This window comes from Paenibacillus filicis (genome assembly GCF_038070315.1).
Lineage (GTDB): Bacteria > Bacillota > Bacilli > Paenibacillales > NBRC-103111 > Paenibacillus_G > Paenibacillus_G filicis.
In genome coordinates this window covers 171,734-224,330 of the sequence record NZ_JBBPCC010000013.1, presented here as the reverse complement: position 1 = coordinate 224,330, position 52,597 = coordinate 171,734, and the positions used below count along the sequence as shown (strand labels likewise).

The window sequence follows — 52,597 nt, the reverse complement described above, 5'->3', positions numbered from 1 at the left end:
GCGGGTGTTGTTGGCGCAGGCGGAGCGCCAGCGCCGCAGGCGGGCTCTGGTGTCGCTAGCGGAGCGCCAGCGACGCAGGCGGGCGTGGTGGGCGCTAGCGGAGCGCCAGCGCCGCAGGCGGGCGTGGTTGGCGCAGGCGGAGCGTCAGCGCCGCAGGCGGGCACTGTTGGCGCAGGCGGAGCGTCAGCGCCGCAGGCGGGCGTGGTGGGCGCTAGCGGAGCGTCAGCGCCGCAGGCAGGCACTGTTGGCGCAGGCGGAGCGTCAGCGCCGCAGGCGGGCGTGGTGGGCGCTAGCGGAGCGTCAGCGCCGCAGGCGGGCTCCCCAGGCCCTGCTGCAGGTGCTTCGTTGCCGCAATCGCCCCCTGCAGCCTCAGACGGAGCGCCTCGTGCTACCGAGACGCCGGCTCCACAGGCGGCCCAGACTGTCGCTCGGCCAGCAGAGCCCCAGGAGCATCTGCTCGGGAGACTCATGAAGACGATCGGCATCGAGCATGAGCATCAGGCTGTAAGGATGCTGGGGACCGAGGGCGGCAACAACTTGCTGTCCGCAGGCGCCGAGAAGCATGCCGACTCGCTCAAAAGCGCGCTCATGCAGCTCGCTCAATCGGCCGATGCCCCAGATGATATCAAGCAGGCCGCCCAACAGGCGGTTCACCAGATCACGGGCCAGCAGCTTTTGCTCAGCGCGGATCGTTCGGCTATCTTTTCACATATCACCATGTTCGTTCCTATCGTCCAATCGGACGGCACCCAGACGGCTGCGATCCACATCCAGTCACGCAAGGGGAAGAGCGGCAGTCTGGATTCCGAGAATTGTCGGCTCGTTTTTGATCTGCAGATGAAGGAGCTGGGAAATACGCTGGTCGATGTGAAGGTGGTCAACCGGATTGTGAGTCTGCATGTGCACAATGATCTGCCTTACACCCAGACGCTGCTGGAGTCGTACCGAGATGAGATTGCCGGGGGGCTATCTTCGATCGGGTATCAATTTATTTCCATGAAGGTTAGTCCGTATCCGGAGAAGCTTGGCGATCTAGGTGACTTGTCCGCTGCGGGCGGTAAAGAGCTGCCTGCTGGCGCCGTGCCGGGTGTCTACGCACAGAAGCCTTACAAAGGAGTGGACATCCGTCTATGAGCGAACAGCCCCAGACGCTAAAAAAAGCCGTTGCGCTCAAATACGCCCCGGAGGCTTCTGCAGCCCCGAAGCTCGTGGCGAAGGGAGCGGGGCGCATCGCGGACAAAATCATGGAAAAGGCCAAAGAAAACGGAGTTCCGATTCAGGAGGACCCCTCCTTGGTGGAAGTGCTGTCGAAGCTGGATCTCGATCAGGAAATTCCACCCGATTTGTACAAGCTGGTAGCCGAGGTGCTTTCCTATATTTACCGCTCTGACTCCAGAGCTGGGGAATGGGGGCGGGAGCCGAGATGAACGGTAGACTGGCAGGGCGGAAGGAGCGAGGCGCCCGAGGCGAAGCGGAGGCCGCAGCTTATTTGCAGAAGCAGGGCATGTCCATTATTGCCCGCAATTGGAGCTGCCGGACCGGGGAAATCGATCTTGTCGCTGAGGAAGAGGGCATCCTGGTCTTCGTCGAGGTGCGTACCCGCAATTTAAACGCCACGTACGGTACCCCACAGGAGTCTGTCAACGCACGCAAGCAGTGGAAAATGATAGAGACCGCCCGTGTATATATCCACAGGCATGGCAGACACGAGAGCCAAATTCGTTTCGACGTCGTGTCGATCCGCATGGCTTCGGACGGCGAACTAACCGAACTGACACATATCCGCAATGCGCTCGGCTAGAGCGACGTTGCGGATTTTTTGTACTTTGTGCCTCAAGGCGAACCACAGGAGCTGGGACTTTATGCCTACGATCTAGCTGCGGAATAACGGCGGGGTTTGCTGCTTTTTGTCCAGGCAGCGGTATTGTAGAGCCTCGGCTATATGTGGGGTTGCGATATTAGCGAAGTCCTCCATGTCGGCAATGGTGCGAGCGATCTTCAAAATGCGGTCATGCGAGCGGACGCTCAGCCCGAGCGAGTGAAACGCATTCTCGAGCAGACTGGAGGCGTCGGATTCCAGACGGCAGAACTCCCGCAGCAGCCGGCCGCTCAGCTCGCTGTTGAACGTCAGGCCGAGGTTCCGGTAACGCTGTAGCTGTACCTGATGGGTACGCTCTACCGTCTCCCGCATCGTCTCGGAGGAGAGCGGGCTGTCCTGGAGGGTAAGCTGCGAATAGGGCACCCGGGGCACCTCGACATGAAGATCGATCCGATCCAGCAGCGGACCAGAGATACGGGATCGGTACTGCATGACCTTGATGGGGGAGCAGAAGCATCCTGCCTCCTCACTGCCGCTGCTATCCGCACCCCAGAGGCCGCAAGGACATGGATTCATCGAGGCAACAAGTAAAAAGTGAGCCGGGAACTGATACACGGCCTTAGCTCGGCCGATCGTGACATGGCGGTCCTCCATCGGCTGCCGCAGCACCTCCAGGGCGGCCCTTGAAAACTCCGGCAGTTCGTCCAGAAACAGCACGCCCCGATGGGCTAGGCTGATTTCCCCCGGTTTGGGAACTCCGCCGCCGCCGACAAGTCCGGCGGACGAAGGAGTAACATAAAGGGTGGAGAGTAACAAAAGCAAAACCGGCATCCCTTATATTACCGTTTCAGCCGATACGGTAATATAAGGGGTAGCGTTGATATAAGAAAGATGATTGAGGTATTACTCGTTGGAACCTTTGCTTATGAAATAGCTTGGATACTGGCTTTCTACAAACTTTAATACGTTTGGTCGTTTGAATAATGCCTCTTTTATTGACTTTCCATCAGCTTTGAACGTGTTTGAAATGCTTTGATTGATTAACTCTCCGCTTCGAAACATACGAAGTATCGTTTCTTTATGTACTCCTGTTAATTTCGCAATTTGTCGCGAGGAGTACAATACTGTATCAACAAACTTATCAAAATATTGTGGAAGGATGGGGGGGTACCCCATCCTTGCGCACCAATTACAGTAATGCTCCAGACTGTACGTAAGCTGCATGTTTAACCAACTTTCATTTCGTTAATTTGCGCTTCCAATGCAACGATTTTCTGTTGCAACTTCGGCAACAATTCTAACCAACCGTCTTCTGTTAACCCATACTTCTTCGTGAACGACTTTTTGAACCCCGAAGAAATTTCATTGAAGAAATTCTTTTGATCCCGCAAGTTCTCCTTTAGAACGTTGAATCTCTTGGCTTCTTCTTCGGATACAGATTCGACTGCTGCACGATTTGTTTCTGTCGAAATGATTTCCGGTTCGATTTCAGGAACAACAACCACTTTACGATAACCCTTTCTAATTTCCCAATCATAAAAACTTTTATACTCCGAATCCTGTCTTTCACCAACAAGATTGATCGGGAACCCAAGCGCTTCAATCATGATTGAAAAATATTCATCAGCTTTAGTGCCATCCTTTGCGTAATTTTTGCGCAAAATCGACTTTCTAATGCTTTTGTTATTAATATCATGACGAATGTGCAATTCCGCAGCTCGCTCCAAGTGAGGTCTTAGGTCGTCAGTTACTTTTGTTTGATTTAATATCAAATCAGCAACCGTATGCCTCACATCGTAGTATTTGTATTTCCGTTTTTCGGATTCCGGAAGGAAATTACACAACACTTCACGATTTTCCCAAATCCAATACGAAATCGTCGTTGGTGCATAAATTTCGTCATGCAAACGATCTTCGCTCCTAAAAAGATAGCCTTTTGCACGCGTCTCGGGAAATTTTTTGTATAGCACGGATAAATATTCGTTAATTACCGTGACTAACGATGGAGCAATGTACGTACCCCATACCGGAGAAGGTCCATATGCGCCTTTCGTAACATCTTTACGGATTTTCAATAACCCATATCCGTTTGGATCATCAGTAACCTTTGAAGGACCTACTATGCCCAGCTGAGGTGTTTTGAATGTCTCGCCCGCTACATATTCAAATCGACGAAGAAATCCGGCTTCCGTAAGTTCAAAATCCCTTATCAAAAGTTCGCAAAGCTCCTCGTTCCTGACGCCGGTGAAACTTCCGAAGAGATACATTGCTTTTCTCTTTAATGGATTTTCAAACTTATGTCTTACATGCCCGTGCCGTGTTATATACTTATAATTCTTAATGTTTTGATCAAAAAGAATTATTTGTTCCCGAGTGAAGTGAATGGCAGGACGCTGATTTTCTTCAAGGGGTTCCGGTTTTTCTTGGAACGATGCTTTGAATATATCCTCGAGATCCTCTTCAAACAGCTCAAGTAGATCTTTTTTTGTTTCGTAAGCTTCCCATTCTGGGGAACTCTTCTTTTGATTTTTTTCAAGTAAGCTTCTTTTGCTTTCTCGCAAATTTTGCTTTTGTTTCTTGAAAACGAACCACATAAATGGCTTAAGGTAGGTCTCGACGAGAACATAAAAATTGGATTCGATATACCCCCTCATCGCATAAGACATGTCAGATTCTCTAAAATCAACAACTGTAAAGACGGTTGGATCGAAAATCTGCCTTTCTTCTTCTGTTAGTGGTCGATAAAACCCTGGTCTCGTTATTTCCCAATAATCGTCTATGCTGCATCGTCCGCAAACGATTTTATAGCATAATATTGCCAAACTCCTTCGAATTAAATACTTTTTCCTTTCTTTGTTCTTTGGCTTTTTTCCACCTATTATACTGCCCGGCATTTCGATCGTTCCGCCATTGCAAATATAATCGGCGTATTCATTAATCCAATTCAAAATGACATTTGCACCACGCTCAGCTTCTTCTTCCAACCACTCAAGCGGAGTGCCTGTAACGGTATTTCTTTGATCCTGAAAACTTTTCGTTTTCACTTCTTTCATTATTCGATTGACGTTTTTTTCGAGCCAATCGATTTTCCAGTATTGCTCACTGATCCTTCCTTCCTTCAACAGACCTTTCTTGTACCAATTACGAAGTTGGTTTACACCTATTTTTAAATGATCAGCGACCTCTTCAGTTCCTAAAAAATGTTCTTTCAAATCAATCCTTTTTAACTTCTCCAAGATAAACAGATATTTCGTTCGACGTGGAGGCGTTTGGACGTCTATTCCACTTGTGAAATAAACATCTTTAAAATAACCGTGATCAATCATTTTCTGCAGGGTGCCTTTACGAACGTTTAGCACTTTTGCTGCTTCAAAAATGTGAACAAGTTTCCCATACTTTTGTTCTAATTCTTCAACGGATGGAAGGTGGATCATGGCTAATTCTTCAACCTTTCTTTTAATGAAATAATATTCTTGTATAGCTGAGTGAATTTCTTCGCCCGCTTTAAAGTAGCACTCCCTGTATTCACCTTGTTGGATTCGTTTTTCCATTGTTTTGAAGCTAATTTTCAGTATCTTTGCTGCTTCAAATCTGGTGATCAATGTGCCATATTGTTGTTCTAGCAACTTTGGCTCCGGTAACGTGTTACTCGCAGAAAACTCCTCTAACTTTCGCAAAATGAAGTAATACTTTGCGTCGTTATCTTTCTTTGGAGCCGATGTGAAATCTTTATCTTTCACGAGATAACAATCTTTGAACAACCCTTTCTGTTCGATCAACTTCTTCAAATAAGAAGGAGATGTTTTCAAGTGTTTTGCTGCAGGAGCAATACCAATAATCATAGGTCCCTCTATTTCCAGAACCTCTTTATACGTCGGCAGTTGTGACACGATATTTCCTCCTCTTCAATTATTGACAATTATTTTGAACAATATGCTTATGAATGACACAAACGACACATTTGAATGCTATAAGCTTTGGAATATTGGCGTATATTCTTATGCTTTTCGTATTCAAATGTGTCGGTTGTGCGGTACCCCTACTCCAAATCACCTAATTCGTGGGAAATGTGTGGTTTGTAGCTGGATATGTATTACATAAAAACACATTTTAGCTCGTAAAATGTGTCGATTGTTGCATTTGTGTCACTATTGTAATTCAATATAATAGCTGATTTATACAGGGAATATTTTCATAATCGTAGCGGGTTTGGCGATAGGGGTGTTAATGAATGATACACATAAAAAGGCGACGATGAATTTAACATCGTCGCCTTTTTATGTGCCTCGTTCTTGTTCTTCATTTACAAGAAACTGAACTAAATGATTCGTTCGGGCTTTTAAGTTTTTAAGCTGTCGATCGTCAGGGTATTTTGCAATCAGCTTATCGAAAGCATCCCTGATCAACTTTCGCTCTTTACGCGGATTAAACAACTCTTTTGAACGGATGGTCGATTGATCTTCGAACATCTCATTTAAAGCAATAACGTTTCCGGATTCAGAGCACGTTTCACATTCCCAGTTTCCGTCAAATGTCATTTTAATTTGGTTGCTACATTTAAAACAACAAAAGATTACGGCAGAATGATTCTCAACATAATAGTCTGCTTTCTTTGATTTCAAAAAAGAAATAGCTATTGAATTCATTTTGAAGACACCTGCCGGTTATGACAATTTAGAGTGATTTCTACCACGTCGCATAAATTCTTTAAAATCGCTACCTTTTATTACGTACTTGCCACCCCAACTATAAGAAGGAATCTTGTCTTGGCGGCACCATCTGCGCACCGTTTCAAGACTGACATTTAACATTTTTGCAACATTGCTTGGACTTAATGTTGTTTTGTCCGGAATGGCTTCAAATTCTTCGTTAATACCTTCGTTCATGCCGAGCTCAATCAAAGTTGTATACTTAGCCATTAGATATCATCCTTTCTTGTAATTAATAGTATTTCCGATCTTTCCAGATACATACATGAATTGCATGTTCGTTTCAAATCATTATTTTACTTAACTCTCCGATATAAGGTCGCTTTGCTGACACCGGTCATTGCTGTTATATCAGCAATGCTGTATTCCTGGCTTCTGTACAACCGCAACGCACGTTCAATGTCTGCAGCGTCCTTTTGTGGTCTTCCTCCGCTGCGACCTCTACTGCGAGCAGCTGACAAGCCGGCATGCGTGCGCTCGATGATCATTTCGCGCTCAAACTCCGCGAGCGCGGCAAGCATGTTGAACATGAGCCGTCCGGTCGCGGTCGACGTATCGAGCTTTTCTTTGAGCGAAACGAACTCGATATTATGCGTTTTAAAGTGTTCGGAGAGCTCGATCAGGTGTTTGACGCTGCGTCCGATCCGGTCGAGCTTCCAGACGACAATCGTATCGCCTTGCTGCGCGTACGCAAGCAGCCGCTCAAGCTCTGGACGGTCCTTTTTAGATCCCGTCATCTTTTCTTTGAACATGTCCCGGTCTTCGACGCCAAAAGCCCGTAGGGCATCAATTTGGAGCTCTAAATGTTGGTCATCGGTCGAGACGCGGGCGTAACCTAATTTTCTACTCAATTTTATTACCTCCGAGTTTAATTTCAATTTTCTGGAAAACAATGAATACCACCTCTGATAGAAAGGAGGTGCCGGCTCATGAAAAACTTTTTAAGAGCAGTCGTTTTTTTTGGCGGGATCACGTTATCCGTGATTGAGTGGTGCGAATCAAATAAGGAGTAACACACCATCACGGCGTTTTTTTCGCCTCAACATGAAATGGATGCCTAAGACTCTCAAAAACGGTTAAACCGGCTTATTTTGATTCTTTGATTGATAGACGGAAATTGGAACCACTGAATGATGGTTTGTGAAAGAAAAGTGCGGTTCCTATGCCAAGTCTCAAAAGTCACCGTTTATGAAACGGGGTACATTTCATTCGCATCAATCTTAAAAGACCTACTCCAGTAATAAGTGAGCAGACGGTAATTTGAATCTTTCCTCCAGCCATTTTCTTACCTCACCAATACTTGTACACACTTTTTCCATTTTGTCATTAAAAAACAGATAAAATTCAAAGTCATGATAGTTAAGCTTTAAATCGACCATATGATCGCCAATTGTCATTTGAACATGATAACGATGTATCCGCTTATAGCTGCAATTGTTTGTAAGTAACCAATCGCGAAGCACTACCAAGCCGGATTCGGCAACTTCAGGAGATTTAGCGCTTAGCTGCATACATAAGTCCGAGAACCTTTTAAGCAGCGCTGGATCATTTCTTTGCTTCCACCATTTTTGGTTGATATCGCCTATTTCATCGATAATTTTACCTTTATTAATCTTCTTTGGCTCTTTGAAATCATGCTCCATTTGTTCTCCATCCTTTATGATTTTGGCGGTCGACCTGGCTTCTTATTTTTTAAAGCTTCAAGCTGGTCGCGTAATTGTTTAGCTTCGAGTCGATATTCATCGATGCGCTTTTGTGCCTTCTCCTCAGTTGCATCCCGTTGTGCTACGACCGCTTTAAGTTGTGCCGTAAGATCGTCCCGATATTTAGAAACTTCCTTATGAGCAGCTTCACGTTCTTGTCCAACCGCTTTGTTCATTTCAAGCTGATGTTCCGCTTGCAAACTTAGCATTTTCACCTCGGCATCCTTTTGGGTCTCTTTTAAGCGAAGCTCGAGTTCTTTTATTTTTTCTGTAGATGCTGCGTGTTCCCGAGTTACATGTTCAAACGACTGGATCTTTTCGTCTAGTTCAGCGATACGTTTGTATTTTTCGGCGATATCAACATTTAAATGAACGATGGCTTCTTCTTTGAGTCTGAGCGACTCCGCGTGTTGAACACGTTCTTGCTGGATGAGCTTATTTTCTTGATGTAGCAGTTCGTTCGACCGTAAAAGTTCTTCTTTTTCATTCTCAATATCCGATAATTTCTGCTCGGACTCCTCAAGGCATTTTTTAAGCGCCTGTTCTGTTTCAGAGGATTTAGTCCCCAATGTGTCGAGGTTGTTCGATAGCGAATTCTCACGTATACCAGCTCGCTCGATCATTCTGATATACAGTTTGTTAATTCCACTTGTATAATTCATCAGTTCGGTCAAATCGCCGGAACTTAGCTTTAATAATTCCGGCGACAAAGCCGTGTCTGTACCTTTGCGTATTTGATTGGCTTGGTCGAGGCGTCCAAGGTGCTCTAAATAGTCTTTTTTAGTAGGTTGTCCTGAACTAGAAAAGAGCCTGTCTAACAGTGCACATGTATCTGGTGTGGCTTTAGCACCCCAAGTCAGATCATCTTTTGACAAAGAATTCACTCCTTGTACGTTAACTTTTGAAAATAAAAAAATTTGGAAAAGCTGATGCTATCAGCTTTTCCAAATTCGAGGAAATTATACCAAGTTAACTTTTCTATGTGCTATTTTTACGTTATTTATAGCAAAAGCTTTGATTTATCAAGGGTTAACCCACTTTCGGGGGTTAACCCTATTCGGTGACGCTTACTTGTGGTATGGCATGATGATGTCTATCACGCTATACATTGTAATTGCATTTTGTACTTACATATTGAAGTTCGGTTGATTATTCCCCAAGCCCCACCCTTACCGGCGGGGTATTTTTTATTCTGTTAATTATTTGATAATCCTTCCTAGCACTTACCAAAATAAACCGTACAATTGTCCCTTAGATAAAAGCCTTCCGGAACATGAATACAGCTTTCATTGAAACCTAAAATCTCACCGGTGTATTCAACGCTGCCTTCCATATGAATTTCGATTGGGATGTGCTTTAAAATACATAGCGATAACTCGCTGTCCGTCTTTAATACCCTTTGCTTTTCCAATTATCCCATCTCCTCATGGATAAAATAAAAAAAAGCACAGCTAACCCGACAAAGGTTAACGGTGCTTCCGTTAAGGAAAATAGTACCATTTATTGAGGTGCTTTGCAATAGTAATGCGAATTCGCCAATAATTTAACTAGAAATATGTTTTTATTTAAACGCAGTATATTTTTACTATATCGATCTCACGTTGACGGAAAAAATACCCTACTTGTATGATGTGGTGACTATGGGCATACATACCTGGCAATAATGCTAAGTATCGTTTTTTTGGAGAGTGAGAGAAAATGATAGAAGCAGTGGCTTATGCAAGGGTTTCGACCGATTCGGAAGATCAGCTCAATTCGCTTGAAAACCAAATGAGTTTCTTTGGCGAGTATTTTATCGAGAACGGCTATAAAGCAGCCGATTGCGGCGTGCTTTGCCGTAAAAACGGGGAAAATGAAGTGCTGCAAGGCACCTATGCCGATGAAGGCATCTCTGGAAAAAACTTAAGCAAGCGCGAAGCCTTCAAACAAATGTTGAGGGAAGCCAAGTTAGGTAAGTTCAAACTCATTGTCACCAAGTCAGTTGCTCGCTTTGGACGTAACGTTGAGGATACAGCTAAAGCGGTGAAAGATTTAAAAGAGCTTGGCGTAGGCGTTTATTTTTTGGATCTAAAAGTGAATTCGCTTGATTCTTCTAAGGAATTTATGATTAATCTTTTTGCGGCGCTGGCACAAGAAGAAAATAATAATCGTTCCTACATTACGCAATTTGGCATTCGCAAAGCACAAAAGGAAGGCAAGTGGACAACGGGCAACCCGCCTTTTGGCTATAACATTGTCGATGGTTTTTTACAGGTCGACCCAACTGAATCAGAGATTGTTAAAAGGATATACGACTTATATTATTATTCCGGATACGGCACCGGCAGACTTGCCAGACTTTTAAATGAAGAACGTATTCCAACAAAGAAGAATAAGCAATGGTCGCAAAAACAACTTATGACCATACTCGAGAATCCGATTTACACTGGCGTGCAAACGACGCATACGAAGCAGACGATTGACATCAACCGCGGGCTGCAAAAGCGCATCCCGAGGGAAGCGCAAATCGTGCATCATTTCGAACATTTAAAGATCATAGAGCCAGATTTTTTTAAGCTCGTTCAAATCGAAAAAAAGAAGAGAAAAGAATTGTTCGGTTATGTTGAAGTCATCAACGAAAAAGTCGTAAACGACGAAGGCGAAATAGAAACAAAAAAGAAACGAAAATTACATCGCTCAAATCGAAGGTACAGCAGCGAACATCTATTAAGCAACCTTCTGGTTTGTAGTCATTGCGGTGTAGGACTTAAACGAAAAAAACGGCATGCGCATCGACGAAAAGATGGGACTTCGAAAAATCTAGGATATGAGTGGTGTTGTGCGATCAATGATATGTACGGCAGAGCAAGGTGCGCGTATCGCAGTTCGATGCCGGAAGATAAAATTATTGAGTTTTTAATAAATGAACTAAAACGAATAAAAGATGATGATGAATATTTTGATTCTGCACTCAGGGGACATATTTCTCTTTATTATGAAGAAGAAAATGTTCCACAAAGACTTATTTTATTAGGGGAACAGATACAAGAAATAAATGAAGAAATAAAAACAAATTTAAGGCTTGTATCGAAAAACATACTTACAGATGAACAATTTGATGAATTCAACGGCGACGCGCAAGCGAGATTAAACAGCTTGCAGCGTGAACATAACCGCTTGATGTATTTGGACGTCGAAATTGAGGAAGTGAAGTTAAAGCATCAAGCTTTTCTAAAAATGCTTGAAACGATCGATGTCGATCAGTTGACTAACAGCAGCCTAAGAAAATTAATTCGCAAAGTCGATTTTGTCACAATGGAAGCTAATGAAATAAGACTGCGCCTTGAATGGAATTACATGGATATATCGTATTCACAGCGATTGAGAGACAGGTTTTTAAAAGAATATGGAACGGACAAAGTGTCACTTGACATCAATATTGAGGATATGGACAATCGGACACGTGAAGAGTTTGAAGAAGCTACTGAAAAATTGATTAATTGGACGACTTAGTTTGCATAAAAAGAAGCTGCCTGAAAGGAGGTTAGCTTCTTTTTATTTGTTTTAATACTTTAGTCTCAGATCCGTAGCCTGTAAATTTATACAGAACTGGGGTGGCACTTCTGATATAATGTTGATTGATGTCGTTTTTGCTCAGATTAAGGGAATTTGCGCAGGGATATAATTTATGAATTATTGCGGAAATGAAAAGGGGATTTAACATGAATTTTTCAGACAAAGTCAGTTTAATTTGGAATATCGCAGAACTGCTTCGCGGTGATTATAAACAATCCGATTATGGCAAAGTCATTTTGCCATTTACTGTATTAAGGCGGCTTGATTGTGCACTTGAGGATACTAAAGAAAAAGTGCTTAACAACTATAAAACCATGACAGAGCCATTAACGACAGTCCAACAGCGTATGCTTGAACGCGCTTCTGGTTCCAAATTTTATAATACTAGTCCTTTCACTTTACGAACGATTCGCGATTTTCCAGGTATGCTCGGCGATAACATCAAACAGTATGTTCAGGGATTCTCAGAAAACGCACGCGAGATCATCCGTTATTTTGAATTCGAAGCTCAAATTAATAAGTTACAAGACGGTAACATTCTCTTTAATGTCCTTGACGAAATACTTAAAATCGATCTTCATCCGAGTCATGTAAGCAATATCGAAATGGGATATATATTCGAAGAACTCATTCGTCGTTTTTCGGAGCAATCTAATGAAACAGCCGGGGAACACTTTACACCGCGTGAAGTTATTCAATTAATGGTTAATGTTTTGTTTGAAGCAGACGCAGCGGCGCTTACTGGTGAAAAAGTCGTACGCAAAATTTATGATCCTGCTTGCGGTACAGGCGGTATGCTTGCGGTAGCGAATGAATATCTTCGCAAACTCAATCCTTCGATGAATATCGAAGTTTTTGGTCAAGAACTAAACGGTGAATCCTATGCCATTTGTAAATCCGACATGCTGCTCAAGGGACTCAATGTTTCTAATATCAAATATGGAAACAGTTTTACCCAAGATGGACTTGAAAACGAAGAATTTCATTATTTTTTATCTAACCCGCCATTTGGCGTTGACTGGAAGAAAACACAAAAAGAAATTGAAGAAGAGCATAAAAAGAAAGGCTTCAATGGTCGTTTTGGCGCAGGACTTCCGCGTGTAAGCGATGGATCGCTTTTATTCCTTCAACATATGATTTCCAAAATGAAACCAGGTGAAGGGCGTATTGCTATTGTTCTGAACGGCAGCCCGCTCTTTACCGGAGGCGCTGGCTCCGGTGAAAGTGAGATTCGCCGTTGGATCATTGAAAACGATTGGTTAGAAGCCATTATTGCACTGCCGACGGATTTGTTTTATAACACGGGAATCGCCACTTATATTTGGGTGCTTAGCAACCATAAACCAGCTGATCGCCGTGGTAAAATCCAGCTCATTAACGCGGTTGATTTTTCCCAAAAGATGCGTAAGAGTCTTGGTAGTAAACGAAACGAGCTCAGTGAAGACCAAATTGAAGAAATCGTTAAACTTTACAGTTATTTTGCGGAAACGGAAAACTGCAAAATCTTCGACAACGAAGACTTTGGATATCGCCGTATCACCATTGAACGCCCACTGCGACTTAATTTCCAGACTTCAGTCGATCGAATTGAAAAGCTTGATTCTCAAACCGCATTGAAAAAGCTATCAATAGGTGAGCAAGAACAAATTAAAGCAGTCCTATCCGAAATGGATAGTTCGAAGCTCTATTTAAATCGTAGTGAATTTGAGAAAACATTAAAGAAAATATGCAAAGAAAAAATGCTGACAATCAAACCGCCAATATTTAAAGCGATTCTTTCTGCATTATCCGAGCGAGATGAACATGCGGAGATCTGCTACGACGCCAAAGGCAACAAAGAAGTGGATGCTGAGCTTCGCGATTTTGAAAATGTTCCACTGAAGCAAAGCGTTTACGATTACTTTGATGCTGAAGTACGTCCTCATGTCGAGGATGCTTGGATTAGCGATGATGTACGGGACGATAAAGACGGTGAGGTCGGCAAGGTGGGCTATGAAATACCGTTCACAAGGCATTTTTATAAGTATCAAGAGCTTCGCTCTTCAAAAGAAATAAATGAAGAAATTAGAATATTGGAAAGCGAAATCCTTGTAGCGCTCAAGGAGGTCATTTTCTAATGCTCGTAAATCGAGAAGATAAAAAAATAAAATATCTCTGTACGCTAATAAACCAAAAAGCTAATGAAACCGATAATGAGAAAATTTATATTGGTTTAGAAAACGTAGAGCCGAAAACTTCAAGGCTACTTATTAACGAAGACGCTCCTGCAGAAGTCGATGGTCAAAGTAATCTGTTTTATAAAAACAATGTGCTTTTTAGTAAATTAAGACCATACCTTGCGAAAGGATTTGCTGCTGACTTTGAAGGTCGATGCTCTGGTGAATTTTTAGTGCTTCAAACATCAGACAAAATCTCACCTAATTTTTTAAACTATTTAATGTTGTCCTACCATTTTATTGATAATGTAAACTCCTCTACCTATGGAGCCAAGATGCCGAGAGCTAATTGGGACTATATTGGCAACATGAAGGTAGTCGTTCCTGCAATAGGGGTCCAAAAGTCAATTGTGGACCTCCTTAATGAAAGAACGCATAAAATTGATCTCATGGTTGAAAAAAAACAGAAGCTCATAGACCTTCTGCAAGAAAAGCGTCAAGCGATCATTGACGAAGCCGTCACCAAAGGTTTGAACCTTGAGGTTCCCATGAAAGATTCAAAAATTGAGTGGTTGGGCACCATTCCGGTAAATTGGTCAATAAACAAAATCGGTAGGGTTTATTCAATTGATATGGGGAAAATGAATCAGAGCGAATCGAAAAATTCGAACGATACTTACATTCGATATTTAAAGTCTATAAACACGCAATGGTTTAAATGTGATTTAAAGAGTGAGCAATATATGTGGTGCAACTCAATTGAAATTAATAAAATTGATGTACAGCCAGGGGATGTTTTGGTTTGTGAAGGAGGAGAAGTTGGGCGTGCTTGTGTGGTAGAGGAAGTGCCTGGGAAAATGATTATTGAAAAGTCCCTTCATCGAGTTAGAAGCACCGAGAAGGCAGAAAATAAGTTTTTATTGTATCTTTTAAAATGCATCGCTCAGAATGGATGGTTTGATGTCTTGTGTAACAAATCAACGATTCCTCATCTCACAGCAGAAAAATTAAAACAAATTAGAATACCTTTGCCTCCGTTAAATGAACAAAAGTTGATAGTTAATCATTTAGATGAAAAGATGATTTCTATCGATCTATTAGTTAGTAAGATCAACCACCAAATCGAAAAACTTCAAGAATATCGCCAGTCTTTGATTAGCGAAGCCGTTACCGGAAAAATTGATGTTCGTGAGTATATAGAGGAGGTTGTTCAGTGACCATCGATTATCGCGAAATCGTGTTTGAAAATGCCGTAGAACAAATACTTCTTCAGCAGGATTACTACAAAGGTAATCCTGCTGAATTTGATGCCTCTCTTGGCTTGTTCCGTTCTCGGTTGATTGGGTTTCTGCAAGCAACGCAGCCCAAACACTGGACCGCTCTTCAGAAAATTTATGGACCCTCGACGGAAAGTAGCGTTATTAATTCCATCATCCGAGCGATTCAAACGCATCCAAAGGGTTTAATTGGCTTTCTTCGCGACAGCGCTCAGGGCAAGTATAAAGACCGCGGCATAGAACTACGTATGTTCTATATGAAGCCGGATAATGACTTTAATCCAGATGCTGTTCTTAATTATCAAAAGAATCGGTTATCTGTTACTCGTCAAGTTCATTACAGCATAAAAAATAACAATTCACTTGATGTTGTTATTGATTTGAACGGCTTCCCTATTATTACGATGGAACTAAAAAATCCTCTGACTGGTCAAACCTTTGAAAATGCAATTCATCAATACAAGAATGACCGCGATCCAGCAGAGCCAATATTCCGGTTTAACGAACGCTCGCTCGTCCATTTTGCACTCGACACCGACGAAATACATATGACGACAGACCTTAGAAAAGAAAAAACATATTTTCTACCTTTTAACAAGGGCGATGACTTTGGAAAAGGCAATCCGATTCATGAATCGGGATATAAAACCACGTATCTGTGGGATGAAATCCTGCGAAAAGATAGTCTTTTTAATATTTTGCAGCGTTTTATTGAGCTTAAAATTGAAGAAAACAAAAAAGATAAAAAAAAGAAAAAGAAACAGCTTATTTTCCCGCGTTATCATCAGCTTGATGCCGTTCGGAAAATCGCTGACCATGTGTATGAAAACGGCGCTGGACAACGCTATCTCATCCAGCACTCGGCTGGGAGCGGCAAGAGTAATACGATTGCATGGACAGCGCATCGGCTCGCATCGCTTGCGGATGAAACCGGCAAAGCCATATTTAACACGGTTGTTGTTATTACTGACCGAATTGTCCTCGATTCGCAAATACAGGATACCATTCGGCAATTTGATTCGACGCCTGGGTTTGTCGCTTATATCGATAAAGGATCGCAACAACTCGCCGATGCTTTGATAAACGGCGCAAAGGTTATTGTAACAACACTTCAAAAGTTTCCGTTTGTCATTGGAAAGCTAAATAACATGCCCAAAGAATCCAAGTATGCCATTATCATGGATGAAGCGCATAGCTCACAAACCGGTATGACATCAACAAAAATGAAAGACATGCTTACATATAAATCACTCGAAGAAGCAGAAACCATTGATTCTCGCGATGAAGATTTGCTTGATGTGGATGATCAGATTGCGGAGGTTCTTGCCGGCTATGAGCGTCGTAAAAATTTAAGCCTCTTTGCATTTACAGCGACACCAAAAAAGAAAACGATGCAAACGTTCGGTGCCAAAAATGAAGACGGCGAATATGAAGCTTTTCACCTGTACTCCATGCGCCAAGCCATCGAGGAAGGTTTTATCCATGATGTGCTCAAACACTACATAACTTATGATACATATTTTAAAATTACAAAAACAATAACAGATGATCCTGAGGTGGAAAGCAAAAAAACAAAGAAAGCCATTGCACGTTTTGTATCACTGCATCCGACGAACTTATCTCAAAAAGCAGAAATTATTATCGAACACTTCCGTACATTTACGAAAGACAAAATTGGTGGGCAAGCCAAAGCAATGGTGGTGACTTCGTCAAGGCTGCATGCTAAGCGTTATATGGATGCATTTAAAGCTTATTTAGAGCAGAAAGCTTATACCGACCTTCGGGTGCTTGTCGCATTCTCAGGCAATGTTGAAGACGTCGAATTTGACGAAGTCGTAACCGAAGCTGGCATGAACGGATTTCCGGATACACAAACAGCCGAAGTGTTCGAAGAAGATGAATATAAAATCATGATTGTAGCGGACAAATATCAAACCGGATTTGACCAACCGCTGCTGCATACTATGTATGTTGATAAGAAATTAACGGGCATTAAGGCAGTTCAAACGCTATCGCGCTTAAACAGAACGCATCCTGATAAGACAGATACGTTTGTACTCGATTTCGTTAACGATCGCGAGACAATCAAAAAGGCATTTCAGCCTTATTACGAGAAAACGGAAATTGATGAAGAAACCAATCCAAATCTCCTGTATGAGTACCGCAGACAGCTTGATGAAACGCGTATCTATGAAGAAAATGAAATCAATGCGTTCTGTGATGTCTTCTTTCAGCCTAAGGTGAAGCAAACAGCAAACGACCAAGCAAAGCTATATAAAGTTCTTCAGATGCCTGAGAAGCGATTTAAGGAGCTCTCACCGCCGGACCTTCAAGATGATGTAAAGGCACTCATGAAAAAGTTTGTGTCGCTATATTTGTTTCTTTCTCAGCTTGTGGAATACGAAGAAGATATGAAACGTTATTTTGCATTTATACGATTGTTTTATAAAAAAATCAGCGATCCACTTGGAAAAAACGGTTGGACACTTGATGCGGATCTTGTTGATCTCGAGTATTACCGGATCAAAAAAGCCGAAGAAGGTCAAATCGAACTTGAAAAAGGTGTCTCTGCCCCACTTACAGGCGGGAACGGCGCAGGCGGCAAGAAACCAGAGGATTACAAATACTTATCTGAAATCGTAAAGCAAATCAACGAACTCTTCGGAACAAACTTAGATAGTGAAATTGTAAGTGGTCAGCTTTATGAAGTTGCTGAGAAGTTTGTAAGCACACCTGGTATGAAGGAACAGGTTATAAATAATTCATACGAAGATTTCAAATACCCATTCGAAAATCAATTCATTGATGGCATTGTCGATTCGTTTGAAGAGCAAAAGGAACAGCTCGAAAACGAGAACGATCAATTAAACAAACTCGTTCAATTTGTATCGACCAGCGATGAAGGCTGCAAGATGATTAGCGAAGCCGTTGGGAAGATTGTTTATAACTTATTGAAAAAATGATAAATATAAAAAGCAGCTAAACCAAGCTGCTTTTTTGAGACTTTCCGTACTAAATATAACAAAACAAAGGAAGAGAAATCGCAATGGGAGACCAAGACTATTACAAGGTCCATAATTTAAACGGAAAAGATTATTTGATATTAATTGATGAACATTTTTTCAAGCGGGTTGATCAAAGAAACGAAGATATAAATAAGTTTAACGATACCTACCTCTTACTTGCCAATCAAGGGTTCATTTTCGGTAATGTTAACGAACGATTAGTTGTAAGGAATTTTCAAAAGAACATTAGTTTCATATATGCAGTAGAAACTGTTACCGAATATGATACGGATCGTTTTGATCAAGCAAGTAACTTTTCAGAAAAAGTATACTTTGTAACCTATTTTGATCATGCAGAAAATTTAAATCAAAAAAAAGTGCAGAGAAACATCCTTGTTACGCCACAAGGAAGTATATTCCATAATCAAGCTATTTCATCAGATGATTATATTATTTGGTTTACTTCGACTCAAGGTCGTACCCCCAGAACATTATTCAATTGATTTAATTAGCTCAATCATCCACTCAGGACCGTTTGAATAGGGACAAGCTATGCTTTTTATAAAAAAAGGTCCGTGAGCAAAGTAATATGACCATTGTATATCATGACCATTTTCGGTTGCGATATATAGATACAATTCACCGCCTTTATCGTCAACTAAGTAATATTCTATGTAAGCAATCTCATCAAATCGCTTACCATAAAAAGCTTCTCTCGAATTAATTGTAGTTTTATTTTTATAAAACGGATGATTCAAAATCCTATCTTCCATTTATCATGCCTCCAAGGATTTAATGCGATCATTGCATTAAATCCTTTTGTAATTCTTTGATTATATCCTCTTCGAACAATAAAGCCATTGCCTTTTGGGAGGAATCGCAAATGACAGACCGCAGGCAGAAGTTAGCGGAAATCGAACGTCTCAACCAAGTATCGTTTCAAATGCTGGCGACGCTCCAAAAACTGAGGAAGTAGGACGCGATTTCGGACGCGAGCCTGCACCTGGTCGCTCTGATGGGGTGGGGAATCAGTGAATCGGGTCTGATGTTCCAGTGGGTGAGCAGGGACGAATTGATCGGGATACTCGTCCGGATGCAGCAGCGGTTATCCCCGCAAAAACTGATGAACCAGTTGATGATGGACGAGGACAAAGAACCGATGATAACAGAGGAAATGTTCCAGGGGAATCCGATGGACGTAGCGGAGACGATCTTGGAGGCGTAGATCACGAAACTGAACGCGGAGGGGATTCTACTGGCGCGGGAGGACATCGACCACGACTGAAAAATGAATTTTGACCGATTCCGTATTTGAGGACTACACGCCGAAAAAACTCTTCAAAAGCCCTAAAAAGCATCCGGCGCAGCTTGCCGAAAGCGAGGTTTACGAAAATAGCGAAGGATTAAAAATACAACCACTTCTCTTGAAGTGGTTGTATTTTTAATCGAAGCTAGTTTGGATTCACGATATTTAAGGCATGACTTGTTAGTCTTAATGTGCTTGCGCTATTACTTTGCGCCGCTGTTGTTGATTTTTCTAAAACCTCAGATCGATTTTTTTCTTGTTCCATCATAACACTTTGATCATAAATGATTTGATCACGTTTTTCTATTTGTTTATTTGCTTGTGCAAGTTGAGAATAAAGACGTCGGATTTCTTTAGACTGTTTCTTGTCTTTGTCGATCATTTCTTTGTAATGTTCCATCGATATGTCTCGATTTTTGTTAAACATGCGACCACCCACCTTTTATGGAAGTTTTTATAATTTTCCCATAAATGATGTGACATATGTGAGTAAATTCTTGCCTATAGTAAGCAAATTAAGGCATCAGGTAATTCATTTGGTGGGTCAAACTTCAAGATTATTGGTAAACATTAGTTCTTTGACTACGTTTTCGTCTAAAACTGTAATATAAAAGGTGGAGTAAACGAAAACCGCCACCCGAGATGTTACTGTTTCAGGGGAGGCGGTAACATAAAGGGTAGAGATAATAATCTCTACCCTTCCAAAAGAACATATTAGCAGCTTCGACTTATCCAGTAGCAAGTACGATCTGAATATCAGCATCTTTATTTTTAGTTAAAATCACTGAATTATTATCTAGTGATATTTCTGCGTTCGTGTAAAGTTCACGTGTAAGTGTTCTCTCGAAGTCAGAATCGTTTAAAGTTGCAATATCAATCCCAGTCGATTTAAAACGGGTTAGTTCTACCCTGTAGCTAATAAATGCACTATATTGGCGTAATGTATCATAAAAATCACCAGAATAAGTTTTTGAACCAGTCTCACGTAAGGTTTGGATTATTTGATTGAAGAAGGAATGGCAAGATAAAGAAATCCCCTTTAATTCTGGGAGCGTCATTGCGGGAGCTCCAATTGGCTTATTACCTTGAGACCGAGCAACTATCCTTTTATGTAAGATAGCTGGGTCTTCCACGGCAAGTAACACAAATTCCATAGAATAACCAGCTTCCAATAAGACCTTTATGTCCGATTCTACACCACCAGAGGTTACGCCCTGCAAGAATACGACGAGATCTTTTTCCTCTTGTGTTCCTTTCTTTTTAAGAGCACCTTCATATTCAGTCAAAAGGGTTACTAAATGACTAGTCGTTTTCCATAGAATATCCGTTGGAGAAGGAGGTGGTTTTTTTTCTAATGTTGGGAAAAAAAAGTAGTGATTCAAAATATCCTTATCTATGCTTATAACCTGTGAACCTTTATATTTTTTGAGCTCATTTTTAAGAGTAAATGATTTCCCTGTTGCGGGAGGACCAAAAATCACTACCAATCTTGGCGATCGTTGCAATCGATATCTCTCCTTATTGCTTCCTTCACTTCTTCAAAGGTCATACCAAACTGTCCAAAAAGACGATTTAGCGTTTTTAAACTAAGTTCCTCATAATCCAGATTCATTACCATATGACCAACACTGTGAGCAAGCATATTTCTGAGATACTCCTGGGTTTCACCCTTGTAATTTTTATCAATTCTCAGAGACTCTTCTGTGATATATTTTTGAATAGCTTCTAATTCTAAATGTACATTAGATCTAGAAGCCTGTTCAGAAAGTGCAGCAGCTCTTTCTACAGGAACTCTTTTTACAAAAAGGGGCAGATTATCATCATTATCATTGTTGTTTATTAAAGTTCTTGCGCCCCAACGAAGTGGTTGAACTTTTTTAAAGTGGGGCTTCAAATGCATCTTTTCAGATCCGACAATCACAGGATGAAATTCGCCATCCTTTTCCAAAGAGAGGATGATCGGGTAATCCCCGCTTTGTAAAGTTCTTGTAGCAACGACTTCCTTTAAATCATTCAAATAACCAGTTTCCCTTTTTTCAGGCATTCATGTCACCCCCGATAAAGAATAGTAATACAAAAGAAACACACAAAGTAGTTCCAAAATTAAATATTCTTACCTTTATTATACTTCAAGCAAGGGAATATTCAAACTATTCTAACGTGTGTCCACTACTTTCGATGATACAGCATATTTGAGAATGATAAGCAACCGTAACTCGATACTCAACTACAAACAACTGGTTACCGACTACATTGCTTGGACGACGCTTCGTAGCGGTTTGTTGTTTCGTCTGATCGTAAATAATCATCGTTGAGTGCCTTTTGAAAGTAAATGTGCTTTCTTTTTTGATGTCGAATTTTGATCTTGGGCATTGAAGGGTGTTAAGTACAAATCTTAAGCTTTTCTACAACGTAATGGTTGTTGTGACAATGTACAGGATATGGTACTATTTTCCTATGAGAAATAACGATATTATTATAGGGTGAACCGATATGTTGATTAGACCGAGACTTAACGATTTTCATGACCTGCCATTTACACAAGAAGAAGTGGATTTCGCAATCCCATTTCTTGATGAAGATATTCCATTATATTTGGACCCATTTTTATTATGGAAATCACCGTCCATGCAAGACAATGCTTTACATGCCATCATTTCGAATTCATTTAATCATTTAGGACATCTGATTAAAAAGAATAAAGAAAAAGAAGCGGCTGAGATTTTGATTCGAGCGTCGGAATGTACTGAAGTTGGATTAGGCACTTCGGCGAATAAAAACGGGATGAGAATCGGGGAGAAAACAGCAACTTCGATTTTATCGCTCTTCCAGTCTGTTCCTCAGATCACAGAAGGTGGATTCACTCATTTTGAAGAAATTCAGCTTTATGTTGATCAGATTTCAAAGGATCGGGTGAGCGATATTTCCTGCAACTTTTTGAAGTCGTTTTTGGTCGATTTCACAATCCAACAGTGCGACAAGCATAAAATACCGATGGAGAAGGCAAGAATACACGATTTGTACGATCATAAAAAAAATCAGCTTGTTGAAGAGGATGCATATCTACCTATCAATCCGGAAACTAAAAAGCCGGTATTGCTTGTTCCAAAGCGATGGCTTCGCTATATTCCGTGGATTAACTATGAAGATTACTTTGATGGTTACTTCGTAAAAGAGGTTTGGCAAGACAAAAACAATGTACCTTCTAGAGTTGAAATTTTGGAATATAACCGAAAAAACTATGATGTGGTTCAAAACTTTATCAGGATGAAAGAAAAAACATCTGAAGATTGCAAAAATGATCCTCTGTTTAAATCAATACCGATTACATCAGCCAAAAGAAAATTAAATGAAATTATAAAATTACCATCCGGTAAAACTGATAATGCGGATAAAAAATATGAAGACCATGTTTGTCAGCTTATGGCGTCTGCGCTGTACCCTCATTTGGATTTTGCTCAAGCACAAAGCAGAACAGATTCTGGTGCTTTGATTCGAGATCTAATTTTTTATAATAATCGTTCTTACGATTTTTTGAAAGATATTTATGATGATTATAAAAGCAGGCAAATAGTAATGGAATTAAAGAATGTCGCTAAGGTGGAAAGAGATCATGTTAATCAACTCAATCGTTATCTAACGGACTCGTTCGGCAGCTTTGGCATTTTAATAACAAGAAACCCTCTACCAAAGCCAATCTTCAAAAATACGATTGATCTCTGGTCAGGTCAACGAAAATGCATAATTGCATTGACAGATGAGGATCTAAAATTGATGGTTTCCGTGTATGAAAGTAAACAACGGCATCCGTTAGAGGTTATCAAAAAGAAATACTTGGAATTCAGACGAAGCTGTCCATCTTAAGCAATTTACGGGAGGTTAAACATGAGCATTGATGTTAGCTCTTTTGAGAAAGTACAAGCTCAACTGCAAGGATTATTTGATGAAATCGGCACACTTTCCAAGAAAAAACCTGACGATGCCATCAATAAATTCAAATTGAACATCATTAACCCAATACTATTAGGAGCAAATAAATTGTTATCGGGGACGTACAAACCGTTTTCCGATTTTGAACAATTTGATAGTGACAGTCTGCCAACCAATAGTGATGTTGTTTTGATTTTGTCTCAATACCTTAACTGCTTAGAGAAGCTTAGAGCAGATAACATCATGATTTACGGGAGTGGGTGGGTTTGGGCAAAAAACGGAACCAGAACTGATATTAGAACAGCTCCTCCAAAGAAAATAACATGGTAGTTTGTTAGGGGAAGGTGATTGGATTGGCTAAGGCAAAAAATACAAGCTTACCAACTGATGCAGTTGTAGCTAAATTTGATATGCTGTATCCGATGATAAATTCTGCACTAGATGAGATGCGGGAATTTTCAAAGAAGAAGCAGGATGGTGTCTTAAATCCATTAAAGGTAAAAGTGATAAACCGGTTATTGGATGATATTAAGGAAGTTTTAAGTGCTGACCCAAGCACTGAATACTTAGATTTACTGGATGACGAATCACTGCCGCAAAACAGCGATGCTGTTCTTATTCTTGGTCAATTTAGAGCAGCCATGGACCAATTCAGCAAAAAGTATTACGGACATCATGACGGAGTAGGATACTCTCGACGTTGGTCAACAGTAGAGAAGCCTTGATGATAGCAAACCGAGTGCTTTGCTCACGAAAGTCAATCCTCTTGCTGCCGTAGTAATCGTTCAGGTTTCGCATATAAAAACTTACATACCCTTGGTCGCAAGCAGAAATGGAGCGGCGGTTCCCGGTTAAAGAAAAACTAGAAAGTATCAATCGGAAATAAAAGGAAAGAGCCTCGGATCAGGGGGTTCTTTCCTTTTTATGAGTATAATTGCGAAAAACTAAGTATCTCGACCCGTTATATTACCTTTTCAGAGGATATCGTGTGGTGAGGCATCCGAAAGGGTCGCTCCCGCATTAGCCTTCGGCGGTCGGCGAATTTGCCGGAGACGCTGTAAATCTTGGTAACCTCCAACGATTCCTGCTCGTCCATCGGCGGCAGAATGGTCGGGAGCCGCTTGGCCAGCATCGTTTTGCCCGTCCCGGGCGGACCGATCAGCATCAGATTGTGCATCCCGGAGGCGCAGATCATCAGGGCCCGCTTCACATGATGCTGCCCCCGGACGTCGGCATAATCCTCGGCATATTCGGCTGCAGGCTCGACGGTCACTCCCAGGGTCGCGAGCAGTGGAGGCCGATGGATTGACACCGGAACGTCAGTTCTCGCGATTCGGCTCCATTCCGACAGATGGTGGGCTGCTTGCACGGTGTATCCGCTGATCCAGCCAGCTTCCTCCGCGTTGTCTGCGGGCACGATGACCCGGGTAAGGCCCCCTTTGACCGCCGCTTCGATCATCGAGAGTACGCCGGGCACGGGCCGGATCGAACCGTCCAGCGACAGCTCCCCGATCACAAGCGTCCCATCCAGCGTACCGGGCTCCAACTGCCCGCTGGTGGCCAGAATCCCGAGCGCTATCGCGAGGTCGAAGGCAGACCCTTCCTTGCGGATATCTGCAGGAGCCAGATTGACGGTGATTCTCTGCAGAGGGAACGTAAACCCGCAGTTCTTGATAGCTGCCCGCACCCGCTCGATGGATTCCTTCACCGCATTGTCGGGCAGTCCCACGATGTTGACCTGGGGGAGCCCGTTGCTCAGATCAACCTCCACCTCGATCAGTCTTCCCTCTACTCCATGCAGACAAGCGCTGATGGCTTTACCGTATAACATCAAAAAACACCTTCCCCATGAAAAATTCATGGCTCAAGGTGCTTCCTCATCCGCCCTAATTGATATGCCTTTATTGTATACGCGGGACTCGTGCTTGGCAAGGCCGGTAGCAGGGCTATTAGAGAGTGGGCGGCAGGTAGCCCGGCCGTGATTATATTCCGGCTAATCTGGCGACAATGAGGCTAGAGGTGATGAGGAATGCAGGAAACAGAAAAACCATATTTTTGTCCGAATTGCCGTTCCAACCGGATTAAGTTTAGTATCATTCAGAGCTATTCCCAGCGGATTCTGAAGGATGCGCTGACTGGAACGGTGCAGCAGGTTGCCGAGCCCGAGCAGATTCAAGCTGAAGAACCGACCATCCAATGCCTGGTGTGCCAGTACACCGGCAATGAAATGCGGTTCATCAAGCAGGCAGAACATCAGCCCAGACAAGACAGCCCCGTTACGCCGATTTACTAGAACAGAGTGCCGTGACCTTATCAAGACGGTTGAGAACCCAGCCTAGCTATGCAAGAACCTCCGACTGCGGAGCCGGACTTACCGGCCTGCGCGGAGTTTTTTGCGTTGCACCCCGTGAGCCTTGCCCTGCGAAAACATATATTTTAGTCATCAATAAAAAATATGTATCGCCATATTCACACAAAATATAAGGAAACCCGCGATAAAAAGTGTTACAATAATTAAGGTTTGCCATAACGGACATGCTATAGGTTGGCAAGCGCGTAAGGCAGCGGTCAACTCCTTTCGGAAGCGAAAGCGAGTCGATTCCATAGAGCAAGTCAATACCGATAGGAGGATTTTGCTAAATGAATATCCATGAATATCAAGGCAAAGAAGTGCTGAAACAGTACGGGGTTGCCGTACCTGAGGGTAAAGTGGCATTCACGGTGGACGAAGCGGTGGAAGCGGCGAAATCCCTGGGTACATCTGTCGTCGTCGTCAAGGCGCAAATTCATGCCGGCGGCCGCGGTAAAGCAGGCGGCGTCAAGGTTGCCAAAAACCTCGACGAAGTGCGTACATATGCGGAGCAAATTCTCGGTAAGGTGCTCGTCACCCACCAAACGGGTCCTGAAGGAAAAGAAGTCAAGCGCCTGCTGATCGAGCAAGGCTGCGATATTAAGAAAGAATACTACATCGGCGTCGTGCTGGACCGTGGAACGGGCCGCGTCGTTATGATGGCATCGGAAGAAGGCGGTACGGAAATCGAGGAAGTCGCTCACCACTCGCCTGAGAAAATTTTCAAAGAAATCGTAGATCCGGCTATCGGCCTGCAGGCTTTCCAAGCACGCAAGCTGGCTTATGCAATCAATATTCCGGGCGAGCTCGTGAACAAAGCGGTCAAGTTCATGACAGCACTGTACACAGCTTTTGTTGAAAAAGATTGCTCGACGGCAGAAATCAACCCTCTGGTTGTAACTGGCGACGGCAACGTCATGGCTCTGGATGCTAAGCTGAACTTCGATTCGAACGCATTGTTCCGTCATAAGGACATCGTGGCGCTTCGCGATCTGGAGGAAGAAGACGAGAAGGAAATCCAAGCTTCCAAATACGACCTGAGCTACATCGCTCTCGACGGCAACATCGGATGTATGGTTAACGGTGCAGGTCTGGCTATGGCTACGATGGATATCATCAAGTACTACGGCGGCGACCCGGCTAACTTCCTCGATGTAGGGGGCGGTGCTACCAAGGAGAAAGTTACCGAAGCGTTCAAAATCATTCTGTCTGACGAGAACGTCAAAGGAATTTTCGTTAACATCTTCGGCGGCATCATGAAGTGTGACGTTATTGCCGACGGCGTTGTAGCGGCAGCTCGTGAGCTTGGATTGGACCGTCCGTTGGTCGTCCGTCTGGAAGGCACGAACGTAGAGCTCGGCAAGAAAATTTTGAACGAGTCCGGTCTGAATATCGTAGCTGCTGACTCGATGGCTGACGGCGCTCAAAAAATCGTCGCACTCGTGAAGTAATTCGAAACCAAGCGGCTTTACTTTGCATAAGCAGCAATTTCTAAAATGATCAGGGGATGTGAACCGTAACATGTCTATTTTGGTAGATAAAAATACAAAGGTTATCACGCAAGGGATTACCGGTTCCGTAGGTATGTTCCATACCAAAGGCGGTCTGGAGTACGGCACGCAAATGGTTGGCGGCGTAACGCCGGGCAAGGGCGGAACGAATGTTGACATCACCCTGGAAAACGGCTCGATCGTATCCGTACCTGTATTCAATACGGTAGTGGAAGCGAAAAAAGCGACTGATGCTACGGCATCCGTTATCTATGTACCGCCAGCTTTCGCAGCGGATGCGATCATGGAAGCGGTAGATGCCGAGCTGGATCTGGTTATCTGCATCACCGAGGGCATTCCTGTTCTTGACATGGTGAAAGTTAGCCGTTACATGGAAGGCAAGAAAACCCGCCTGATCGGACCTAACTGTCCGGGCGTTATCACTCCGGATGAGTGCAAAATCGGCATCATGCCGGGCTACATTCATACGAAAGGTCATGTAGGCGTCGTTTCCCGTAGCGGAACGCTCACTTACGAGGCGGTTCACCAGCTTTCGACCCGCGGCATCGGCCAATCGTCTGCTGTAGGTATCGGCGGCGACCCGGTCAAGGGCTCCGAGTTCATCGATATTCTTCACCTGTTCAACGAAGACCCGGACACTTATGCGGTCATCATGATCGGTGAAATCGGCGGCTCCGCCGAGGAAGAAGCAGCGGAGTGGATCGCGGCTAACATGAAGAAGCCAGTTGTCGGCTTCATCGGTGGCCAAACGGCGCCTCCCGGCAAACGGATGGGCCATGCCGGCGCGATCATCTCCGGCGGTAAGGGAACTGCAGCTGAGAAGGTTGCAACGCTCGAGCGTTGCGGCATCAAGGTAGCTCCTACGCCTTCCGAAATGGGTTCCACGCTTGTGAGCGTGCTCGAAGAAAAAGGCCTGCTCGACAAGTGCATCACTAAAAAATAATGGGGACAGGCAAGCAGCCTCTCTGTTTTCGCTTATGCGAAAGCCGGGAGGCTGTTTTTTGTTTCAAATTGCAAAAATTTGTTTCTATTATAAGGAGTGAGCTATACTATATGAACAACCGACAATACTTGTTTGCTTTGCACCAGCTTCAGGGTATAGGTTGGAAGACCATTCACCAGATTGTAACGCGTCTTTCCTCGCTCGAGGATCTCGGCTCGATGGAAGCGTCGGATTGGATGGAGCTTGGATTTACCCCCGGGCGTTCACGCGCACTCAGCGCCTTGCGCCACAGCCTGAACGATGGGCAGCTCGGACAAGCCTTGGAGCGCTACGAGCAGGCGGGGATCCGCTGGCTGACGATATGGGACGAAGATTACCCGGAGATGCTGCGGGAAACCGCCGATCCTCCGTGGGTGCTTTACGTCCGTGGCAATCTCGATTTACTGGGCCGGTTATGCATTGGCGTTGTCGGAACCCGGACGCCGACCGTGTACGGACGCACTTCGGCAGAGCGGCTGTCCTACGACCTCTCTCGGGCAGGCGTCTGCATCGTCAGCGGCTTGGCCCGAGGGATTGACAGTATAGCTCACGAAGGGGCGTTGCACGGCAAAGGAGGGACGGTCGCGGTTTTGGGCTGCGGTCTGGATACGGTATACCCCGCAGAGAATAAAGGGTTATTCCAGCGCATAGCGCGGGAAGGACTTCTGCTGACCGAATATCCGCTGGGGACGAAGCCGCACGCCGGATTATTCCCGCTCCGCAATCGGGTCATTGCAGGTCTGAGTAGCGGGGTTCTGGTGGTGGAGGCAGCAGTCCGCAGCGGATCGCTGATTACGGCTGATCTGGCCTTGGGATATTCCCGTGACGTATTCGCCGTGCCGGGGCCGATCAATTCTCCCAAAAGCCAGGGCACCTTAAAGCTGATTAAGGACGGTGCAAAGCTGATTGCATCGTCAGCGGACGTGCTGGAGGAGTACGGCCATCGCATAGACTTACAGAATTCGGCATACAGTAATGACACGCATACGGTAGGCCAGAAGCTGTCCGCTGACGAAAGCCTGATCTGCGAATTATTGGTTTCAGGCCCGCTGACCATCGATCAGCTCTTGCAGCAAAGCCAATTTACTTTTGGACATTTGCACGCAGTTCTGATAAATTTACTAATGATGCAGCGAATCGTAGAAATTCCCGGTACAGCTTACACCTTACGTTAATGTAAAATATACATATTTCATATGTTGAAAGGGGAAAGACGCCTATGGCCGATTCCTTAGTCATTGTGGAGTCACCCGCAAAAGCCAAAACGATTGGAAAATATTTGGGCAGCAAATATATCGTAAAAGCTTCTATGGGTCATATTCGGGACTTGCCGAAAAGTCAGATCGGGGTAGAGGTTCAGAAAAATTTCGAACCCAAATACATCACGATCCGCGGCAAGGGATCCGTTCTTAAAGAATTGAAAGACGCGAGCAAACGCGTAAAAAAAGTATATCTGGCGGCTGACCCGGATCGCGAAGGGGAAGCTATCGCCTGGCATCTGGCGCACTATCTGGAGATCAACGATCAGGACGCCTGCCGCGTCGTGTTTAATGAGATCACCAAGCAGGCTGTCAAGGATGCCTTCAAAACACCACGCAAGATTAACCAGGATCTGGTGAATGCCCAACAGGCAAGACGTATTCTGGATCGTCTGGTCGGCTACAAAATCAGTCCGTTGCTCTGGAAAAAGGTCAAGAAGGGCCTTTCCGCCGGGCGGGTTCAATCTGTTGCGGTCAAGCTGATCTACGACCGGGAGAATGAAATCAATGCGTTCGTTCCCGAAGAATATTGGACGATTACGGCCAAGCTCTCTACGGGCAAAGCGGATTTCGATGCCAAGTTCCATAGTCTGAACGGCAACAAGAAGGAACTGAAGACGGAGGCGGAAGTTCAAGAGATCCTCAAGGGTCTCAAGCAAGCCGAGTTCGTCGTCAACGAGGTCAAGGAAAAGGAACGCCACCGTAATCCTTCGCCTCCGTTCATTACAAGCTCCCTCCAGCAGGAAGCGGCGCGCAAGCTGGGCTTCCGGGCTTCCAAGACGATGTCCGTCGCCCAGCAGTTATATGAAGGTATCGACCTGGGGCCCGAGGGCACGGTCGGGTTGATCACGTATATGAGAACGGATTCGACGCGGATCTCTCCTGTAGCCCAGGAAGAAGCCAAGGAATACATCGAAAGTAAGTTCGGGGCGGACTTTTACCCCGAAACGCCGCGCGTTTATTTGAAGAAAAACAGCAATGCGCAGGATGCGCATGAAGCGATAAGGCCAAGCTCGGTGCTCCGCGACCCAGAATCGATTAAGTCCCATCTTAGCCGCGACCAGCTTCGTTTGTATAAACTGGTGTGGGAGCGGTTTGTGGCGAGCCAGATGTCTTCCGCTGTGCTGGACACGATGACGGTTGATTTAGCAGCTGGCGATACCGTTTTCCGGGCTGTAGGTTCCAAGGTTAAATTTTACGGATTCATGAAGGTATACGTCGAGAGCAGTGACGATGCAGTCGAGTCAGGCGATGAGGATGACCGTCTGCTGCCTCCGCTGGCTCAAGGTGATGTCGTCAAGTCCAAGCAAATCGATCCGAAGCAGCATTTCACGCAGCCGCCTCCGCGGTTTACCGAGGCCCGTCTGGTCAAGGCGCTGGAGGAGATGGGCATCGGCCGCCCGAGTACGTACGCACCGACGCTGGAGACGATCCAGAAGCGTGGTTATGTCGCGATTGAGGAGAAGAAGTTTATTCCGACGGAGCTCGGTGAGCTTGTCATTCAGCAGATGATCGAATTTTTCCCGGAAATTCTCGATGTGGAATTTACCGCGCATATGGAAGAAGGACTCGATCATATCGAGGAAGGCAAGGAAGATTGGGTTCAGGTGTTGAGCGAATTTTACGAATCTTTCGAAAAACGCCTGGAAGTTGCCGAGGAAGAGATGGAGAAGATTGAAATCCAGGACGAGGTCTCGGATGAAATCTGTGAGAAGTGCGGTAGTCATTTTGTTTACAAAATGGGACGTTTCGGCAAGTTTCTGGCTTGCTCCGGATTTCCCAACTGTCGCAATACGAAGCCCATCATCAAGGATATTGGAGTTGCTTGTCCAACCTGTCACGAGGGTAAGATTATAGAACGCCGCAGCAAAAAAGGCCGGATTTTCTACGGCTGCGACAAGTATCCGGAGTGTGACTTCGTATCCTGGGATAAGCCGGTCGGGCAGCCTTGCCCGAATTGCGGGGCGATGCTGATTGAGAAGCGCAACAAGTCGGGCGTATTTATTCAATGCGTATCATGCGACTTTAAGGAAGAAGCGAAAGAGAACGATCAAGATTCGGAATAAGCCGGATGATTGACATGCAGGGGGAACGAAAAGTTGAATGATGTAAAACAAGTAACCGTGATCGGGGCTGGACTTGCGGGCAGCGAAGCCGCTTGGCAACTTGCATCGCAAGGCGTCCCCGTCGTGCTCTATGAAATGCGCCCGGTGCGCCAGACACCGGCCCATATTTCCGATAAATTCGCTGAACTCGTCTGCAGCAACTCGCTGCGGGCGAATGGACTGACCAATGCGGTCGGGCTGCTGAAGGAAGAAATGCGGATGATGAATTCGCTGATCCTCCGTGCGGCGGACAAGCATGCTGTACCTGCGGGGGGCGCACTGGCGGTTGACCGTGAAGGCTTCTCGGAAGAGGTTACCTCGATCTTGAGGAATCACCCGCTGATCGAGGTGCGCAACGAGGAGCTGGAGAGACTGCCGGACGGGATTACCGTTGTGGCGACGGGTCCGCTCACCTCACCGGCGTTGTCCGAGCATTTGAAGGAGCTCATGGGCGAGGAGTATCTGTACTTCTACGATGCGGCCGCTCCGATCGTTGAGAAGGATTCCATCGACATGAGCAAGGTGTATCTGGCTTCCCGCTATGACAAGGGCGAGGCGGCTTATCTCAACTGTCCGATGACCGAAGAGGAGTTCAACATCTTCTACGAGGCGCTCATTACCGCAGAAACGGCTCCGGTCAAGGAATTCGAGAAGGAAATCTACTTTGAGGGCTGTATGCCTATTGAAGTCATGGCGACAAGAGGCAGGCAAACGGTGCTGTTTGGACCGATGAAGCCCGTGGGCCTTGTGAACCCACATACCGGCGAGCTGCCTCATGCTGTCGTTCAGCTGCGTCAAGATAATGCAGCCGGGACGTTATATAATCTCGTAGGCTTCCAGACGCACCTCAAGTGGGGCGAACAGAAGAGGGTGCTGTCGCTCATCCCGGGACTGGAGAATGCGGAGTTCGTACGCTACGGCGTCATGCACCGCAATACGTTTATTAACTCCCCAAGCCTGTTAAAGCCGACGTATCAGTTTCGCAAGCGGGACAATCTGTTCTTCGCCGGACAAATGACTGGGGTAGAGGGCTATGTAGAGTCGGCTGCTTCCGGCCTGATCGCGGGGTTGAACGCGGCCCGCTTCGCCCGGAACGAGGAATGTTTTGTCCTGCCTCCGGAAACGGCATTGGGAAGTATGGCGCAGTACATTACGACTGCAGATTTCAAGCACTTCCAACCGATGAATGCGAATTTTGGACTATTCCCGCCGCTTGAGGAACGCTTCAAAAACAAAAAGCTGAAGTATGAGAAAATCGCTGAACGCGCTATTTCGAAAATTCAGAATTTTATCGAAAACTCAAACAACTCGACTTGTCAGTAAAACTTGGACTATGTTACGATATATCCGACTATCCTGTTAGTGTCACAAGGATCGGAAACTCACGAACTAAGCTTACCACGAGCTTAGTTTTCGTCTTGAATGAGGAGGAATTCGCTCGTTATGGATGCATTTCATGCGACTACGATATTTGCGATTCGGCACCAGGGCAAGGGTGCGATCGCCGGAGACGGCCAGGTGACGTTCGGTAATAGCATGGTGATGAAATCCCATGCGAAGAAGGTTCGCAGATTGTACAGGGGCAACGTCATCGCCGGCTTCGCCGGTTCGGTAGCCGACGCCATCACGTTGTTCGAAAAATTCGAGGCCAAGCTGGAGGAGCATCACGGGAATTTGCAGCGTGCTGCCGTAGAACTCGCCAAGGACTGGCGTCAGGACCGGGTACTGCGCCGCCTGGAGGCGATGATGATCGTGATGGACCGGAGCGGGCTGCTGCTTATCTCCGGCAACGGGGAGATTATCGAGCCGGATGACGGCATTCTCGCGATCGGCTCCGGAGGCAGCTTCGCGCTGGCGGCTGGCCGCGCGCTGCACCGCTATGCTTCTGACATGAGCGCACGGGATATCGCTCACGCTTCGCTCACGATGGCGGCGGAAATTTGTGTATTTACGAACCATAACATTATTGTGGAAGAGCTTGAATAACGGAATCCAAGAGGGAAATCGAATAATTCGGGAGGTGCCGTTCGTGCCGACAAGCAGCTTAACTCCAAAAGAAATCGTAGCCGAACTGGATAAATATATTATCGGACAGCGCCAGGCGAAAAAATCGGTGGCGGTCGCACTGCGCAACCGTTACCGCCGCAGCCGGCTGGAAGAGTCGCTTCGGGACGAGATAGTTCCGAAAAATATACTGATGATCGGACCAACAGGCGTTGGCAAGACCGAGATCGCCAGGCGTCTGGCCAAAATCGTAGGGGCACCCTTTGTTAAGGTCGAAGCCACGAAGTTCACTGAGGTCGGTTATGTCGGCCGTGATGTCGAGTCCATGGTCCGGGATCTGGTGGAAACGTCAATCCGCATGGTGAAGGCTGAGAAGACAGAGGGGCTGAAGGACAAGGCCGAGCAAATGGTCGTGGACCGGATCGCTTCCATTTTGGTTCCCAGCGGCTCCAAATCTCGCGGCCAGCGCAACCCGTTCGAGATGCTGTTTGGCGGGCAAGGGCAGGCTCAGGAAGAGCCCGAGACCGAGCAGCAGGATGCAGGGATTGCAGCACGCCGCAAGGAGATCAAGGAACAGCTGCAACGCGGTGAGCTGGAACAGCAGGTCATCGAGGTCGAGATTGAAGATAATTCCCCGACGATGCTGGATATGCTGGGAGGGCAGGGGAACGAGCAAGCCGGCATGAACATGCAGGAGATGTTCGGCTCTCTGATGCCCAAGCGCACAAAGAAGCGCAAGCTGCCGATACGGGAAGCACGCAAGGTACTGCTGCAGGAAGAAGCCCAGAAGCTGCTCGACATGGATGAGGTCATTCAGGAGGCTGTACGGCGTGCCGAGCAATCCGGCATCATATTTATCGATGAGATCGATAAAATCGCAGGCTCCGGGCGCGGAGGCGGCCCTGATGTATCGCGTGAAGGGGTGCAGAGGGATATACTGCCAATCGTAGAAGGGTCTACGATTATGACGAAATACGGGCCTGTGAAGACGGATTATATTCTGTTCATGGCGGCTGGAGCGTTCCATATCGCCAAGCCCTCGGACCTGATTCCCGAGCTCCAGGGTCGCTTCCCGATTCGGGTGGAGCTCAGCAGCTTGAGCCAGCAGGATTTTGTGCTGATTCTCAAGGAACCGAAAAATGCGCTCACCAAGCAGTATACGGCACTTCTGGAGACGGAAGGCATCCGTGTAGAATTCTCCGAAGAGGCGATACAGGAGATCGCGCGCATAGCGGCGGAAGTGAATCAGAATACGGACAATATCGGAGCGCGGAGGCTTCATACCATTCTGGAGAAGCTTCTGGAGGATTTGTCCTTCGAGGCACCGGAGATCACGCTGGAGCAGATTGTCATCTCTCCCGAATACGTTCGTGAGAAGCTGTCGAGCATCGTGCAGAACCGCGATCTGAGCCAATATATTTTGTAATCGTTTGAGGTGGAGGCAAGAATCATGACATTGTTGATGAAGACCAGAAGACTGAATAAGCTGCTTCAAAAAGAAGCGGGCAATGCGGTCAGCTTTAAGGATATGGCGGCTGTGCTCAGCGACATTTTGCATGCGGATATTTTCGTCGTCAGCCGAAGGGGCAAGGTACTGGGCAGCTCAGACGCGCCGCAAGGAAGCAATCCATCCAAACTTGCGGTCATTCAGGAGAAGCATTTTCCCGCTGATTATAACGAGCTGCTGCTGCAGGTATCCGATACGTCTTCGAATCTGGAAGCGGGCTCTCCCTATGATGTATTCGGCGACCACGCCCATGGGGTCAGCTTCTTTATCACGGTGGTGCCCATTATTGGCGGCGGAGAACGGCTGGGGACGCTGGTTCTTACGAAATACGGCAGTGAATTCGTTGACGACGACCTTATTCTGGCTGAATACGGCTCTACGGTCGTGGGTATGGAGATTTTGCGCGAGAAGGCCGAGCAGATCGAGATCGAGGCGCGCAGCAAAGCGGTCGTTCAGGTCGCCGTCGGTTCCCTGTCCTTTAGCGAACTGGAGGCTGTCGAGCATATTTTCGAGCAGCTGGAAGGGTCGGAAGGCCTGCTTGTGGCGAGTAAAATCGCCGATCGGGTAGGCATTACGCGTTCGGTGATCGTCAACGCCCTGCGCAAACTGGAAAGTGCGGGGGTCATCGAGACCAGGTCTCTGGGCATGAAGGGAACATACATTCGCGTGTTGAACGATCAGCTTTTAAAGGGTATCCAACAAGTCAAATTATAAAATTTGCTTGATAATCGTGGCTTTCATAAAAAATTCATAAGAAAGATAGGTCCTATATGAAAAATATAGGGCTTTTTTCTTATTGTAATCATTTCCATCTTTCTTCAATATAGAAATAGTTCTGAGTTACTACAGTTTAGGTTCGATGTATGATTATTTTTTTCCAACATATTGTCGAAGGAAGGAGGATATTCAGAGCTCCATGTTGAATATCTACTCACAGATAATTCTAGAAAGTGGGTTTCTACCTTATGATGATCCTGAATAAGCCGGGCTTCCAGTTGATGGAGCGCTCTCTTGACGCCTCAACCCTGCGACAAAAGGTCAGTGCCGACAATATAGCAAATAACGACACGCCTTATTTCAAAAGGTCCGAGGTGAAGTTTGAGGAGATGCTGCAGCAAGAGATGGGAACTAGACCGCTTCAAGGCTTCCGGACGGATCCGAGACATTTTGTCATTGGCCAGCCCGCTAATCCGCAGCCCGAGATTGTACGGGACAACCAGACTACTGTGAACAATAATGCGAATAATGTCGACATCGATTATGAAATGGCTTTGATGGCGAAGAACCAGCTGCGCTACAATGTGCTGGTGCAGCAGGTAAGCGGCGATATTAAAAAGTTCAGAACCGCTATCGGTGGGAGGGCTTAACGGATGAGACTGACGAACGGATATGATATCAGTGCCTCGGCCCTGACGGCTCAGCGCTTCCGGATGGACGTGATCTCGTCCAACATAGCCAATGCCGATTCTACAAGAGCTCAGATGGTGAACGGAAAGTGGGTTCCTTATCAGCGCAAGCTGGTCACGCTGGAATCCAAGCCGCAAAACTTTGCTTATTCCCTCCAGAATGCTATGTCCGGCAAGGATACGGGAGCCGGAGAAGGTGTGCGGGTTACCCGGGTATTCGAGGATACGTCTCCGCTGAAGCAAGTGTACAACCCGACACATCCGGATGCGGATGCTAACGGGTTCGTTATGATGCCCAATGTAGACATCATGAAGGAAATGGTCGACATGATTTCGGCCACCCGTTCTTACGAGGCCAATGTAACGGCACTCAACGCGTCCAAAGGATTGGTCAGCAAAGCTCTGGAAATCGGTAGATAACAAATACAGGCCTTAAGAGGCACCTGGATAAAGAAGGGGTATCGTTCATGATAGATAAAATAAGTCTGTCACCGCTGCAGATGGTGAAGGCCGCACAACCTAAGAGCGCTTCGGAGGTATCCGATCAGTTCAGCCAATATCTGAGCGGAGCTATCGCCGATCTGAACACGCAGCAAGCTGTTGTGGATAAACTGAATACTCAATTTGTCAATGGCGAAACATCGGATGTGCACCAGCTCATGATCGCCTCTGAAAAAGCATCCCTCGGATTGGAACTGACCGTTCAAGTGAGGAATAAAGTCATCGAAGCCTATCAGGAAATCATGCGAATGCCGGTTTAATGCTTGAACAATCCAAAGTGACGGTCAATCAGATGGGGTGAAATAGTGAACGAAAATTTGCTCCAATATTGGAATCGGTTGAAGCAATATTGGAATCAATTCAGCAAAACCCAAAGATTTACACTGATCGCCACTGTGATCTTGATCATACTGACAGTTGGTATCATCAGTTATAATTTTTCTAAGACGGAATATGCACTGGCTTATACAAACCTCCAGCCGAGCGACGCAGCGGCGATCAAGGGTTATCTGGATGGAGCCAAGGTGCCTTACCAACTGAGTGATGACGGCAAGAGCATCGGGGTTCCCCGCAGCCAGGTGGCGAGTGTGAAGCTGGCCGTCGAATCCCAAGGGTTGAACAAAACAGGCAATGTCGGGTACGGGGCTTTCAGCCAAAGCGGTACCTTCGGGACGACAGACCGTGAATTTGATGTCAAGTACATCAATGCCGTTCAAGGCGAACTGCAGCAATTGATTAACTCCAACAATGCCATCGCAAGCTCCAAGGTGTTGATCAGCATGCCGAAGGAAACGGTATTCCTTCCGAAGGGACAAGCTCCGGAGAAAGCGACCGCTTCGGTAATGCTTGAAGTCAAGCCGGGATATCAACTGGATCAGGCGAAAGTCGATACGATGTACAATCTGGTCTCGCACAGTGTGAAGGGACTTCCGGTTGAGAATATTACGATATCGGATCAGAACGGAGATCCTCTGGAATATTCCAAGGTCGGCGCCAAAGCAACAGGCTCTGCGAGTCTAGCCCGGGATCATTTCGAAATCAATAATCAGTTCCGCAACGATGTTCAGCGCAATGTTCAGCAGATGCTCGGCGCTATTCTCGGCCGGGACAAAGTCATCGTCAGCGTGTTCTCTACGATGAACTTTGATCAATCGAGCTCCACCAGCAATCTGGTCACGGCACCTAACCAGGTAGACCAGACGGGACTGGAGATTTCGATCCAGGAAATTCAGAAAAACTATACCAGCGACGGCGGAGCAGCCAACGGAGGCGTGCCCGGTACCGGCGCAACGGATGTGCCAGGTTATCAAGGTGCCAATAACGGAGGCAAGACAACTTCCGAAGAGCTCCAGCGAACGGTGAACCGCGAAGTCAACCGGATTACGCAGGAAGTCGTAGCTACGCCTTACCTTGTCAAAGATTTAACCATTAATGTCGGTCTTGAACCACCTGATCCGGCAGATCCTAACTCATTAACACCAGACACCATCAATGCCGTTCGCGGCATACTGGTCAACATTGTGCGCGCTGCGCTTGCTGACAACAAGGTGGCTATCACGGATGAAGATCTGTTGAAAAAAGTAACCGTGTTTCCTCATACGTTCGCTAAAACGAACGACTCTCAAGGACTTGCCTCGAATACCGCGCTCCTGTACGGCGGACTTGGAGGCTTGGCACTGGCACTGCTGGGCGTTGGCGCATTCTGGATGATGCGCAGAAGGCGCAAAGCGCAGGAAGAAGCTGAGGAAGCGGCGCTGCTGGAAGAATCGGAAGCAGCAAAGGTTGAATTCCCGACTATCGATATCGATAATGTGACCAATGAAAATCAAGTGCGCAAACAACTGGAGCAACTGGCCAAACGCAAGCCTGAAGAGTTTGTGAATCTGCTGCGCACCTGGTTAGTAGATGAATAGAGGTGCTTGAATCTTGGCTAAAATGCAGCAACCGATGTTAACGGGACGACAGAAAGCAGCCATCCTTTTAATCAGCTTGGGTCCGGAAGTATCGGCGCAAATTTTCAAACACCTTCGCGATGAAGAAATTGAGCAGTTGACCTTGGAAATTGCCAATGTAAGAAAAGTTGATAACGCCGAGAAGGAAGCCATCATGGCTGAGTTTCATCAGATCTGTCTGGCGCAGGAATTTATCTCTCAAGGAGGGATTTCGTACGCCAAGGAGATTCTGGAGAAGGCGCTCGGTTCCCAAAAGGCGCTTGATATTATCAACCGTCTGACGGCGACTCTTCAAGTACGGCCGTTCGACTTTGCCCGCAAGGCAGATCCGGCGCAAATTCTTAACTTTATCCAGAATGAAAATTCGCAAACCATCGCGCTGGTGCTCTCTTATCTTCAGCCGGAGCAGGCTTCGATCATTCTGTCCTCGCTGCCGCAGGAGAAGCAGGCCGATGTGGCCAAGCGGATCGCGCTGATGGACAGTACGTCGCCTGAAGTCATCAGTCAGGTCGAGCGTGTGCTGGAGCAGAAGCTGTCTGCAACCGTAACACAGGATTACACCAATGCAGGCGGCATCTCGTCTGTCGTTCAGATTCTGAATGGCGTCGACCGCGGGACCGAGCGTACCATTCTCGATTCCCTAGAGATTCAGGATCCCGAGCTTGCTGAGGAAATCAAGAAGCGGATGTTCGTTTTCGAGGACATTGTCAATATCGACAACCGTTCCATCCAGCGTATTATTCGCGATATCGAGAATGCGGATCTGCAGCTGGCACTCAAGGTGGCGAGCGAGGAAGTCCGCGAAGCGATATTCAAGAATATGTCCAAGCGTATGGCCGAATCGTTCCGCGAAGAAATGGAATTCATGGGACCTGTCCGGCTGCGTGATGTCGAAGAAGCCCAGACGCGTATCGTAGCGACCATCCGCCGTCTGGAAGAAGCTGGTGAAATCATCATCGCACGTGGCGGAGGAGATGATATTATTGTCTAATGTCATCAAGTATTTTCAATACGTCCCCGTGGACGACACCAAGATCGTCGAGCACCCGGCTTCCCCTGTTCTCTATGAAGAACCGACGGAGGAGGAGGGGCTGACGGCCGAGCAGCAGCAGGAACTCGAAGAGCTTCACCAGGTGAAAGAGCAGATCATTCAAGATGCGCAGGCTTTCGCCGAAGAGCAGGTACGCGCCGCTATGGACGAAGCTTCCGCACTCAGGGAGAATGCCCAGCAGGAGATTGATGCCTGGTGGCAGGAGCGTCGTGAGCACGATCAGGGTGCATTCTCCGAAGCTCAGCAGCAGGGGTATCAGCAAGGCTATCAGGAAGGCAGCACTCAGGCAGAAGCAGAGCTTCGCGGACGTTACGACCAGATGCTCCAGGAAGCTTCGCAAATTCTGGAACAGGCTTATGTACTGAAGCATGACATTATTCAGGAAGCCGAGCCCTTCCTCATCGAGATGAGCTGCTCCATCGCGGAGAAGATCGTAGCCAGACAGCTTACGCTTGAGCCCGAATGGGTGAAGGACCTGATTCGCAAGGTGCTTTCCCGCCGCAGAGAGCAGGGATTGATCGCGCTGTGTGTGGCGCCTTCTCAGTTCTCCTACATACAAGACGCACGAGAAGAGCTTTTGTTGCATATTGATTCGCAAGCTGAGCTGCAAATTATTCCGGACGCCTCTGTGCAGGATCTCGGATGTGTGATCCGTTCTTCCTTTGGAAGCATCGACGCCAGGATCGATACGCAGCTGAATGAAATCAAGCAGGCCTTGCAGCAGCTTGCGGGCCGCGATGAGGAGGACTGATTCCATGCAGATTCCTTCCACTCAGAAGTATATCGAGCATCTCCGGCAGATGGACCCGATCCGCGTTAACGGCAAGGTCACTCAGGTTATCGGCCTTACCGTGGAGTCGGAGGGGCCGGATGCCAGCGTAGGCGATGTGTGTTATATCTATCCGTTTAAATCCAACAAGCCGCTGAAGGCGGAAGTGGTCGGATTTAAAAATAACAAGGTTATTCTGATGCCGCTCGGCGAGCTCCATGCCATCGGCCCCGGCTGTGACGTGGTAGGGACAGGCAAGCCACTCACCGTGCAAGTCGGGCATGAGCTGCTGGGCAAGGTGCTTGACGGCTTGGGCCAGCCGCTGGACGGGTCCTTCCTGCCTTCGCGGATGACTCAGTATTCGACGCACAACGCACCGAGCAATCCGTTGAAGCGTCCGCGTGTCCTCGAGCCGATCAGTGTCGGCGTGCGCTGTATCGACGGCCTGCTGACGATAGGAAGAGGTCAGCGCGTCGGTATTTTCGCCGGTTCAGGTGTAGGGAAGAGTACACTGATGGGCATGATCGCCCGGAATACCGCAGCCGATGTCAACGTTATTGCCTTGATCGGGGAACGCGGACGTGAGGTGCTGGACTTTATCGAACGTGACTTGGGTCCCGAAGGTCTGGCCCGATCGGTCGTGATCGTTGCAACATCGGATCAGCCTGCACTCATTCGGATCAAGGGCGCACTGATTGCTACCAGCATAGCGGAATATTTTAGAGACCGGGGCCTCAATGTCATGCTCATGATGGATTCCGTGACACGCTATGCGATGGCGCAGCGGGAAGTAGGACTTGCCGTAGGAGAACCTCCAGCTACCCGGGGGTATACCCCTTCAGTATTCGCTACGCTGCCTAAGCTGCTCGAGCGGTCGGGTACCGGTCCTAAAGGCTCGATCACGGCTTTTTACACGGTGCTTGTCGACGGGGATGATATGAACGAGCCGATCGCAGATGCGGTACGCGGTATTCTAGATGGTCACATTGTCTTGAACCGCAGCATCGCCAACCGGGGACACTATCCGGCTATCGATGTACTGGCAAGCGTAAGCCGTGTTATGAAAGAAATCGTACCGCAGCAGCAGCAGCTAGCCGCCGAAAATTTAAAAAGATTAATGTCTATTTATAAAGATTCGGAAGACCTCATCAATATCGGGGCGTATCAGCGAGGATCCAACCCGGAAATCGATCATGCGATGGACTCGATCCAATCGATTAACGATTACACCAAGCAGCGCGTGCATGACAAGCTGACCTATGCAGAAGCGACGGAGCAATTGATCCAACAATTTTATAGGGGTTGAGAAGGCATATGCGGTTTCGCTACGCTTTTCAGAAGATCGTGGATCTGAAGGAAAATGAGAAAACGCAAGCGGAATGGGTTCTCTCGGAGGCTATCGGCGTGATGCGCAGAGAAGAGACGACGCTCACGGAGCTGCAGCAGTCCAAGTTCGATATGCAGGAAGAGCTGCACCGGGTGTCCGGCGATCGCACAACGGTCTCGAACCTGCTGATGATTCAAGGCTATGTGGATCATATCGAGGGCCGGATCCAGTCCAAGCATCGCGATCTGCAGCAGGCTAAGACGGTGGTGCAGTTGAAGCAAGAGGACCTGAACGGCAAAGTGCTGCAAGAAAAGGTATGGAATAAGGCCAAGGAAAAGGCCTACCAGCGCTTTTCCGCCGATCTGCTCAAGAAAGAGCAGGATCAGCTGGATGAGATGGCTACGAATCGTTATGTAAGGCCTTTGTAATCAGATTGGAAAGAGAGGTGAGGGCATGGCAAACACAGATACGGAGCAATCGGGTTCCTACGGAGCCATGGAGCGTTTTCTGATCTGGTTCCTCATCCCGTTCGTTTTTACGGCCGTTCTGCTCGGCGTGCTTCTGACGATCTTCGACTATGACATTGTGAACAGCGCGCTCAAAACGGCAAATAAAATTCCGATCGTGAATCGTGTCATTCCGGCTCCGAAAGAAGACCCTTCTACGGCTAAGCCAGCGGATGGCGCCAAGAAACCGGAGGTAGCGGCAGCACCTACAGCGGAGGATGCCCTAGCGCAAGCGACGTCGCAAGCGAATGCGAGCGAGCAGGAGCTCAAAAAAACGGAAGCTGTCGTCCAGCAGCGGGATCAGACGATTAAAGACCTGCAGGTGAAGAACAGCGAGCTTGAAGAGAAGACGAAGACCAAGACGCAATCGGATGAAGAGTACACAGCGCAGATCCAGCAGCTGGCTACGATGTATGCCAAGATGTCTCCGAGCAAGTCGGCTCCGATTCTGGAGAATCTCACGTTGAACGAGCAGGTGCTCGTGCTCAGCATGATGAAGACGGACGAGCGGGTTAAAATCTTGGAGAAGATGGATCCCAAGAAGGCGGCGGAGGCTTCCATCCTGATCAAGGACCAGAAGCAGGTCCGCGATACGCAAATGGCTGCTTTGCAGGAGCGGTTAAAGCAAGCGACGCAGCCGGCTGCGAGTGCCAAAACGGATCAGCTCAGCAAGGATGATCTGGGGGCTACGTTCGCCAATATGACGCCGAAGAGCGCAGCAACCGTTCTGCTGGAGATGCAGAATACAAGCCCGGACAAGGTGATTTCGATTCTGAAGTCTATGGATAATGCCGGACGCTCGAAGATTATGTCCGCTCTTACGGATGCATCGAAGGAAACGGCTGCCTTGATCTCAGCCAGGCTCGTTCAATAAACAAACTTGAAGGGAGGTGAAATATATGGAAATTCAAGCGACATCCGTAACGGTTACATCTACAAACGGTTCGTCCTCCGGATCAGGAGCTGCTTCTGCAGGGTCAGGCTCTTTCAATGCTGCGCTCACGGGCGTCATGAGTACCGACACGTCCTCCGGCAGCAGCGGGAAGTCTTCAGGGAATGGGCTTATCGCTCTTCTTCAACAGCTGATGCCTCTATTTGCACAGACGGGCCTAAGCGAGGAGCAGTTGGCTGGTCTCCAGGGCGGGCAATTGGACGGACTCATCCAGTTGTTGGAGCAGGCCGATGCTTCGGGTCAAGGAGAAGCGGTGCTTCAACAGCCCGAGCTGCAATCATGGCTCCAGGACCTGCAAGCCTTGCTAGCTGCACTAACTGCCGGTCATTCGACGTCTGAAGGGGATGCTAGGACCGATGAGGACACGCAGCTTCATAGCGGTCCAGATGAGGGGGAAGATGCCTCGCAATTACTGAATCCGCTGCTATTCGTGCCGCTGGCTACGCAGACTGTTGCTGCTGAAGCCGAGGGGGATGGATCTTCTCCAGGTCAGCGTGCGGGTGAGCCCGTCATACATCTGCGCGAAGCGCTGGATATGGTGAAGCAATTGAAGGAACTGGCTGCAAGCGGTACGAAAGAACCTGCGCTTCAGCAGGCGATGAAGGAACTGCCTCAAGTGCTGCTTCATGCGGCAGCTCAACTGGGCGTGACGAATCAGGCCAAAACAGGACAGCAGCAAGCCGTACAGACTTTGATCGGTTCACAGGCGGCTAATGCGGATAGCGCTCCTGCAAGCCCTGTTGCGGTTCAAGTCGTACCTCATGCCATGCAGAAGCTCGAGGCTCTTGCTCTCAAGCATCAGGCTTTCCGAATACCTATAGAGCCTGGGGTTAAAGACGAAGCTCCTCTATTCGAGCTGCTACCCAGCGACCAGGCTGAAGCTGATAATCAGGCACCAGTGACGGTAAGCGAGTGGATGAAGCAAACATCGGCCAGCCAACAAGCGGCCAGAGGGGCTGTCCTGCAGATGCCTGCATCATCCTTCACGGACGATATGACTAAGTTTGTCGTCGGGTCGTTTGTACTCGGCAGGTCGGCAGAGGGCGTCACGGAGGCGAGAATATCGCTGTATCCGCAGCATCTGGGGCATGTCGAGGTTAAGCTGACTATGCACAACGGCCAGCTTATCGCCCAGTTCATGGCCGACAGCCTAACAGGCAAGGAAATGCTGGAAGGCCAGCTTTCGCAGCTTCGTACTTCGCTGCAGGCACAAGGCATTCAGGTCGACAAGCTGGAGGTCAGCCAAAGTCAGGGCTTTCAGTCAGGCTTGTTCCAGGAAGGCCGGCAGCAGCAGCCTCAATCTTCCAAGCAGCAGCAGAAATCGAGCGGCAAGGAAATTTCGCTGGACGATGTAAAGGCTGAGGAAGAGGCACTGGCCAGCCGGTTGAGATTGGCGGCCACTGACGGCTCGATTGACTTTACCGCCTAATCATCAAGCTCACACCCAGCAAAAGGCAGGAGGTGAAAGCACATGGCAGATTCCAATATCAGCACGAAAAACATATGGCCCTATTATTCCAAGCCCAACGTCGATAAAACGCCGAACGCCAAGGATGCCAATAATTTGGGGAAAGATGCGTTTTTGAAGGTTTTGATGACCCAGCTATCGAATCAAGATCCGACTCAGCCGTTGCAGGACAAGGAATTTATCGCTCAAATGGCTCAGTTTACTTCGGTCGAGCAGTTGAGCAATATGGCTAACGAGATGAAGCAGCTCCGCCAATCGCTCGGATTTGCTTCCGGCCTGATTGGCAAGGAAATTGCCTGGTCTTATGAAGATAAGGACAATGTCACGCATACCCGATCAGGTATCGTCGAATCGATTACCGTCAAGAAAGGCGAACAATTTGCGAAGGTGAACGGCGAGGATATCGCGCTTACGAACATCTCGCAAATCAAGAACCCCGCAAGCGAGGGGGAGCCTTCGCCATGAGTGAACGGATAACCGTCGGGAGCTTATATGCGGGAGCAATGCCTGCCGCACGACCCGCTCCAGCCGCTGATAGGAAGGCTGCACCATCTTCATTCGATGCAGTTCTTCAGAACCAGTTCGTGAAGTTCAGTCAGCATGCGGAGGAAAGGCTGCGCCAGCGGGACATTCAATTCAAGCCCGAGCAGCTTCTCAAGATCAACACCGCCATCGACAAGGCGGCATCCAAAGGCGCCAAGGATTCGTTAATGCTAATCAACGATACGGCTTTGATCGTAAACATCAAAAACCGGACCGTGGTGACCGCGATGGACGGTGCTTCCATGAAGGACAATTTGTTTACGCAGATTGATAGCGCCATGATCATTTCGTAAGGCCGGCCCGCAAGTCGGAGGCCTGGGTTGTGGACCGACAGAAGCAACCCGTAGATGTATACATGCAAGCAACTGAGGGTACTCAGACCATAGGGGGCAATGATCGATGTTAAGGTCTCTTTATTCAGGCGTATCGGGTATGAGGGGTTTCCAGACCAAGCTTGACGTCATCGGCAATAACATTGCCAACGTCAATACGGTCGGCTTCAAGGCAGGCCGTGTTATGTTCAAGGATATTTTGAGCCAGACCGTTTCGGGCGTATCCGCGCCGACGGCGGAAAAAGGCGGCGTTAATTCCAAGCAGATTGGCCTTGGGGTAACGGTTTCGGCGATTGATACGCTACATACGCCGGGCAGCGCTATGACGACGAATAAGCCGACCGATCTGCGGATCGACGGAGACGGATTTTTCGCCGTGTCTCCGGCTCTTGACGGGGCCGAAGGGCCTTATCTGACGCGGGCTGGGAACTTCGACCTCGATGCGGAGCGCCGTCTGGTCAATGCGGATGGATTGTTCGTGCTGGGTACGGATGGGCAAGGGATAACACTGGATCCCGCTGTTACAGCATTCTCCATCTCGCAATCGGGCGAGATTGTAGCGGTTCAGGCAGACGGTACGGCTGCACCAACAGGACAATTTATCGCTGTAGCCAAGGTCGTAAACCCGGCTGGACTTGAGAAAATCGGAGGTAATCTGTACAGGTCAACGCCGAACTCCAATGTGGACCCTATTGACCTGGGTACCTCATTGGCCAATGATCCAGCTACTGGAACAGGCGCCATCGTCTCTGGTCAGCTCGAGATGTCTAACGTAGACCTGACATCAGAGTTCACGGAAATGATCATTGCGCAGCGTGGCTTCCAATCGAACTCGCGGATCATTACGACTTCCGATGAAGTATTGCAAGAAGTTGTAAACCTGAAGCGTTAAGTAGAATAAACCAGTAACCACGGGGGAGCGAGCCTCCCCCGATTACCCAGCCGGAGGCATGCATATGGTGGAGCTAACCCGACTTAACGGCAAGACGATAACCATCAACGCCTTGCTCATCGAAACGATTGAAAATACGCCGGATACGATGATCTCGCTCGTCAACGGCAAAAAAATAATGGTGCTCGAACCTGTGCCGGAAGTGGTCGAGTTGGTACAGCGCTATATGCAGACCGTTGGTCTCATCGGCGGTACGATGAAGAGCCTGAATTCGGAGGGGTCGTAAGTTGTTTAAAAGTAAAATATTTATCATGGTTGTCGCTGTTCTCATTGCGATCACGCTCATTTTAACCGCAGCGTTTGTTTTATGGAATTACATGGACAAATCCAGTGCCGATCCGGCCGTGCAAGCGCAAAATTCTGCGAAAGATGTGAAGGCGGGCAAAAAGCTCACGCCGGATCAAATTAAGGAATACACCGTTGAGATGAAGGATGTCCTGACGAATCTGGCTGCTCCAGCGAACGGTGGTCCGGGCAATAAATTTGTAAAAATTAGCTTTGCCTTTGAACTTGAAAATAAAAAGGGTAAGGAAGAGTTTGAAAAACTGCAAAGTCGTATGAAAGCCATTGTCATTGAAACGCTTGCCGACAAGACGCCGGACCAGGTGTCGGGCAAAAAAGGCTTTGACAGCCTCACCTCAGCCCTTATGAATAGAATGAATGAAGAGCTGCACGACGGGAAATTGCAGCAAATCTTGATCACGGATATCGTGCTTCAGTAATCGAAGCCGCATACGGGTACATCAGCGACAGGGGGTGACGGGACATGGTGGATGTGTTATCGCAGAATGAGATTGACGCCTTGCTTGCGGCCCTTTCATCCGGGGAAATGGATGCTGAGGAGCTAAAAAAAGAAGACACGCAGAAAAAGGTACGGGCCTATGATTTCAAGCGGGCGGTTCGGTTTTCCAAAGACCACATCCGCAGCTTAACGCGTATCCATGAAAACTTTGCGCGCTTCCTGACAACCTATTTTTCTGCTCAATTAAGAACATTTGTGCAGATAAATGTGGTACAAGTCGAGCAATTGCCTTATGATGAGTTTATTCGCTCCATTCCCAAGATGACGATACTGAACATTTTCGAAGCGGAGCCGCTTGAAGGACGAATGGTGCTTGAAGTTCACCCGAACGTTGCTTTTGCCATGCTCGACCGGCTGTTAGGCGGAGCCGGGACTTCTCCTACGAAAATCAATGCGTTAACAGAAATCGAAACGATTGTGATGGAGCGAATTTTCAGCCGGGCGTTTGAGAGTCTGCAGGAAGCCTGGAAGACGGTGGTCGATCTGTCTCCTCGTCTGGAGGCTTTGGAGACCAATCCGCAGTTTATGCAGATCGTGTCGCCGAATGAAACGATTGCTCTGATCTCACTTAGCACCAAGATCGGTGATACGACCGGAATGATTAATCTCTGTATTCCGCACGTCGTCATTGAGCCGATTATGCCAAGGTTGTCGGTGCATCACTGGTTCGTATCCCAGAAGAAGACCAGCGCTCCTGAAGAGATGATGGCTCTCCAGAACAGGCTACACAAAGCGAAGCTGCCGATTATTGCCGAATTGGGCGAATCTCAGATTTCCGTGAAGGAGTTTCTGAACCTGAATGCGGGTGATGTCATTACCCTGAACAGGTCTGTGGATGAAGCCCTCCGCATACGGATCGGGGAGAAGCTCAAGTACTTTGGAACGCCGGGAACGACAAGGGGCAAGCTGGCGGTACAAATCAGTGAAGTTGTTCAAGAAGGAGTGGAAGAGAATGACGAGTAAGGATTATTTGTCTCAGGAAGAAATTGATGCTTTATTGAGACAGTCCTCTGAGAGCATGGGATCAGGCAATTCGGATTATTCGGATTCATCGGCACCACGTGTGGAAGAGTACCTGTCGCCGCTTGAGCAGGATGCTCTGGGCGAAATTGGAAATATCACCTTCGGAAGTGCGGCAACCGCGCTCTCGACGCTTTTGGGCAAGAAGGTCGATATCACCACGCCCCAGGTATCCATCATTGCAAGATCGGACCTGGTTAAGGAATTTCCGAAGCCTCACGTGGCCGTGCACGTCGACTATGTGGATGGCTTCCATGGGATTAATTTGCTCGTCATCAAGACACGGGATGCTCAAGTCATTGCCGATCTGATGATGGGCGGGGACGGAACCGGGCAAAATATGGAGCTGTCCGAAATACATATCAGTGCTGTACAGGAAGCCATGAACCAGATGATGGGCTCATCGGCAACCTCGATGTCGACGATTTTCAACCGGTTCGTCAATATTTCTCCTCCGGGCATCGACATTATGGACTTGACGGATGGAGTCGACTCGTCGTCGATTCCGCAAGAGGACGTATTCATCAAGATTTCGTTCCACTTGACAATCGGGGATTTGATAGATTCGACGATCATGCAGCTGCTGCCGGTCGGCTTTGCCAGAGACATGGTATCCATTCTGATGGGAGGGACAGAAATGTCCGAAACGACAGCTCCTGCACCATCAGTCCCGTCGATAGAGCCGACACCTGCCCAGGCAGCACCGCCTGCCCAGGCTCCTGCCGCCGCAGCGCCGTACCAGCAAGATCCTTATCAGCAGCCGATGCAGCAGCCTATGTACCAACAGCCGATGTATCAGCAGCCTCAGCAGCCGATGTACCAGGAGCAGCCGGGTTATCAGCAGCCGATGTATCAACAGCCTCCGGCCTATCCGCCGCAGCCTGCGAACTATGGCGTACCGACAGGACGCAACGTGAACGTGCAGCCTGCCCAGTTCTCGAACTTCACGTCACCGCAGCTCTCACAGGCCGAAGATACGAATTTGAACCTGCTCCTCGATATTCCGCTTAAGGTAACGGTGGAGCTAGGCCGCACACACAAAGTAATCAAGGATATCCTGGAGCTTTCCCAAGGCTCCATCATCGAATTGGATAAGCTGGCTGGTGAGCCAGTGGATATTCTGGTCAATAACAAGCTGATCGCCAAAGGTGAGGTCGTCGTTATCGATGAGAACTTCGGTGTACGCGTCACGGATATCGTGAATCAGTGGGACCGAATTCAAAAATTGCAACAATACTAAACTTACATTTCCTTAGGAGGACTTGAACCCATGGCTAACCGAATTTTGATTGTAGACGATGCAGCATTTATGAGAATGATGATCCGTGACATCCTGACGAAAAACGGCTACGAAGTGGTCGGCGAAGGCAATGATGGCGCTCAGGCGATCGAGAAGTTCAAGGAGCTCCGCCCCGATCTGATTACGATGGATATCACGATGCCGGAGATGGACGGGATTCAGGCTCTGAAAGAAATCAAAAAGATCGATGCGAACGCGAAGGTCATTATGTGCTCAGCGATGGGTCAGCAAGCGATGGTTATCGATGCGATTCAAGCAGGTGCTAAGGACTTTATCGTGAAGCCGTTCCAGGCGGACCGCGTAATTGAGGCTATCAAAAAGACGCTTGGCTAGGGAGCTAAGCGTTGCTTGCGCCTCAGCTTCAAAGCTATCAAGCACATCCACACAAACCGAAGGGAATGTGAACATTGAAAAGACTCGCAACCAAGACGCTGCTTTCCGTTCTGATCGTCTGGTTACAAACCGCGGTGTTCGCTGCTGTTTGTTTCGGGGAAACGGGGACGGAGCCAACCGGTTCGAGTCCTTTTGACTCACCGGATTCCTTGTACGCTGCAGGGGATACCTTCGGAATGATTGTCAAGGTGATCTTTTTTCTTATTGTTATTATCGTCATGTTCTTCATCATAATGAAGATCATTGCACAAAAAAATAAGGTTTTCTCCGGACGTGCAATCCGCTCCCTGGGCGGATTGCCGCTTGGTCCGAACAAGTCGGTTCAAGTGCTGGAGATCGGCAAATCGCTCTACATCGTAGGCGTGGGGGACAATGTACAGCTGCTGGAGAAGGTGACCGACGAGCAGGAAGTAGCGAGCATCAGCGAAGCGATGTCTTCAGGTTCCTCTTTGGTCAGTCCGGGCTTTCAGACAGTTGGCGATTGGATCAAGAGCCGTCGCCGGAAGCCGGAAGCGGAGGAAGAGCTGGATATCGATCACCCTTCCTTCCAGCATGTGTTCCAAAGCAAGATGACGGACCGCAAGAAGCTGATGGAGGAATTGCTTCAGCAGGACAATAATTCAGATCGGTTGAAGGATAAGTCATGAAAACGTGGATCAAATCAGTAGTGCTGCTGTTGTTCGTCATGATGCTCGCTTCTGTAGGTGGACAAGCATGGGCAGCCGATCCGATCCCCGGTATCAATATCGATATTGGCGGATCAGGCAACGCCTCCGGAACGGTCACCATTCTGCTCCTGATTACGATCTTGAGCATCGCTCCCGCGATTCTGGTGATGATGACCAGCTTTACTCGCATCATTATTGTGCTCGGCTTTGTACGTACCTCCCTGGGTACTCAGCAGATGCCGCCGAACCAGGTGCTGATCGGGCTTGCCTTATTTCTAACCTTTTTCATTATGGCTCCGACTTTCGGAGACATTAATCAGAATGCTTTTCAGCCTTTCAGCAAAGGTGAGATTACGCAAACCGTCGCTTTGGAAAGAGCTTCGCTAACCATGAAGGAGTTTATGTTCAAGCATACCCGGCAGAAGGATCTGAAGCTGTTCCTGGACTACACCAAGGCGCCGCCGCCGAGTGGAGTGGAGGATACCCCTCTTACTGCGCTGGTTCCGGCTTATGCGATCAGCGAGCTGAAGACTGCATTTCAGATGGGCTTTATGATCTTTATCCCTTTTCTGGTTATCGATATGGTCATTGCCAGTACGCTCATGGCGATGGGGATGATGATGCTCCCGCCAGTCATGATCTCGTTGCCGTTCAAAATACTGCTATTCATTCTCGTGGACGGTTGGTACTTGGTCGTACGATCGCTGCTGCTGAGCTATAACTCATAACCGGACATGGAGGGATCTTGCATTGAGCACGGAGTTTATTATTCGGTTGGCCGGTGAGGCTGTGTATACGACGCTGAAGGCCAGTGCCCCGATGATGGTCATTGCCCTTGTCGTCGGCCTGATCATAAGCGTGTTTCAGGCCACTACCCAAATCCAGGAGCAGACGCTGGCTTTTGTACCGAAAATCGTGCTGGTGCTGTTGTCGATTTTGGTTTTCGGACCGTGGATTTTGAATACGCTGGTGGACTTTACCTATAACTTGATGAACAATTTGTACAAGTTCGTAGGGTAGGCCCGGAGGATGGAATGGATCCTATCTTATTTTCCGGCGTATATGCTAATCTTGTGCCGGGTGACCTCTTTTTTTCTGGTGGCCCCGATCTTCTCGGCCCGTAACGTACCTACGCAGTTCAAGCTTGGATTGTCTTTTTTCATCGCCCTCGCCGCGTTCGGCGGAGCTGGGGCCCAAGCGGGAGTTGTCATTGACGGTCTGTACATACTTGCAATTATCCGCGAAATACTCGTCGGCTTGTGCCTAGGCTTCGTAGCCTACCTGTTCTTTACGGTCGTGCAGGTCGCCGGTGCATTCATTGATATTCAGATGGGGTTCGGTATTGCGAACGTCATCGACCCGATGAGCGGTACACAGAGCCCGGTAATTGGCAACCTGAAGTTTATGATCGCGACGCTTTTGTTTCTGACTTTGAACGGTCATCTGTATTTGCTTGAAGCGGTGATGCGGAGTTATG

54 protein-coding genes and 2 pseudogenes (1 of these 56 only partly in view) are annotated in these 52,597 nt (G+C 47.3%); 43 read left to right on the top strand and 13 right to left on the bottom strand.

What is annotated here, in order from left to right:
* The 3 genes and pseudogenes from WMW72_RS20415 to WMW72_RS20405 form a co-directional block, all read left to right on the top strand.
* Nucleotides 1-1,134, top strand: a pseudogene (locus WMW72_RS20415) (hypothetical protein); the annotation flags it as partial.
* Nucleotides 1,131-1,427, top strand: coding sequence for an EscU/YscU/HrcU family type III secretion system export apparatus switch protein (locus WMW72_RS20410; protein WP_341417395.1), 297 nt, complete (start codon nt 1,131-1,133; stop codon nt 1,425-1,427). The pseudogene WMW72_RS20415 and the gene WMW72_RS20410, both read left to right, overlap by 4 nt.
* Nucleotides 1,424-1,801, top strand: a complete 378-nt coding sequence (locus WMW72_RS20405) for a YraN family protein (protein WP_341417394.1) — start codon at nt 1,424-1,426, stop codon at nt 1,799-1,801. The genes WMW72_RS20410 and WMW72_RS20405 overlap by 4 nt, the downstream gene beginning before the upstream one ends.
* A 72-nt stretch (nt 1,802-1,873) precedes the next feature.
* Here WMW72_RS20405 and WMW72_RS20400 read toward each other — a convergent pair whose 3' ends face one another.
* From WMW72_RS20400 to WMW72_RS20365, 8 genes are all read right to left on the bottom strand, one after another.
* Nucleotides 1,874-2,641 carry an ATP-binding protein gene (locus tag WMW72_RS20400; RefSeq protein ID WP_341417393.1) on the bottom strand — a complete coding sequence of 256 codons (768 nt, stop codon included), beginning with the start codon at nt 2,639-2,641 and terminating at the stop codon, nt 1,874-1,876.
* Nucleotides 2,642-3,045: 404 nt separating this feature from the next.
* Nucleotides 3,046-5,709 (bottom strand): hypothetical protein, encoded by a 2,664-nt coding sequence (locus tag WMW72_RS20395; RefSeq protein ID WP_341417392.1) that lies wholly within the window; start codon nt 5,707-5,709, stop codon nt 3,046-3,048.
* Between the two features lie 387 nt (nt 5,710-6,096).
* On the bottom strand, nt 6,097-6,465 hold the full coding sequence (locus WMW72_RS20390) for a hypothetical protein (protein ID WP_341417391.1): 369 nt from the start codon (nt 6,463-6,465) through the stop codon (nt 6,097-6,099).
* Nucleotides 6,466-6,483: 18 nt separating this feature from the next.
* Nucleotides 6,484-6,738, bottom strand: a complete 255-nt coding sequence (locus tag WMW72_RS20385; protein ID WP_341417390.1) for a helix-turn-helix domain-containing protein — start codon at nt 6,736-6,738, stop codon at nt 6,484-6,486.
* A gap of 86 nt (nt 6,739-6,824) precedes the next feature.
* Entirely contained in the window at nt 6,825-7,379 is a 555-nt protein-coding gene (locus tag WMW72_RS20380) for a recombinase family protein (RefSeq protein WP_341417389.1), read from the bottom strand.
* 378 nt (nt 7,380-7,757) lie between these two features.
* Nucleotides 7,758-8,171 (bottom strand): hypothetical protein, encoded by a 414-nt coding sequence (locus WMW72_RS20375; RefSeq protein ID WP_341417388.1) that lies wholly within the window; start codon nt 8,169-8,171, stop codon nt 7,758-7,760.
* A gap of 14 nt (nt 8,172-8,185) precedes the next feature.
* Nucleotides 8,186-9,106 (bottom strand): hypothetical protein, encoded by a 921-nt coding sequence (locus tag WMW72_RS20370; RefSeq protein ID WP_341417387.1) that lies wholly within the window; start codon nt 9,104-9,106, stop codon nt 8,186-8,188.
* Nucleotides 9,107-9,447: 341 nt separating this feature from the next.
* Complete coding sequence (locus WMW72_RS20365; protein WP_341417385.1) at nt 9,448-9,642, bottom strand: hypothetical protein; 195 nt, start codon at nt 9,640-9,642, stop codon at nt 9,448-9,450.
* Between the two features lie 287 nt (nt 9,643-9,929).
* Here WMW72_RS20365 and WMW72_RS20360 point away from each other — a divergent pair, with 287 nt between their 5' ends.
* From WMW72_RS20360 to WMW72_RS20340, 5 genes are all read left to right on the top strand, one after another.
* On the top strand, nt 9,930-11,723 hold the full coding sequence (locus WMW72_RS20360; protein WP_341417384.1) for a recombinase family protein: 1,794 nt from the start codon (nt 9,930-9,932) through the stop codon (nt 11,721-11,723).
* 209 nt (nt 11,724-11,932) lie between these two features.
* Nucleotides 11,933-13,903 (top strand): type I restriction-modification system subunit M, encoded by a 1,971-nt coding sequence (locus tag WMW72_RS20355; protein WP_341417382.1) that lies wholly within the window; start codon nt 11,933-11,935, stop codon nt 13,901-13,903.
* Nucleotides 13,903-15,159: a restriction endonuclease subunit S gene (locus tag WMW72_RS20350; protein ID WP_341417381.1), complete on the top strand. Its 1,257-nt coding sequence runs from the start codon at nt 13,903-13,905 to the stop codon at nt 15,157-15,159. The genes WMW72_RS20355 and WMW72_RS20350 overlap by 1 nt, the downstream gene beginning before the upstream one ends.
* Nucleotides 15,156-18,182, top strand: a complete 3,027-nt coding sequence (locus WMW72_RS20345) for a type I restriction endonuclease subunit R (protein WP_341417380.1) — start codon at nt 15,156-15,158, stop codon at nt 18,180-18,182. Before WMW72_RS20350 ends, WMW72_RS20345 begins: the two co-directional genes overlap by 4 nt.
* 83 nt (nt 18,183-18,265) lie before the next feature.
* Nucleotides 18,266-18,727, top strand: coding sequence for a hypothetical protein (locus WMW72_RS20340; protein ID WP_341417379.1), 462 nt, complete (start codon nt 18,266-18,268; stop codon nt 18,725-18,727).
* Here WMW72_RS20340 and WMW72_RS20335 read toward each other — a convergent pair.
* Complete coding sequence (locus tag WMW72_RS20335; RefSeq protein WP_341417378.1) at nt 18,716-18,997, bottom strand: hypothetical protein; 282 nt, start codon at nt 18,995-18,997, stop codon at nt 18,716-18,718. The genes WMW72_RS20340 and WMW72_RS20335 overlap by 12 nt on opposite strands.
* A gap of 242 nt (nt 18,998-19,239) precedes the next feature.
* Here WMW72_RS20335 and WMW72_RS20330 point away from each other — a divergent pair, with 242 nt between their 5' ends.
* Nucleotides 19,240-19,449, top strand: coding sequence for a hypothetical protein (locus WMW72_RS20330; protein ID WP_341417377.1), 210 nt, complete (start codon nt 19,240-19,242; stop codon nt 19,447-19,449).
* A gap of 226 nt (nt 19,450-19,675) precedes the next feature.
* On the opposite strand, the gene WMW72_RS20325 is transcribed toward WMW72_RS20330, so the two are convergent.
* The 3 genes from WMW72_RS20325 to WMW72_RS20315 form a co-directional block, all read right to left on the bottom strand.
* Nucleotides 19,676-19,957 carry a hypothetical protein gene (locus WMW72_RS20325; protein ID WP_341417376.1) on the bottom strand — a complete coding sequence of 94 codons (282 nt, stop codon included), beginning with the start codon at nt 19,955-19,957 and terminating at the stop codon, nt 19,676-19,678.
* Nucleotides 19,958-20,258: 301 nt separating this feature from the next.
* Nucleotides 20,259-21,035: a hypothetical protein gene (locus WMW72_RS20320; RefSeq protein ID WP_341417375.1), complete on the bottom strand. Its 777-nt coding sequence runs from the start codon at nt 21,033-21,035 to the stop codon at nt 20,259-20,261.
* On the bottom strand, nt 21,011-21,574 hold the full coding sequence (locus WMW72_RS20315; RefSeq protein ID WP_341417374.1) for a hypothetical protein: 564 nt from the start codon (nt 21,572-21,574) through the stop codon (nt 21,011-21,013). Before WMW72_RS20315 ends, WMW72_RS20320 begins: the two co-directional genes overlap by 25 nt.
* Nucleotides 21,575-22,023: 449 nt before the next feature.
* On the opposite strand from WMW72_RS20315, the gene WMW72_RS20310 reads away from it, so the two are divergent.
* From WMW72_RS20310 to WMW72_RS20300, 3 genes are read left to right on the top strand one after another with little or no spacing between them, the layout of a single operon-like run.
* Nucleotides 22,024-23,394, top strand: coding sequence for a hypothetical protein (locus tag WMW72_RS20310; RefSeq protein ID WP_341417373.1), 1,371 nt, complete (start codon nt 22,024-22,026; stop codon nt 23,392-23,394).
* Between the two features lie 21 nt (nt 23,395-23,415).
* Nucleotides 23,416-23,790, top strand: coding sequence for a hypothetical protein (locus tag WMW72_RS20305; protein WP_341417372.1), 375 nt, complete (start codon nt 23,416-23,418; stop codon nt 23,788-23,790).
* A 23-nt stretch (nt 23,791-23,813) separates the two neighbouring features.
* A complete protein-coding gene (locus WMW72_RS20300) occupies nt 23,814-24,185 on the top strand; it encodes a hypothetical protein (protein WP_341417371.1) in 372 nt (123 codons plus the stop codon).
* Nucleotides 24,186-24,424: 239 nt separating this feature from the next.
* Here the strand turns inward: WMW72_RS20300 and WMW72_RS20295 are convergent.
* Nucleotides 24,425-25,291, bottom strand: a pseudogene (locus WMW72_RS20295) (YifB family Mg chelatase-like AAA ATPase); the annotation flags it as partial.
* Nucleotides 25,292-25,489: 198 nt separating this feature from the next.
* On the opposite strand from WMW72_RS20295, the gene WMW72_RS20290 reads away from it, so the two are divergent.
* The 31 genes from WMW72_RS20290 to fliR all read left to right on the top strand — a co-directional run.
* Nucleotides 25,490-25,753, top strand: coding sequence for a hypothetical protein (locus WMW72_RS20290; RefSeq protein ID WP_341417369.1), 264 nt, complete (start codon nt 25,490-25,492; stop codon nt 25,751-25,753).
* A gap of 347 nt (nt 25,754-26,100) precedes the next feature.
* Nucleotides 26,101-27,261 (top strand): ADP-forming succinate--CoA ligase subunit beta, encoded by a 1,161-nt coding sequence (gene sucC, locus WMW72_RS20285; RefSeq protein WP_341417368.1) that lies wholly within the window; start codon nt 26,101-26,103, stop codon nt 27,259-27,261.
* Between the two features lie 70 nt (nt 27,262-27,331).
* Nucleotides 27,332-28,264 carry a succinate--CoA ligase subunit alpha gene (sucD, locus tag WMW72_RS20280; protein WP_341417367.1) on the top strand — a complete coding sequence of 311 codons (933 nt, stop codon included), beginning with the start codon at nt 27,332-27,334 and terminating at the stop codon, nt 28,262-28,264.
* 110 nt (nt 28,265-28,374) lie between these two features.
* Nucleotides 28,375-29,478, top strand: coding sequence for a DNA-processing protein DprA (gene dprA, locus WMW72_RS20275; RefSeq protein ID WP_341417366.1), 1,104 nt, complete (start codon nt 28,375-28,377; stop codon nt 29,476-29,478).
* A 44-nt stretch (nt 29,479-29,522) separates the two neighbouring features.
* Nucleotides 29,523-31,628 carry a type I DNA topoisomerase gene (gene topA / locus WMW72_RS20270; protein WP_341417365.1) on the top strand — a complete coding sequence of 702 codons (2,106 nt, stop codon included), beginning with the start codon at nt 29,523-29,525 and terminating at the stop codon, nt 31,626-31,628.
* Between the two features lie 33 nt (nt 31,629-31,661).
* Nucleotides 31,662-32,990, top strand: a complete 1,329-nt coding sequence (gene trmFO / locus WMW72_RS20265) for an FADH(2)-oxidizing methylenetetrahydrofolate--tRNA-(uracil(54)-C(5))-methyltransferase TrmFO (protein WP_341417364.1) — start codon at nt 31,662-31,664, stop codon at nt 32,988-32,990.
* A gap of 120 nt (nt 32,991-33,110) precedes the next feature.
* Nucleotides 33,111-33,653, top strand: a complete 543-nt coding sequence (hslV, locus tag WMW72_RS20260; RefSeq protein WP_341417363.1) for an ATP-dependent protease subunit HslV — start codon at nt 33,111-33,113, stop codon at nt 33,651-33,653.
* A gap of 43 nt (nt 33,654-33,696) precedes the next feature.
* Complete coding sequence (hslU, locus tag WMW72_RS20255; protein WP_341417362.1) at nt 33,697-35,097, top strand: ATP-dependent protease ATPase subunit HslU; 1,401 nt, start codon at nt 33,697-33,699, stop codon at nt 35,095-35,097.
* 24 nt (nt 35,098-35,121) lie between these two features.
* Nucleotides 35,122-35,892: a GTP-sensing pleiotropic transcriptional regulator CodY gene (gene codY / locus WMW72_RS20250; protein WP_341417361.1), complete on the top strand. Its 771-nt coding sequence runs from the start codon at nt 35,122-35,124 to the stop codon at nt 35,890-35,892.
* A gap of 251 nt (nt 35,893-36,143) precedes the next feature.
* On the top strand, nt 36,144-36,545 hold the full coding sequence (flgB, locus tag WMW72_RS20245; RefSeq protein WP_341417360.1) for a flagellar basal body rod protein FlgB: 402 nt from the start codon (nt 36,144-36,146) through the stop codon (nt 36,543-36,545).
* A 3-nt stretch (nt 36,546-36,548) separates the two neighbouring features.
* A complete protein-coding gene (gene flgC / locus WMW72_RS20240) occupies nt 36,549-37,004 on the top strand; it encodes a flagellar basal body rod protein FlgC (protein WP_341417359.1) in 456 nt (151 codons plus the stop codon).
* Nucleotides 37,005-37,051: 47 nt separating this feature from the next.
* The gene (fliE, locus tag WMW72_RS20235) at nt 37,052-37,345 is read left to right on the top strand and encodes a flagellar hook-basal body complex protein FliE (RefSeq protein ID WP_341417358.1); all 294 of its coding nucleotides are present in this window, start codon (nt 37,052-37,054) and stop codon (nt 37,343-37,345) included.
* A 45-nt stretch (nt 37,346-37,390) separates the two neighbouring features.
* Nucleotides 37,391-38,998, top strand: a complete 1,608-nt coding sequence (gene fliF / locus WMW72_RS20230; protein WP_341417357.1) for a flagellar basal-body MS-ring/collar protein FliF — start codon at nt 37,391-37,393, stop codon at nt 38,996-38,998.
* 22 nt (nt 38,999-39,020) lie between these two features.
* Nucleotides 39,021-40,028: a flagellar motor switch protein FliG gene (gene fliG, locus WMW72_RS20225; RefSeq protein ID WP_159884460.1), complete on the top strand. Its 1,008-nt coding sequence runs from the start codon at nt 39,021-39,023 to the stop codon at nt 40,026-40,028.
* Nucleotides 40,021-40,839: a FliH/SctL family protein gene (locus WMW72_RS20220; protein WP_341417406.1), complete on the top strand. Its 819-nt coding sequence runs from the start codon at nt 40,021-40,023 to the stop codon at nt 40,837-40,839. Before fliG ends, WMW72_RS20220 begins: the two co-directional genes overlap by 8 nt.
* Before the next feature lie 4 nt (nt 40,840-40,843).
* Nucleotides 40,844-42,163 carry a flagellar protein export ATPase FliI gene (gene fliI, locus WMW72_RS20215; RefSeq protein WP_341417356.1) on the top strand — a complete coding sequence of 440 codons (1,320 nt, stop codon included), beginning with the start codon at nt 40,844-40,846 and terminating at the stop codon, nt 42,161-42,163.
* An 8-nt stretch (nt 42,164-42,171) separates the two neighbouring features.
* On the top strand, nt 42,172-42,612 hold the full coding sequence (gene fliJ / locus WMW72_RS20210) for a flagellar export protein FliJ (protein ID WP_341417355.1): 441 nt from the start codon (nt 42,172-42,174) through the stop codon (nt 42,610-42,612).
* A 25-nt stretch (nt 42,613-42,637) separates the two neighbouring features.
* Entirely contained in the window at nt 42,638-43,564 is a 927-nt protein-coding gene (locus WMW72_RS20205) for a MotE family protein (protein ID WP_341417354.1), read from the top strand.
* 25 nt (nt 43,565-43,589) lie between these two features.
* Nucleotides 43,590-45,071 (top strand): flagellar hook-length control protein FliK, encoded by a 1,482-nt coding sequence (locus WMW72_RS20200; RefSeq protein WP_341417353.1) that lies wholly within the window; start codon nt 43,590-43,592, stop codon nt 45,069-45,071.
* Nucleotides 45,072-45,113: 42 nt separating this feature from the next.
* Nucleotides 45,114-45,575, top strand: coding sequence for a flagellar hook capping FlgD N-terminal domain-containing protein (locus WMW72_RS20195; RefSeq protein ID WP_341417352.1), 462 nt, complete (start codon nt 45,114-45,116; stop codon nt 45,573-45,575).
* A complete protein-coding gene (locus tag WMW72_RS20190) occupies nt 45,572-45,946 on the top strand; it encodes a TIGR02530 family flagellar biosynthesis protein (RefSeq protein ID WP_341417351.1) in 375 nt (124 codons plus the stop codon). Before WMW72_RS20195 ends, WMW72_RS20190 begins: the two co-directional genes overlap by 4 nt.
* 106 nt (nt 45,947-46,052) lie before the next feature.
* Entirely contained in the window at nt 46,053-46,877 is an 825-nt protein-coding gene (flgG, locus tag WMW72_RS20185) for a flagellar basal body rod protein FlgG (protein WP_341417350.1), read from the top strand.
* Between the two features lie 64 nt (nt 46,878-46,941).
* Nucleotides 46,942-47,163, top strand: coding sequence for a flagellar FlbD family protein (locus WMW72_RS20180; RefSeq protein ID WP_341417349.1), 222 nt, complete (start codon nt 46,942-46,944; stop codon nt 47,161-47,163).
* 1 nt (nt 47,164) lies between these two features.
* Nucleotides 47,165-47,659: a flagellar basal body-associated FliL family protein gene (locus WMW72_RS20175; RefSeq protein WP_341417348.1), complete on the top strand. Its 495-nt coding sequence runs from the start codon at nt 47,165-47,167 to the stop codon at nt 47,657-47,659.
* A gap of 44 nt (nt 47,660-47,703) precedes the next feature.
* Nucleotides 47,704-48,702, top strand: coding sequence for a flagellar motor switch protein FliM (gene fliM / locus WMW72_RS20170; protein ID WP_341417347.1), 999 nt, complete (start codon nt 47,704-47,706; stop codon nt 48,700-48,702).
* The gene (gene fliY, locus WMW72_RS20165) at nt 48,692-49,999 is read left to right on the top strand and encodes a flagellar motor switch phosphatase FliY (protein WP_341417346.1); all 1,308 of its coding nucleotides are present in this window, start codon (nt 48,692-48,694) and stop codon (nt 49,997-49,999) included. The genes fliM and fliY overlap by 11 nt, the downstream gene beginning before the upstream one ends.
* A 30-nt stretch (nt 50,000-50,029) precedes the next feature.
* On the top strand, nt 50,030-50,392 hold the full coding sequence (locus tag WMW72_RS20160) for a response regulator (RefSeq protein ID WP_072328935.1): 363 nt from the start codon (nt 50,030-50,032) through the stop codon (nt 50,390-50,392).
* Between the two features lie 74 nt (nt 50,393-50,466).
* On the top strand, nt 50,467-51,099 hold the full coding sequence (locus WMW72_RS20155; protein WP_341417344.1) for a flagellar biosynthetic protein FliO: 633 nt from the start codon (nt 50,467-50,469) through the stop codon (nt 51,097-51,099).
* A gap of 38 nt (nt 51,100-51,137) precedes the next feature.
* Nucleotides 51,138-51,848 (top strand): flagellar type III secretion system pore protein FliP, encoded by a 711-nt coding sequence (gene fliP / locus WMW72_RS20150; RefSeq protein WP_423227572.1) that lies wholly within the window; start codon nt 51,138-51,140, stop codon nt 51,846-51,848.
* 22 nt (nt 51,849-51,870) lie between these two features.
* On the top strand, nt 51,871-52,140 hold the full coding sequence (gene fliQ, locus WMW72_RS20145) for a flagellar biosynthesis protein FliQ (RefSeq protein ID WP_341417342.1): 270 nt from the start codon (nt 51,871-51,873) through the stop codon (nt 52,138-52,140).
* A gap of 9 nt (nt 52,141-52,149) precedes the next feature.
* Nucleotides 52,150-52,597, top strand: the 5' portion of a protein-coding gene (gene fliR / locus WMW72_RS20140) for a flagellar biosynthetic protein FliR (RefSeq protein ID WP_341417341.1). It continues 332 nt past the right edge of the window; the window shows 448 of its 780 coding nt (coding positions 1-448); its start codon is at nt 52,150-52,152; its stop codon lies off the right edge, out of view.

Bases quoted from the DNA above. Each gene is read 5' to 3' on its own strand.
- WMW72_RS20410 (WP_341417395.1), top strand. From the start codon at position 1,131: ATGAGCGAACAGCCCCAGACGCTAAAAAAAGCCGTTGCGCTCAAATAC.
- WMW72_RS20405 (WP_341417394.1), top strand. From the start codon at position 1,424: ATGAACGGTAGACTGGCAGGGCGGAAGGAGCGAGGCGCCCGAGGCGAA.
- WMW72_RS20390 (WP_341417391.1), bottom strand. From the start codon at position 6,465: ATGAATTCAATAGCTATTTCTTTTTTGAAATCAAAGAAAGCAGACTAT.
- WMW72_RS20385 (WP_341417390.1), bottom strand. From the start codon at position 6,738: ATGGCTAAGTATACAACTTTGATTGAGCTCGGCATGAACGAAGGTATT.
- WMW72_RS20375 (WP_341417388.1), bottom strand. From the start codon at position 8,171: ATGGAGCATGATTTCAAAGAGCCAAAGAAGATTAATAAAGGTAAAATT.
- WMW72_RS20360 (WP_341417384.1), top strand. From the start codon at position 9,930: ATGATAGAAGCAGTGGCTTATGCAAGGGTTTCGACCGATTCGGAAGAT.
- WMW72_RS20355 (WP_341417382.1), top strand. From the start codon at position 11,933: ATGAATTTTTCAGACAAAGTCAGTTTAATTTGGAATATCGCAGAACTG.
- WMW72_RS20350 (WP_341417381.1), top strand. From the start codon at position 13,903: ATGCTCGTAAATCGAGAAGATAAAAAAATAAAATATCTCTGTACGCTA.
- WMW72_RS20340 (WP_341417379.1), top strand. From the start codon at position 18,266: ATGGGAGACCAAGACTATTACAAGGTCCATAATTTAAACGGAAAAGAT.
- WMW72_RS20335 (WP_341417378.1), bottom strand. From the start codon at position 18,997: ATGGAAGATAGGATTTTGAATCATCCGTTTTATAAAAATAAAACTACA.
- WMW72_RS20330 (WP_341417377.1), top strand. From the start codon at position 19,240: ATGGGGTGGGGAATCAGTGAATCGGGTCTGATGTTCCAGTGGGTGAGC.
- WMW72_RS20325 (WP_341417376.1), bottom strand. From the start codon at position 19,957: ATGTTTAACAAAAATCGAGACATATCGATGGAACATTACAAAGAAATG.
- WMW72_RS20315 (WP_341417374.1), bottom strand. From the start codon at position 21,574: ATGCCTGAAAAAAGGGAAACTGGTTATTTGAATGATTTAAAGGAAGTC.
- WMW72_RS20310 (WP_341417373.1), top strand. From the start codon at position 22,024: ATGTTGATTAGACCGAGACTTAACGATTTTCATGACCTGCCATTTACA.
- WMW72_RS20305 (WP_341417372.1), top strand. From the start codon at position 23,416: ATGAGCATTGATGTTAGCTCTTTTGAGAAAGTACAAGCTCAACTGCAA.
- WMW72_RS20290 (WP_341417369.1), top strand. From the start codon at position 25,490: ATGCAGGAAACAGAAAAACCATATTTTTGTCCGAATTGCCGTTCCAAC.
- sucC (WP_341417368.1), top strand. From the start codon at position 26,101: ATGAATATCCATGAATATCAAGGCAAAGAAGTGCTGAAACAGTACGGG.
- sucD (WP_341417367.1), top strand. From the start codon at position 27,332: ATGTCTATTTTGGTAGATAAAAATACAAAGGTTATCACGCAAGGGATT.
- dprA (WP_341417366.1), top strand. From the start codon at position 28,375: ATGAACAACCGACAATACTTGTTTGCTTTGCACCAGCTTCAGGGTATA.
- topA (WP_341417365.1), top strand. From the start codon at position 29,523: ATGGCCGATTCCTTAGTCATTGTGGAGTCACCCGCAAAAGCCAAAACG.
- hslV (WP_341417363.1), top strand. From the start codon at position 33,111: ATGGATGCATTTCATGCGACTACGATATTTGCGATTCGGCACCAGGGC.
- codY (WP_341417361.1), top strand. From the start codon at position 35,122: ATGACATTGTTGATGAAGACCAGAAGACTGAATAAGCTGCTTCAAAAA.
- flgB (WP_341417360.1), top strand. From the start codon at position 36,144: ATGATGATCCTGAATAAGCCGGGCTTCCAGTTGATGGAGCGCTCTCTT.
- flgC (WP_341417359.1), top strand. From the start codon at position 36,549: ATGAGACTGACGAACGGATATGATATCAGTGCCTCGGCCCTGACGGCT.
- fliE (WP_341417358.1), top strand. From the start codon at position 37,052: ATGATAGATAAAATAAGTCTGTCACCGCTGCAGATGGTGAAGGCCGCA.
- fliG (WP_159884460.1), top strand. From the start codon at position 39,021: ATGCAGCAACCGATGTTAACGGGACGACAGAAAGCAGCCATCCTTTTA.
- fliI (WP_341417356.1), top strand. From the start codon at position 40,844: ATGCAGATTCCTTCCACTCAGAAGTATATCGAGCATCTCCGGCAGATG.
- fliJ (WP_341417355.1), top strand. From the start codon at position 42,172: ATGCGGTTTCGCTACGCTTTTCAGAAGATCGTGGATCTGAAGGAAAAT.
- WMW72_RS20205 (WP_341417354.1), top strand. From the start codon at position 42,638: ATGGCAAACACAGATACGGAGCAATCGGGTTCCTACGGAGCCATGGAG.
- WMW72_RS20200 (WP_341417353.1), top strand. From the start codon at position 43,590: ATGGAAATTCAAGCGACATCCGTAACGGTTACATCTACAAACGGTTCG.
- WMW72_RS20195 (WP_341417352.1), top strand. From the start codon at position 45,114: ATGGCAGATTCCAATATCAGCACGAAAAACATATGGCCCTATTATTCC.
- WMW72_RS20190 (WP_341417351.1), top strand. From the start codon at position 45,572: ATGAGTGAACGGATAACCGTCGGGAGCTTATATGCGGGAGCAATGCCT.
- flgG (WP_341417350.1), top strand. From the start codon at position 46,053: ATGTTAAGGTCTCTTTATTCAGGCGTATCGGGTATGAGGGGTTTCCAG.
- WMW72_RS20180 (WP_341417349.1), top strand. From the start codon at position 46,942: ATGGTGGAGCTAACCCGACTTAACGGCAAGACGATAACCATCAACGCC.
- fliM (WP_341417347.1), top strand. From the start codon at position 47,704: ATGGTGGATGTGTTATCGCAGAATGAGATTGACGCCTTGCTTGCGGCC.
- fliY (WP_341417346.1), top strand. From the start codon at position 48,692: ATGACGAGTAAGGATTATTTGTCTCAGGAAGAAATTGATGCTTTATTG.
- WMW72_RS20160 (WP_072328935.1), top strand. From the start codon at position 50,030: ATGGCTAACCGAATTTTGATTGTAGACGATGCAGCATTTATGAGAATG.
- fliP (WP_423227572.1), top strand. From the start codon at position 51,138: ATGATGCTCGCTTCTGTAGGTGGACAAGCATGGGCAGCCGATCCGATC.